We start from the raw sequence: 55286 nt of genomic DNA on the forward strand, positions 1-55286 counted from the left end.
CGCAACGGTGGCGCGGAGTGCAGCTCTAACTGGACCGCCATGGGCAGACTCTACGGGCGACCGCCGTGCCGTGTCGCGGCATCGGGGGTCAGCCGCGGCCGTCGGCCGATCCGCTACCGACCGGCGTGAACTCCGAGGTCGGAGTCGACGGCTCGATGTCGCAGCGATCATTCAGCGTCAGCTGTCCCGGCCCGGATCATCCTTCCGCCACTGTCGCGAAGCGTTTGGACAGGCTGCCGGGGGTCTGAAGGGCGGTTTCCAACGCGAGGACGGGCGTGAGCTGGAACGTTTGCCGGGAGCCGAGACCTTTGAGCATCGGAAAGTTGCGCTTACCGGCGCGCCCCAGTTTGAGCCAGCGTCCACCCAGCCGACGCCGGAATGTCTCACCGACATACCAGGCCGCGCCGTCGCGCAGTCTCCTGTGTTGCGGCTCCGCGAGTTCTTCCAGGACGGTCATGTTCCTGCGCAGCACGTCCTCGACGGCGGCAAGGGACGCCGGATCGAAGTCCCACACGAACCCGGCCCCGTATTCGGTCACCCACGCCGGGAATTCCGCTTCCTGCTCTGTCAACCAGACACGGACGGCGTCCGTATCTTCTGCGGGCGGGTCTGCCATCGTGCGCTGTTTCTCCGGCTGCCACGACGGGTTGCTGTGCCGGTGTACCTCGACAGCGTGTGCCCAGCGATCGTAGGTCTCGGTCAGCCGGTTCCCGGATCGGTCGGTAACGACATCGCTCAGCAGATCAATCGGTGCCACGGGCGTCAGCTCGAGCACCGGATCAGCGGAAGCGACCGGCCCGTCCGAAGCGGATCGAGTGGGTCCCCAGACCCATTGCCCGCCTGCTACCCGCATCAGGGATTCACCGATGTAGGCAATCATGCCCGCGACGAATTGGCTGACCATCGGCCCGGACAAGTGCCCTGGTGTGGCGAACCGTTCCAGGAGTACGGGCTCCAGCTCCGCGAGCGAGCGCCGAGAGTGATCGAGCCGGATACCACTGTCCTTCAGATCGATATCTCCCAGGCCGAGCAGGAGAAAATAGATCCTGTCGTGCCAGGCCCGAAGCGGGTCCGGTGTCATCGTTGCCTCGTTCCCTGTCGGGCCGAACTGTCCACGCCTACTGCACTTTCCGAAGGTTCGCGAGGAAGCGTATAACGTCACAGCGCTTCGTACCTGAACGCTAGGAAGTCCCCGTGAGATGCGGTAGCGCATCGCCATCCAACCCGGGAATGTCATCGCTGCCCCGCCCCTGATCAGATGGAACCCGCGTCCGTGGTCTGCGGTCCGGGTGTGGTGTAAAAGGCGCGTAGTTCTTCGACGGCGTCATCGAGGGGTTGGGTGCTGTGCTGGATGCGGCACAGGGCGATGGCGCCTTCGACGGCGGCGACGGTGAGGGTGGCGAGGCGGTGGGCGCGGGCGGCGGGGATGTCGTGGCGCAGGAGCAGGGCGGTCAGGGCGGTGTGCCAGCGGGCGAAGATCTCGGTGGCGGCGCGGGCGAGTTCGGGGGTTTCGTCGTTGGATTCCACGGCGACGGCGAAGATCGGGCATCCGGCACGGAAGTTGCTGTCGCGCAGGGATTTACGCCAGAGGGCGGCGAACTGGTCGAGGGCTCGGGCCGGGGTGTTGTCGCGGGTGCAGTGTTCGATGAATTCGCTCATCGCCGCGCCTGCGGCGGTGACCGCGTCACCGAGGAGCTGGGTGCGGCCGCCTGGGAAATGGTGGTACACCGATCCGCGTGGTGCGCCGGTCGCGGCGAGGACGCGATCGACGCTGGTGCCGCTGGCGCCGTGGACGCGCAGGGAGTCGATGGCGCCGGCGATCATCCGCTGCCGTGCGTCGGGCGTACGCGGTCGAGCGGGTCCGGTGCGGGGTCGGCGGGTAGCTGCCACGTCGCCAGTCTATGGGGAACGCCATAAAGCCCGGGGACGGACATACAGCCCGGGGACAGAGGTGATGCCCCGGCCCAGCGCCACCTTTGCCGTAGCGCGGCGCATCTGGTGCGGGACCCCTCCCGAAGCTCGGCACATCCGGTGCGCGACACCTCCGGCGCAGGACATCCGGCGGGAACATCCAGTGCGGGACATCCGAAGCGGCGCCGAGGATCAGGGCACGCGATTGCTGTGGAACTCCAGGAATGCCTCCAAGGTTTCCGCGGGTGCCTCCAACTGCGGGTAATGGCCCACCTTCGGCAGTTCCACGACATCGGCGGCGGGGACGAGTTCGCGGTAGCGCTCTACCATGTGCGCGCCGGAAACGGGATCGAGCAGGCCGTCGATCAAGCGCAGCGGGACGTCGGTGTCGATCAGGGCCCCGACCCAGCGGTCGCGGTGCTTGCGGCGTTCGTCGATGTAGCGGATCAGTTTGTGGCCGTTGCGTTTTCCGTGTTTGCCGCACCACAGCAGCCAGAATTGGTCGAGTTCGGCGGGTGCGGGTTTGGTGTCGGGTCCGAAGACGGCGGCCAGGCTGCGCTGGAAGGTGGATTCGGTGGCCAGCATGCTGAACATCGGCCCGAGTGGCCCGGCGAGGAGTTTCTGGATCGGTCGCGCTCGATGGGTTTCGGGGAACAGGCCGCCGTTGAGCAGGCACACCGATTCGATGACCAGTGTGTCGTCACCCGAGCGTTTGCGTTCGGTGTCGCGGGCGAGCAGTTCCTGGGTGACGGTGTCGCCGTAGTCGTGGGCCAGCAGGTGCACGCGCCGCAAGCCCTGGTCGCGCAACAGTTGCTCGTGCAGGTCGGCTTGGTCGTAGATGGAGTATTCGTAGTCGCGGGGTTTGGCCGACCAGCCGAAGCCGATCATGTCGGGGGCCAGGACCCGGGGGAATCGCGCGCACAGTCCGGCCCAGATCGCATGCCAGTCCCAGGATGCGGTGGGGAACCCGTGCACGCAGAGCAGGGCGCGTTCGGTGCCAGGGTTGTCCTCGGTGGGCATGGTGCCGCTGAAAGCGCTGTCACGCCAGAAGATCTGGTGGCCGCGATGGGTGAACCGGCGGCCGTTGGCCCGCCAGTCCGCGAACTCCTCTTCCACGTCTACCTCCTTGTGCCGACCGGCTTGCGTGTGCGGACCAGCATTGCGCGCGAACGGTACTCGCACCCGCGCTTCGGGCACTGCGGTACATGTCAACTACCAGCGGTGGGGTTCGCCGCCGGTATGCCGGTGAGTGGGAGGCGGTGTGCACGCTCTGCGAGAATGCTGCGGTGCATATGGCGATCGGCCTGGTGGTTCTTGTGGCGTCGGCGGCCAGTCTCGCGGCCTTGGCGCGGCGGTTCGGGGTGTCCGAGCCTTTGGTGCTGACGCTGGCGGGTGTGGCGGCGTCGTATCTGCCGTTCATGCCCGTCGTGCATCTGGATCCCGAGGTGGTGTTGCTGGGGTTGCTGCCGCCGCTGCTCTACACCGCCGCAATCCGCACCTCTCTGGTGGATTTCCGCGCCAATCTGCGCACTATCGCGCTGCTGTCGGTGGGGCTGGTGTTGTTTTCCACTTTTGTGGTGGCGGCGGTGGTGTGGTGGCTGCTGCCGGTGCCGTTCGCGGTGGCGGTGGCGCTGGGTGCGGTGGTGGCGCCGCCGGACGCGGTCGCCGCGACCGCGGTGGCCCGCCGGATCGGGATGCCGCGCCGGATCGTCACGATTCTGGAGGACGAGTCGCTGTTCAACGACGCCACCGCGCTGGTGGCGTTGCGTACCGCGATCGCGGCGTCGGCGGGCACGGTGTCGGTGTGGAACGCGGGCGGTGACTTCCTGCTCGCCGCCGGGGGTGGCGCGCTGGTCGGTATCGTGGTCGCCTATCTGCTGGCATTTCTGCGCCGGCGCATCACCGATCCGGTCCTGGACACCACGCTGTCGTTCCTGGCGCCGTTCGTGGCCTATCTGCCCGCCGAAGAGGTGCACGCTTCCGGGGTGATCGCGGTGGTGGTGTGCGGGATGATCTTGGGCCACAACGCGCCGGTCTGGCAGAGCGCGGCGTCCCGGATCGCCGAGCGCACCAATTGGCGCACCATCCAGTTCATTCTGGAGAGCTCGGTGTTCTTGATCATCGGGTTGCAGGTGCGCCGGATCGTGGAAGACGCCTGGGGTAGCGGTCTGGATCACCGCACGCTGGTGCTGACGGCGTTGGCGGTGCTGGCGGCGGTGGTGCTGGCGCGTCCGCTGTGGGTGTTCCCGTGGGCGGTGCTGTTCGATCGGCTCGGGATGACGACCGTGCCCGCGGATCAGTCGTTGGTCAAGCACGCGACGGTGGTGTCGTGGGCGGGGATGCGCGGGGTGGTGACGTTGGCGGCGGTGCTGTTGCTGCCCGAGGACACACCGCAGTTGGCGGTGTTGAAGCTGCTGGCGCTGGTGGTGGTCGGCGGCACCCTGCTGTTGCAGGGGACCTCGTTGCCGTGGCTGGTGCGTGCCCTGAAACTGCGGGGACCCAGCCGGGCCGAGGACGCGTTGCAGAAGGCGAGTCTGCTCTCCCAGGCCACCACGGCGGGGCTGGCGGTGCTCGACGCGCAGGTCACTCCCGAAACCCCGGAGGCGGTGGTGCAGTCACTGCGGGAACGGGTCGCCTGGAAAACCAATGCGGCCTGGGAACGTCTCGGGCGTTCGGAAGCCGAACAGGCCACTCCCACCGCCGAATATCGGCGGCTGCGCTTGGCGATGCTGGCCGCCGAACGCGAGACGGTGCTGCGGGTGCGTGACGCCGGCGGCATGGACTACGAGATCCTGCAGCATGTGCTGGCGCGGCTCGACCTGGAGGAGTCGATGATCGATCGTTTCGACGAAACCGAGGACGATCGCGTCGAAACCTTGTCCGCGCCCACCTCGGCCGATGACTGCGCGCATCTGCGGGCCGCGCCGCTGGCTCCCGAAGCACTCGGTGCGGCCGAATGCGCGCAATGTGTGGCCGAGGGGCTGACCTGGGTGCATTTGCGGATGTGCCTGTCATGCGGGCAGATCGGCTGCTGCGACTCCTCCCCGGGTAATCACGCCACCGGGCATTTCCGTGAGAGCGCCCATCCGGTGATCCGCAGCATCGAGCCGGGTGAGGCGTGGCGCTGGTGTTATGTCGACGAACTGCTCGGCTGAGGCCGCTCGCGCAGGTGCTGGTCGAAGAACGCGAACACCCGCTGCCAGGCGTCCGCGGTCGCGGCCGCGTTGTGGCCGAATCCGGTGACTCGTAGCAGGCGATCGCCGGGGAAGGTGTTGGCGAAGCCGTGGGTGGTGCGCGGGTAGGTTTTGATGTCGTGCGCGACGCCGAGTTCGGTGAGGGCGCGCTCGAGTTTCGCCGGCGCGCCGGGCAGGGAGGGATCCAGGCCGGCGTAGGAGGCCACGACGGGGCAGGCGCCGTCGAGCAGTGTGCGGTAATCGCCGTAGAGGCCGCCGTAGAACGGGGCCGCGGCATCGAAACCCTTGGGCGCGCACAGCAGGGCGAAACCGCCGCCCATGCAGAAGCCGCTGATCGCGATGCGTCCGGTGCAGTCCGGGTCGGCGCGCAGGCGGTCTCGGGCGGCGAGGATGTCGCGCACCGGTTCGCGGTCGGCTTCGCTGTTGCCGCCGGTGAACCACAGCGCGCGCATCACCGAGCGCATACAGCGGGTGCGCCCGCGGGAGAACAGGTTCGGGGCGATCGCCAGGTAGCCGTGTTCGGCGAGCATGCCGGCGTGGGTGCGCAGATCCGCGCTGTCGCCGGTGATGTCGTGCAGGATCACCACACCCGGCCACGGCCCCTCCCCCTGCGGGCGCGCCAGGACCGCGTGGATCGGGCCGTCGGGTGCGTCCAATTCGATGTGCTCCATGTACACCGAATCTAGATCACTGTCTCAGACGTGTACATATCGGCGCGCGGTCAAGCCTGGGCCGATTCCGCGCCGCGTTCGCGCCGCCAGCTGCGGATTCCGCGGTGCGCGGCGTAGGCGCCGACGATGGCGACCACGCACCATACGGTGATCGCGGCGTAGGCCAGGGGTGCGGACAGGTCGCCGATCGAGGCGCCCAGGGCGGTGTAGACGAATGAGCGCGGCGCCGAACCGATGAACGCGCCGACCGCCATCTGCCACATCGGCACACCGAACGCGCCGAAGGTGTAGGAGGCCAACGCATCCGGTGCGCCCGGGACGAAGCGTTGGCCGACCACGGCCCACAGTCCGCGCCGGGCGATCTGTGCGTCGATGCGATCCGCGCGCTCGGCGCCGAGTACCCCGCGGGCACTGCGGCGTCCGGCTCGCCGGCCCAGGAAAGCGCACAGCACCGCCGCACCGACCGTCGCGCCGAGGGTGACGAAGGTGCCGAGCAGCGGACCGAACAGCAATCCGCTGCCTGCGGCGAGGAGGGGGCCCGGGATCAGCGCGGCCCCGAGCACCGCCGAAACGATCACATAGACCAGCGGGGCCGCGGGGCCGGTCTCGGCGACCAGGTCGCGCACGGCGTCGATGTCGATGATTCGTGCGACCGCGACGAAGTAGAACATGGCGAGCAGGAACCCCGCGTACAGCGCGAGTCGCACGCCGTGGCGCCAGCGGCCGGTCTCGGCGATGTCGTCGTTGTCTGTCATGGTGCGATCCACCCTGCCGCACGGGTGGCGGGCTCGCGAATCGAGGTCGCGGTCTCAGGCTCTGGTCAGCGGGGTCTTCACTTCTCGCGGGGATTTGTCGATGCGAATGCCGCGCCAGCTCGGGTGGCGCAGGCCTTCGGGGCTGGCCTCGCGGTATTCGACGTCGGCGACGATGGTGGGGTCGACCCAGTGTGCGGTGCGTGCGACCACGGCCGGGGGGTCGATGTCGAAGGGGCTGTCGGAGCGCGCGATTCGGTCGAGGTCGGTTTGCAGGGCGCGCCGGGCGGGCAGGGTCCAGCCGGTGCCGACGTTGCCGATGTGGACCAGGCGGCCGGCGTCGTCGTAGGCGCCCAGGATCAGTGAGCCGAAGGTGGTGGAGAAGCGGCCGCTGCCGGGGAGCCAGCCCGCGACGATGGCTTCGGTGGTGTGGCGGAACGGGGTTTTGATCCAGGCCGGGGAGCGGGTGCCGGGACGGTAGGTCGAGGTGAGCAGCTTGCTGACGATGCCCTCGAGGTGATGTTCGTGGGCCAGCGCCACCATGGTCGGGACATCGACATCGACCCAGTACGGGGAGGTGCGCACGCCGGGGCCTTCCAGGTCCAGTGCGGCGAGCCGGTCTCGGCGTTCCTGGTACGGCAAGCTCATCAGCGACTCTCCTTCCAGTTCCAGCAAATCGAAAGCGAAGTATTCGACCGGTACCTCCCGCTGCAGTGCCGGCGAGGGGTTGAGGACGTGCATGCGCCGCTGCAGCCGCCCGAAGGACGGCGCGCCGGTGCCGGGTTCGGGGGCGGTGATCTCACCGTCGATCACGAAGCGTCGTCCGGCCGCCAATTCGGTTAGCGCACTGGATAATTCGGGATAAGAGCGGGTGATGTCGCGGTTGTTGCGGCTGAAGAACCGGCAGGAGTCGCCATCGCATCGGATGACCGCGCGGATGCCGTCCCACTTCATCTCGATCGCCCAGCGGCCCGGCTGATCGGGCGGCCGTCCTGCGGTCGCCAGCATGGGAGACGGTACCGATGCCACCGCGCCAGCGTATGTCCAGCAAACTTTGATGTGGAGGTGTTTCAGACACGGTTCGGCAACGGTGGGCTTCGCTCAGAGCTGGAAGGTGAGACGGGCGGGGTTGAGGTAGTCGGCCGGATCATGCAGCGAACGCAGTTCCGGTCGCGAATCCGACGGCAGGCGCGCCAGCTCCGCCCGCAGCGGCGGATCGTAGGCGGCGGCGCTGGAGGTGAGCCCGGGTAGCCAATTGTCGTGATGGGTCGGCACGAACAGCGACGGCCGCAGCGCCTCGATGTAGGTGCGGGGATCGCGCAACCCGTTGGTGAACTGGTTGAAGCCCTGGATCGTGCCGACATGCAGATCGGTGGCGGGAAGACCGGCGAGCACCTCGAGCACCTGCGGGGCCTTCTCGATCAGCGGGCCCGCCGAGTCGTGCCACACCAGGCAGAACCCGGGCACCCGGAACTGATAGAGCAGCACCCCGTTCTCGGCGTCGAGCAGGCGCGGCAGGTTGTGCAGCACACCTTCGAGTGCGGGCGGATGCCGCACCAGCGCGCACAACTCCGGCGCCGGGATGAACGGGGACGCCGGATCGTCGCGATCGGGCGCGGTCGGCCCGGAATGCAGGTGCCGGATCGCGGTGACCGCCACCGCCCCGACCGTGCAGTCGTGCCGCTGCCCGATCGGGGTGCTCGCATCACCGAGGGCGACGGTCGCGAACGCCGGGTCCGGTACCTGCGCGCGGATCGCGGCACAGTGCTCGGCCGTCCCGTGCACCACCGCACCGCAGGCCTGCGCGATCCGGCCCGCGTCGGCCGCATGATCGAAATGCCCGTGCCCGATGAAAATCGCCTCCGGCCGCAGATCGGCGAGATCCTGCGGTGTCGCCGGGGAGTAGCCGGAGCTGGTCAGCCGCGGCACCCACGCATCGAGCAGCAGGACCGAACCGGCGAAAGCCACCGCATAGGTCGCACAGCCCACCCACGACAGCACGACCCGATCCGAGCGCACCGCACCGGTCTCGGGATCGACGTTCTCGACCCCGAAGAACCGCTGCCGCGCACCGACCGTGCGCGGGTCACCCGGCTGGGCCGAGGCCCGCAACCGCCCGGCGCCCAGCAGCACCCCGGCCCCCAGCACCCCGCCCAATACCGTTCGCCGCCCGATCAGCCGCCGAGGATCCAGATTGCACACGCGTGCAGCCCACCATGAAACACGTTCCGCGACAAGGGCGGTGCGCCGAGAAAGCCCACGCGTCCTCGGCGCACCGGAACCAGGTCGTATGCCGAGCCCGGGACGGAGTTCGTATGCCGGGCGTCGGGTCGAGCTTCTTGCGGCCGCGGTGCACTCACCGACCGAATGCCACCGACGCGCATGCCACCAGCACGCTGTAGCCGACGCGCCAGGGTCAGAGCTGAATACCCAGCAGGGCGTCGACGGTGGCGGTGATCAGGGCCGGGGCGTCCGCGTCCGGGCCGCCGTAGGACAAGGCTTGTTCGGCCCAGTTGTCCACCGCGGCAAGGGCTTTGGGAGTGTCCAGGTCGTCGGCCAGGTGCTGGCGCAGGCGGGCGACGGTATCGGTGGCCGACGGGCCGGTGGACCGGGCGGCGGCGCGCCGCCACAGGTCGAGGCGGCGTTCGGCGCCGGCGAGTACCGCCTCGGTCCACATGCGGTCGGCGCGGTAGTGGCCGGCGAGCAAGCCCAGTCGGATCGCGGCCGGGTCGGTGCCCGCGCGGCGCAGCTTGGAGACCAGCACCAAGTTGCCCTTGGATTTCGACATCTTCTCGCCGTCCAAACCGATCAGACCGGCGTGCACGTAGTGGCGGGCGAAACGGCGGGTGTCGCCGAGCGCTTCGGCGTGCGCGGCGGAGTATTCGTGATGAGGGTAGATGAGGTCGCTGCCGCCGCCCTGGATATCGAATTCGGGGCCGAGACGGTTCAGGGCGATCGCGGCGCACTCGATGTGCCAGCCGGGCCGTCCCGCGCCGAAGGGGGCGGGCCAGGACGGTTCGTCAGGACGGGCGGCGCGCCACAGCAGGGCGTCGATGGTGTCGCGTTTGCCAGGGCGATCCGGGTCGCCGCCGCGTTCGGCGAACAAACGCTCCATGGTGGCCCGGTCGTAGCCCGATTCGTAGCCGAACTGTTCGGTGGCGTCGGCACGGAAGTAGATGTCGGGGTATTCGGCGTCCTCGACGGTGTAGGCGGCGCCCGCGGCGAGCAGCTTCTCCACCAGCTCCACCACCTCGTCCACCGATTCGATGGCGCCGATGTAGTCGCGCGGCGGCACGATGCGCAACGCGGTCATGTCCTCGCGGAACAGGTTGATCTCGCGAGTGCCCAGCTCGCGCCAGTCCAAGCCGTCGCGGGCTGCGCGCTCGAACAGCGGGTCGTCGACGTCGGTGACGTTCTGCACGTAGTGCACGTCGTGGCCGGCGTCGCGCCACAACCGGTAGACCAGGTCGAAGGTCAGATAGGTCGCGGCATGCCCGAGGTGGGTGGCGTCATAGGGGGTGATGCCGCAGACGTACATGGTCGCCGTGGGCCCGGGGGTGACCGGCCGCACCTGCCGGTCGGCGGTGTCGTACAACCGCAACGGCGGCCCTGCTCCGGGGACGGCGGGGATGGCGAGATCGGACCAGGACTGCATGATTCGAGGGTAAAGGTGTGGTCGAGCCGCCCGCGTCCCGGGCTCGCCGAGCGTCCTCCCGCCGACGCCGCTACCCCGCCGTCGAGCTGGGCAAATCGGGTTCACGACAGATGTCAACGGTTTGGCTCAGGCGGAATCCGACAGCGCCGGTCGCGGCGCATGACGGGGATCACGCCGCCGCAGGAAAATCGGTTGACCAGCCCGGCTCGGTCGCAGCGCGGCTCGCCGAGATGAACTTCGTCTACCGCGACGCGGCGCGGCCGGTGCAGGAAAGCACTGGACCACACCCCCGGACCGAGTCCGACGATGGCATCGGGCGAACACCCTTAGAGCCACACCGCGAGCGCCGATCAGCCGACACGACGAGCTCCTTCTACCGAAGCCGGACCGAAGACGAGCTTGGAAGACCTACTCGACGGCATCCGCGGCCGCCTGCTGCTCTACAGCGAACCCTTCGCTTGCACCCACCGATGGCCCCAAAGTCTGCGGCCGGCCCGTTCACCGCGGATGCACGCTCGTCGCCGCAGCCCCGTAGACGAATTCCGACTCGTCACATTCGGCGATGAAATCGGCGGGGAAGCCGCGTTCGAACGGTGCGGACGATTCCAGGGTGGTGATCGCGGCGGCGGGGAGTTCGAGGTCGAGGGCGGCGAGGTTGTCGCGTAGCTGGGTGACGTCGCGGGGGCCGATGATCGGTAGGACCGCGGCGGAGCGGTGCCGAGTCCAGGCGAGTGCGACTTGGGCGGGGGTGGCGCCCAGGTCGGCGGCGACTTCGGCGACCGCGGCGGCCGCCGCGCGTTCGGTGTCGGTGAGATCGGCCGGGGTGACTCGCCGGCTCGACGCGCTGACAGTCAGTTTGCCGCCGGCCAGGGGCGCCCACGCGGTGACGCTCAAACCCAGGGTTTCCGCCATCGGCAGCAGTTCGCGTTCGATGTCGCGGGAGAGCAGGCTGTAGGGCACCTGCACCCCGGAGAACGGTGTCCAGCCGCGCCATTCGGCCAGCGTGTTCGCGCGCGCGACCACCCAGGAGGGTGCGTCGGAGACACCCAGGTACAGCACCTTGCCCGCGCGCACCGCGTCGTCCAGCGCGCGCATCGTCTCCTCCAGCGGAGTGTGCCGATCCCAGACGTGCACCCAGTAGATATCGAGATAGTCGGTGCGTAACCGGCGCAGGCTCTGTTCCAGTGACAACGTCAAGTTCTTGCGGTGATTGCCCGCGGCGTTGGGGTCGGCGGCGTCGCGGGTGAGGGTGTATTTGCTGCCGAGGACGAACCGGTCCCGGTGCTCGATGATCTGCCCGAGCACCTCCTCGCTGGTGCCATAGGCCGAGGCGGTGTCGAGCACATTGCCGCCCGCCTCGGCATAGGCGGCAAGCACGGGCCGTGCCTGCTCGGGATCACGAAAACCCATGGTGCCCAAGATGATTTCCGAGACCCGCAGTCCGGTCGAGCCGAAGAGTCGATAGCGCATGCACCCAGTCTGGTGCAGGCCGCGCCCGGCTAGGGAGACCCTGTCAGGGCTACCATCAGCACCCGGCACGGCCGACATCACCGGCCTTCGACGAGGATTAGGCTCGATGTCATGCCGCGCGCCTTGACCGATCTCCCCTACGCCCGTCACCTGCAACCCTTCGACGGTGAGCTCGAGGCCGATCAGGAATACGACAACCTCCATCTCGCCGGCTGCCATTTCGATGCCCCGGATTGCCGGGGTTCGCGTTTCACCGAGTCCGTGCTGACGGAGTCGACCGTCACCCAGGGCAGTCTGCGGTTCACCCGTTTCGCCGATGTGTGGATGCGCGGAGTGCGGCTGGTCGGCACGAATCTGGGCCAAACCGATTGGCAGGACGCCGAATTGGTCGATTCGGCATGGTCGGGGGTCGAAATCGTCAGCGCCGGTTTGCGCCGGATCCGTTTCGAAGGCTGCAAATTCGAGGGGGTCAATTTCCGCAACGCGAATCTGCGGGAGGTGCAGTTCGTGGACTGCGTGCTGCGTGATGTCGACTTCGCCGAGTCGGCGCTGCGGCAAATCACTGTTCCCGGCTCGACGCTGACACGTATCGCGCTGGACCGGGCGCGGTTGCAGGATGTGGACCTGCGCGGCGCCCGGACCATCGATATCGCCAGCGGCCTGGACGCGCTGCGCGGGGCCACCGTCAACTACGGGCAGCTGATGGATCTCGCGCCCGCGTTCGCCCAGAACGCGGGCATTATCGTGCGCGACTAGGGCTGCGCTGGCTCACGCCGGATAGGTGCGGTCCAGCCATTGCTGGAAGCTCGGCCCGGCGAGGACCGCGTCCGGACCGGGCAGCAGCGCGCCGTCGGCCTGCGCCCGATGGTTGGGGTCGGTGGTGTCGAGGATTTCCTCGACATGGCGTGGATATCCGCGCCGCGCCGCCAGTTTCGCGGTCGCGGCCGCGAGGTCGAGCGCTTCGGGACCGGCGATGTCGAGCCGGTCGGGGGCCTGCTCCGCGACCGCGATTTCCGCGAGGTGCTCGGCCACGGTGCGGGCCGCGACCAGCTGGGTGCGCGTTTTCGGGACGGCGGCGGTGTCGCCCTGGGTCGTCCACTCGAGCATCATTTCGGTGAACTCGTGGAACTGGGCGGCCCGCAGGATCCGCACCGGCACCGGTCCTTCCTGATAGGCCTGCTCATGGGCGAGCTTGCCCGCGTAATGCCCGGCGGGCAAACGCTCGATACCGATGATCGACACGAGCGCGATCCGCCGCACCCCGGCGTCCACGGACTCCTGCTGGATGTTGCGGGCGATGGTGCGGAAATAGTCGCGCACCGCCGCGGTGTCGGTGGTCGAGGCGTTGGTCGCGTCGATCACCACCTGCGCTCCGGTCAACGCGCCGGGCAGTCCCGCGCCGCTGTAGACATCCACACCCGCCGACCGGGTGAGCGCCGCCACCTCGTGCCCTCGCTGCCGTAAGACGGCCGACACCTCACGGCCGATCCGTCCGCTCGCTCCGATTACCGCGATCCGCATTGCCAACCTCCTGTGTTTGCGGTCTGTCGCGGAGTTGACGACACAGCGGCGCGTGGTGTGACATTCGGCGTGCGGCACAGTGGTCGGCATGCGTATCGCGGTGTATCTGGCTCACCCTGTCCCCGGCAGCTTCAACCACGCGCTCTTCGACGCGGTGATCGACGAATTGCGGGCAATGGCAGTCGATGTCATCGCGCACGACCTGTACGCCGAAGGCTTCGACCCGGTGCTGGGCGCGGCGGAAACCGGGACCGTCGCCGAAGCGCCGGTCACCGACGACCTGGTGCGCCGCCACCAGCGGGAACTGCTCGAACTCGATGCCTTGGTGTTCATCCACCCCAATTGGTGGGGTATGCCGCCCGCGATCCTGTCCGGCTGGATCCAGCGCGTCCTCACCCCCGCCGTCGCCTACAAACTCGACTCGGCCGCGGGCACACCCAGCGGGCTGCTACGCGCGGACCGCGCGCTGATCCTCAATACCTCCGACACCACCGTCGAGCGGGAACAGACGATCTTCGGCGACCCCCTCGAGCGGATCTGGACCGCCTGCGTCCTGCCCTACATCGGCGTCGAGGACATCCGGCGCACCGTGTTCCGCACGGTGACCGACTCGACCCCCGAAACCCGCACCCGCTGGCTCGGCGAAGCCCGCGCCCTGGCCCGTGATTGCGCGAGCGCACATTTCACCGGCGGCGCGTGAGGACTCCACGGATGAAGGCGGCTTGCCCGGCGTGCTGGATGTCGTCGTCGATCACGCTGATCAACCGGACACCGAGGGTGACCGGCGGGTCCCACCGGGTGTCGACCACCCGGGACAGGTCGGTGTCGGTGAGCCCGCGGACATAGTCGAGGGTTGCGGCGTGCACGGCGTCGTAGTAGCCCAGGAGCAGTTCGGCGGTGATTCCGCGCAGGCCGTCGATGTCGGCGGCGTCGTGGCCGTAGCCGGTGTCGGTTTCCTCGAACGGTAAGTCGAACCGTTTCACCCAGCCGGCCGAGGTCCACACCTGCTCGCGGCCGGCGACCTCGGCGACGTGGTCGTCCTGCACGCGGGTCAGATGCCACAGCAGCCAGGCGATGGAGTTGGCCGCGGGGTCCAGGCGCGCGGCCAGCTCCTCGGTGGTGAGGTCGGCGACCGCGCCGTGCACGTTCTGCTGGACTCGGCCGAAGGCGTCGATCAACAACTCAGCACTGGTCATGCGCTGATTCAACTCGATGTGGGCCGGGTTATTCCCGTGTTTCACCGATCCGCGACGCCCGCACCGCAAGCGGCCGTTGCGGGCGGCGGCTTATTCGATGATGACGGCGCCGGCGGCGAGGTCGGCTTTCACCTTGTCCATGGCGGCGCTGGTCTCGGGGGTGGCCGCACACAGGACGATGTCGGTCGCGCCCGTGCCCGAGGCCAGCCCGAACCGGACCTGCTCGGCGCTGAAGGTGTTGTCCAGCACCGCGTGTACCGCGTGTTCGAGTTGGGCGCCGGTGTCGCTTTTGACATATCCCGCGTATCCGGCCTCGGAACCGCATGGTTTGACCAGTGGACCGCCGACCACGCTCGCCTGGCCTTCCTTGGCGGCTTGCGCCAGACCCTGACGGCCGAGATTGAGTTGCTGGCCGAACGCACCGGCTCCGGCGCCGACGTCGGCTTGGGCGGCCTGCTTGGCCTTGGCGACGTCGTTGAAGTCGCCGACGTACTGCGGGGGCAGCACCGTCACCTCGGGCCGGACGTGCTTGGCGCCCTGCTCGAAAGCCTTGGCGGTCTTGACGATCGCGGGCAGTTCCATGCCGCCGACGAAGGCCACCTTGCCGGTGGCCGACACCAGCGCGGCATAGGCCCCGGCCAGGAAACCGCCGTCGGCCTGGACCGGATCGTAATAGGCGAGATTGGCCAGCGGCGCGGCGTCGGCGGGGCCGCCGATCTCCACGAACTTCACCTTCGGAAAGGCGGGGGCGACCTGGCGCAGCACCGAGTCGGTTTGGCCGCCGAAGGCGACGACGAGATCGGAGCCGGTCGCCAGGCGGGTGAGCACCTGCTGATAGTCCGCGGCGGGCACCTGTTCGACTTTGGTCAACGCCACCTTGTCGGCGAGGCCGCGTTCCAGGCGCTGATAGCCCTCGTAGCCCGATTGCATGAACCCGTCGTCGGACAGCGAGCCGGGGAACAGCACGCCGACAGCGAGTTTGCCGTCGGCGGCGCCCGGGGATCCGCCGCAGGCGGTGAGAGTGCCGGCTGCCAGGGCGAGCAGGGTGGCGACGGCGAGCTTCTTCATGGATGTTCCTTCACAGTTAGTGGTATGCCATTAAGGTAGAAGTGCTGGATTACCAGCGGATTTCACGCGTGTATCACGGGGCGACCACCTGTCCGGCGTGCACCACGAGCGTGCGCGGCGCGCGGGTCACCACCGCTTCGGCGGCACTGCGGGCCGCCGGCACCACCAGATCGGCGCGGGCTCCGTCACCCAGGCCGTAGTCGGGCACCCCCAGAGCCGCCGCGCCACCGAATGTCGCCGCGCGCAAGGCGAGTTCGATCTCGTCGTCGCTATAGCAATCCAGCCGCTCGGCCAACCGATGGGCCCGGTGCAGCATGTCGCCGTCACCATAGGGCGACCACAGGTCACGCACACCGTCGTTGCCGGCCGCGAGCGTGGCTCCGGCACGGGCCATCGCCCGCATCGGCGGCAGCGGATCGTTGTGCGCCGCGCAGGTCACCACGCTGATCCCGGCCTCGGCGAGTCCCGCGATCAGCTCGTTTCGCCGGCGCTCCCCGACTTCGCCGAGCGCCTAGCCGTGCCCGATGGTCACCCGGTGCCCCATGCCGGTGGCCAGGGTGCGTTCGATGATCAATTCCAGTTCCCACGCGCCCAGCTCGCCCCGATCGTGCAGGTGCAGATCCAGGGGAACGTCGTGGGTCAGGGCCAGGCCGAACACGGTGTCCAGGTGCCGGACCGGATCCCGGTCCACGCCCGCCGGATCGATGCCGCCGACGACCTGCGCGGCCCCGCTGCGCAGGGCCCGGTCCATCAACTCGACGGTCCCCGGATTGGTCAGCATGCCGAACTGCGGAAAAGTGACCTGCTGCACCGTGATGCGATCGGCCAGGGACTCCGCCGCCGCCCGTACGGCATGGATGCCGTCGAGTCCGATCTCCGGGCTGATATCGGTGTGGGTGCGCACGTGCGCTGTCCCCGCCGCGGCCATCCGCTCGAGCAGCGCGGTGATCCGCGGGACCGACGGGACACCGAACTCGGCGCGCCGGGCCCGGGTGTAGGCGATCTTGTCCTGGATTCGCGGCCCGGCGGTGTTGGGCACCCACGGGCCCGCCCAGAGGGTCTTGTCCAGATGACAGTGCGCGTCGACGAAGCCCGGCAGCACGAGCCGCCCGCCGAGGTCCACCGTCGCCGGATCATCGGCCGCCGTGGATGGGACGCGCGAACTATCGCCACGACATACTGGGGTGCGCAGGTCGTCCAGACCGCCGGCGGCGATGTGGCCGTCGACGATATGCAGGTCGGTCAGCGCCCGCGCACCCCACAGCCGGGCATTACGTAACAGCAGCTCAGCCATCAGCGGGCCAAATCGATCTCGGTGCCCATGCCGCGCGCACGGGCGGCATCGATGAGCAACCGGGCGACCGCCAGATCCTGGAGACCGACGCCGAGGGAGTTGTAGAGGGTGATCTGGGCGGGGCCACTGCGACCGGGTTTCGTGCCGATGAGGACCTCTCCGATCTCGTCCGCGAAATGCCCGGCCTCGATCGCGCCCTCGGCCAGCGGAATCAGCACATCCCCGGATTCGTGGCCCGCGGTCAACCGGCTGTCCACGACGACCCTGGCCCGGCGGATGCCCTCGGTGTCGATCTCGCGATGATCCGGTCGCGGCGGCGCGCCGACCGCGTTGACGTGCAGACCGTCGCGGAACCACGCGCCTTGCACCACAGGGGTTTTCGACGGGGTCAACGTGCACAGCACATCGGCTTCGCGCACGACCTGCTCGGCGGACTCGGCGGTGTGGGCGCCGGTCACCTCGGCGAACGCGCGCGCGGTGGCCGCGCTGCGGCTCCATACGAGCACTCGATCGAACCGGTGGACCGCACGCAGCGCTTCCAGGTGCGTGTGCGCCAACGCCCCCGCCCCGATCAACCCCAGCACCCGGCTGTCGGGGCGGGCCAGCGCGGCGGTGGCGACCGCGGAGGCTGCGGCGGTGCGCAACCGGGTGACCGCGGCGCCGTCGATGAGCGCCTCGCACGCCCCGTCGGCGGTGGCCAGGGTCAGGATCGCCGAACGCTGGGCGGGTAAACCGAGGTCCCGGTTGGCCGGGATATCGGCGAGCAACTTCACCGCCGCCAGCCCGGCGGCCCGGGAGCTCGCGGCCATCGCCAGAAACGTCGCATCCGAACCGGGTAACCGCATCGCCGGCGGCGCGGGCAGCACCGCCTGCCCACGCGCCAGTTCGGTGTGCGCGGCGCGCACCGCGGTGATCACCTCGGGCAGGCTGATCATCGCCAGCACCTCGGATCGGGTCAGGATCAGCGTCATCAGGCCTTGGCCTCTCGCAGGAAGGGACGGGTGAGCGCCGCCGGCGCGCGGGAGGCTCCCACCAGTCCGCTCACCGCCAGCACGGCGAGCAGATACGGCGACATCACCAGCACCGCGGTCGGCAAATGCCAGCCGAACGAGGGCGCCGCGAACTGCAGCGCCTGCGCGATACCGAAGAGCAGACACGCCAGTATGGTCGGCCAGGCTTTCCAGCGGCCGGCGATCACCGCGACCACGGCGAGGTAACCCGCTCCGGCGGTGAGGTTGTCGGTGAAGGCGTGCACGTCGGCCAGCGCCAGGTGCGCACCGGCCAGACCGGCGGTCAGCCCGGCCAGCAGCACCACCGCGTAGCGGATCAGCCTGACCGGCAGACCGGAGCGATCCGCGGTCACCGGATCGGCCCCGATCGCGGTGACCGCGAGCCCCAGACCGGTGCGGTGACCGAACAGCAGCGCCAGCCCGATCGCGACCGCGATACCGAGGTAGCCGAGCAGTGTCTGCCCGAACAAGGCCGGGCCGATTACCGGAATGTCGTGCAGCACAGGGATTTCCAGCCGGTCGAAACCGGGCACCGTGCGGACGCCGGTGAAATACAGCCGCGAACCATAGGTGGTTGCGCCGAGCGCGAGCGCGTTGGCGGCGATACCGGTCACGATCTGATCGGCGCGCAAGGTCACACTGAGCACCGCCTGCAACACCGCGACCAGCAGTCCCGCGATCAGCGCGCAGAGCACCCCGACGCCGGCGCTGCCGCTGGTGTGCGCGCCGATCGCACCCGCGAACGCCCCGGTCAGCATCATCGCCTCCACGCTGAGGTTGAGCACCCCGGCCCGTTCGCTCACCAATTCCCCCGCCGAAGCCAGCACCAGCGGAACAGCGAGGCGCACACCACCATCGAGCAGTTCACCGATCGCACTCATCGCGCACCGCCCTTACGCAGGATGACCGCACCGGCGACGAGAATGATCAGCACGCTCTGCACGACCTGCACACTCGACGCCGGAACCCCCGCCGCCAGCTGCACATTGATCCCACCCGAAGCGAGCAGCCCGAACACCAGCGAGATCCCCGCGACCGCGCTCAGCGATCCCCGCGCGAGCAGACCCACGACCAGCCCGGCGAATCCGTAACCGGAGGTGAAGTGCTCGGCCAGCACGAACGGCACCGTCGCGACCAGACCCGCGCCCGCGACCCCGGCCAGCCCGCCCGCCACCGACAGCGCGCCGAAACGCAGCCACGACACCGGCAAGCCCAGGCGCGCGGCCGCCGGTGCGGACAATCCGACCGCGCTCAGCCGAGTGCCGGTCGCGGTGCGGCGCAACACAATCGACACGACGACCGCGGCCACTCCCGCCAGCGCGACCGCGATGGTCGCGGGCGAATCGGTCATCCCCAGCAGCGGCAGCCGAGCGCCTTCGGCCAAGGGCTCGGACTGCGGCAACGTATCGGCCGAGGTCACCGGCTGGCGCAACAATCCCTGCTCGTGCACCACCAGCGTCACCGCACCCAACCCGACGAAGTTGAGCAGCAGCGTGGTGATCACCTCACTGGTGCCCCGCCACACCGCCAGCCACGCCGCGATCCCGGCCCACGCCGCCCCCGCCGCGAACCCCGCGACCAGCACCAGCGGCACCCCCACCAACGCCGGAATACCTTGCGGCACAGTAACACCCACGGCGGTGGCCGCGATCCCGCCCAACGCCAGCTGCCCCTCCGCGCCCACGTTCACCAGTCCGGCCCGATAGGCGATCGTGAACCCGGTGCCGATCAACGCCAGCACCGCGGCCGCGTTCAACGCGCTCCCGAATCCGTACGGTGAGCCGAACATGCCCGCCCACAACGCGTTCGCGGCCGTGGCCGGGTCGGCACCGCCCACCACCACCAGCGCCAGGCCGACCAGCAGGGCGACCAGAACCGCGCCGCCGTAGACGGCGATATCGCGGCGGGTCGCACTCGATCGCAGCAACATGTGCAGCCGGGGAGTCGATGCGGCGGGGCCGGGAGTCGGCGCGGCGGGGCGCGCGGTGAGCGGGTTCATGAGGCGGTTCCGAGCATGAGATGAGCAATCTGTTCCGAGGCCGAGGGGTCGGCCGGGTCGACGGGACCGTGCAGACGGCCCCGGTAGGCGACCAGGACGCGGTCGCACACGGTGAGCAGTTCGGGCACTTCGTGGGAGACGATCAGCACCGCCACACCGGATTCGGCGGCCGCGCGCAGCCGGGCCAGGACGCTGTCCACCGCGCCGAGGTCCAGGCCGCGAGTGGGGTGGGCGGCGACCAGGAAACGCAGGGAGTTCAGGGCGAGTTCGCGGGCCACCACGACCTTTTGCTGGTTGCCGCCCGAGAGGGTGCCGACCGGGGCGCCCGGACCGGAGGCGATGATGTCGTGGCCTGCGATCACCTGCGCGGCCGCCGCATGCAGCGCCTTGCGATCCAAGAGTCCGCGGCGACGGAAGTCCGACAGCCGCCCCAGAAAGAGGTTGTCGGCGATGCTCATCGCCGGTATGCAGCCCTCGTGATGGCGATCTTCGGGGATCACACCGAGCCCCGCTGCGGTGCGGGCCGCCGGAGTGGCATGGGTCAAATCGGTGCCGTCCAGTTCGAAGGTGCCCGCGTCGGGCCGTCGAGCACCGCTGAGCACCGCGACGAGTTCGCTCTGACCGTTGCCTTCCACACCCGCGATGCCGGTGATCGTGCCGGGCCGCAGAACCAGATCGAGACCGTCCAGCGCGGCACCTCCTTGCGGGCGGATCAAGCGCAATCCGGTGACATGAACCACGTTGTCGGCCAGGTCGACTCGGGGTGCCGGAGCGATGCCGGGGCCGTCCGTCGGTGTCACCGCAGGGCTGCCGTGGTCGACTCCGGCAGGCCGTTCCCCGCTCGGCGGGGCTACGGCGCTGTCGTGATCCGGCCCGCCCGAGTGCCCGTCGCTCGACACCACCGCAGGGCTGCTGTGGTCGATTTCGGGAGGATGCGCCCCGTCCGCAGGCGGACTCGTCGCGCCGACGCCCAGGATCAGGGCCGGGTTCAAGCTCGCGGCGGGTCGCCCGATCATCAGCTCTACCAACGCGTCCCGCGTGAATTCGGCCAACGGCCCCGCACCGGAGACACGTCCGCCACGCAGGACCGTCGCGCGGTCGCCCACCTTCTCGATCTCACCGAGCTTGTGTGTCACCAGGACCACGGCGCGACCGGATTCGGCGATGCGGCGGCATGTGGTGAGCAGCGCGGCGATTTCGGCGGGGCCCAGGACCGCGGTCGGTTCGTCGAGCAGCACCAGACGTGGATCTCGCAGCAGGCATTTCACGATCTCGACCTGCTGGCGGTCACCGACCGAGAGCCGCCCCGCCCGGGCGTTCAGGTCGACCCGCAGGCCGAACCGTGCACCCAGCGCCTCGACCCGGGCGGCCAGCGCGCGCCGCGGCACCCGCATCCAGGAGCCTTCGCCCAGGGCCAGGTTCTCGGCCACGGTCAAGTCCGGGACCAGACTGAAATGCTGGTGCACCATGGCGATTCCGTGGCGCAGCGCGTCGGCGGGTCGTTGCGGTCGGTAGGGCTGACCGAACAGTCGCATCCGGCCCGCGTCGAGGGTGGCCCCGCCGAAGACCACGTTGCACAGGGTCGATTTGCCGGCCCCGTTTTCCCCGAGGACGCAGTGCACCTCGCCGGCCCGCACCGTGACGTCCACGTCGGCCAGCGCGCGCACCGCGCCGTAGGTCTTGCCGACGCCCGTCAACTCCAGTATCGCGGTCACGGTCACCTCCAGTTATTGGTATACCGTTAACTTTGCGGGTGTGTGTGGCGTGCGGATTCCCGCCGTGTTTCGGCTGTGAAAACCCGTGCGAGCGAGCACTACTGTGGGGTCTCGTGACTGCCCCCTCGCTGCGCGACCACGCGTATCAGGTGCTCAAGCGCCGCATCGTCGAAGTCGAACTGCGACCCGGCGCCCGGTTGGTCGAGCGCGATCTCGCCGCCGAACTCGCGGTATCGCGGATTCCGTTGCGTGAGGCGCTGCGGATGCTGGCCGCCGAGGGGTTGGTGCTGCTGGTGCCGCACAAGGGCGCGCTGGTGGCGAGCTTCTCCCCCGCCGACGTGCGCGACTTGTTCGACATCCGAGAGGTTTTGGAGTCGCTGGCCGCCCGGCTGGCCGCCGAGCGCGCCACCCCGGCGACCCTGACCCCGCTGGCCAAGCGCCTCGCCGACGCCCGCGCCGCCACCGCCGCGGGCGAGGTCCCGCGCATCGCGGCCGCCAACGCCGCCTTCCACGCCGAGATCATCGAATTGGCCGCGAACCCGTTGCTGAGCAACCTGATGGGTCCCCTCGCCGCGCGTACCGAATGGCTGTTCCGGCTCACCGCGACCCGCGATCCCGCCGAGCAGTGCTCCGAACACCAGGAGCTCTACGACCTCATCGCCGCCGGACGCGCCGACGCCGCCGCCGCGTGCGCGTTCACCCACATCGCGGCCGGGCGCGAGCTGAGCATGACACTGGCCGAACAGTGGTCGGATCCGGGCTTCGACCCCGAACTCATCGCCAAGGGCCGCAGGCGGCGGTCGAAGAAGTGATCATGTCCCGCGCCCCGGCGGGAACTCGCGGAACCGATTGGGCCGTAACGGCTTCGGCATGCCGGATAATCCTCGGCACCGGCCGGTGGCACGCAGGGGGTGCCGCCGGCCGGTTCTTGTTGCCCGAATCACCCGGACGTGAGCAAACTCGCGGATACAATCAGACAAATCGGACACCTGGGTTCGGAGCATCCGGCCCGGTCCCGCTAACCTGGTGAGGTGAACGTTGAGGTGACCCCCCTGCCCGGCATCGGTGTACGCAAGGAGTTCTCGCTGGGGCGAGGCCGCCGCAGGATAGGGATCATCGATCACAAAGACGGATCGATAGACCTCATACTCTCCAAATCCGACAATCCCGATGTCACCGAACAGATCCCGCTGTCCGCGCACGAGGCCGCGGTGCTGGCGAACCTGCTCGGCGCGCCCCAACTGGTGGCGCAGTTGCGTGAGGAACACCGCGAGTTCGACGGAGTAACAACCCGGCAACTGCAGATCCGCAAGGGCTCGCCCTTCGACGGGCGCGCGCTGCGCGACACCGAGATGCGCACCCGCACCAAGACATCCATCGTCGCGGTGATGCGCGCGGGCAACCCGATCCCCTCGCCGGGCCCGGAATTCCTGTTCACCGCCGGCGATCTGCTGATCGTGGTCGGCACGACCCAGGGTCTGGACGCCGCGGCGACCATCCTGACCGACGGCTGATCGATGGTCGCACATCACACCGCCCTCGCTCTGATCCAGCTGGGCGCGGTGATTTTCGGCCTGGGACTGCTCGGCCGAGTCGCCGCCCGCATCGGCATGTCGCCGATTCCGCTCTATCTGATCGGCGGCCTGATCTTCGGCACCGGCGGCCTGATCGAACTCCAGCACGTCGACGAATTCATCCATCTGGCCAGCGAAATCGGCGTGGTGCTGCTTCTGTTGCTGCTCGGTCTGGAATACAGCGCCAGCGAACTGGTCACCGGACTGCGCCGCTCGTGGGCGGCCGGTGTGGTCGACGTGGTGCTCAACGCCACCCCCGGCGTCATCGTCGCGCTGGTGCTGGGCTGGGGGCTGACCGGTGCGATCGCCATGGCCGGGGTCACCTATATCTCGTCCTCCGGGATCATCGCGAAAGTTCTCAACGATCTGGGCCGCCTCGGTAACCGGGAAACCCCGACCGTGCTGTCGATCCTGGTCTTCGAAGATCTGGTGATGGCCGGATATCTGCCGGTGCTGACCGCGGTACTGGCCGGAGCCGGATTCCTGGCGGGCATGAAAACCCTCGGTATCGCCCTGCTCGCGGTGACCGTGGTCCTGGTGATCGCGTTGCGCTACGGCCGCTACGTGTCGATGATCGTCGACAGCGAGGACCGGGAAATCTTCCTGCTCAAGCTGCTCGGCTCGGCGCTGCTGGTGGCCGGGGTGGCCTCGGCGGTGCAGGTCTCCGCGGCGGTCGGGGCGTTCCTGCTCGGTATCGCGATCTCGGATTCGACCGCGCACGCGGCCACGAAAATCCTGGAACCACTACGCGATCTGTTCGCGGCGCTGTTCTTCGTGCTGTTCGGATTGAGCACCGACCCGGCCAGTATTCCGCCGGTACTGGGGTGGGCGCTGCTGCTGGCGGTGGTCACCATCGTGACCAAGATCGGCACCGGATGGTGGGCCGCCAAACGGGCCGGCGCCTCACGCTACGGGCGGGCGCGCGCGGGCACGGCCCTGGTCGCGCACGGGGAGTTCTCGATCGTCATCGCCGGTCTGGCCGTCGCGGCGGGGGCGGTACCCGCCGAATTCGCGGCGATGGCGACGACCTACGTGCTGCTGATGGCGATCGCCGGGCCGGTCGCGGCCCGCGTCGTGGAGCCGTTGCTGGTGTGGTGGGATCGCCGCCGCGTGCCCGCCGAGTAGCCCTCAGCGCTGTTTTCGCCACGCCGGAACCGACAGGTATGTCGCCGCCCGCAGGGCCCACTCCACCGGGCCGTACGGGTGGCGGCGTAACCACCAGCCGCTCACTGCGAGTTGCGCGGCGAAGGTGAGCAGCGCCAGCCCGACGACCGCCGCAGGCGGCACCTTGTCGGCGAGAGCGAATCCGTAACCGGTGTAGAGCACCATCACCACCACCGACTGCGCGATGTAGTTCGAGGCCGCCATCCGCCCCGCCGGCGCGAGCCAGGCCGCGAACCGCGCGGTGCGCGCCGCCCTGGCCGCCACCAGCACCGCCGCGATATAGGCGAAGGTCATCAACGGCGCCACCAGCATTTGCAGACCACCCCACCAGTTCGGCGGGTCGAACCAGTGCATCGTCGCGGCGAAGGTGACCGCCGAGATCGGCAACCCGAGCCCGAATCCGGCGACCAGCACGCGCGGAGTCCAGCGCCGCACCGTCTGCGGGTCGTCGAACAGTCCGCGTTTTCCGGCCGCCAGCCCGAGCAGGAACATCGCCAGGCTCGGCACGCCCTGACTGAGCCAGATCACCAGCAGGAACCACGGGAACAACGCCGTCTGCACCTCGAGGGTGGCGGCGGGACTGCCCACGTAGTCGGCGTGCCAGCCCGGCAAGTCGAAAAACAACGCCAGCGCCTCGTACATGCTGCCGTCGCCGCTGCCCGGCAGGAACATCAGCATCGTCCACACCGTGTACAGCACGACCCCGGTGATCACCGCGGTGCGCGGGCGCAGCTTGCGCAGCGTGATCAGGATCAGGCACAACAACGCGTACAGCGTGAGAATGTCGCCGATCCACAGCAAGTACACGTGCACCAGCCCGATCGCCATCAGCGCCGCGCACCGGCGCAGCAGCCGCGCCTTCTCCGACACTCCCGCCCGCTGCGCCGCCGCGATCTGCAAGGTGAACGAATACCCGAACAGGAACGCGAACAGCAGATAGAACCGGCCCTCGAACAACGCCTCGGTCACCGCGTGCACGAAATGATCGGCGGGCCCCTCGTACTGGAATCGCAGATGTTCGCGGGTGCCGTTCATGCTGAACAACGTGGTCGCCACGACCACGTTGGTGATGAGAATGCCGAACAGCGCGAATCCGCGCAGGATATCGATCTCGGCGATCCGCCGCCCGGAACTGGTTGCGGGGGCGGGGGATTCGACGGTGCCGGACATACTCAGACGGTAGTGGCCGCCACGCGGGCCCCGCGTCCTCCCGGGGAGTGACATCCCGCCCGCTTCGTCCCGGGGGTGATCATCCCCGGGACGCGACCTGCGGGGTATTGACGGCGCTCAGCCCAGGTCGGCGACCTCGAGGTAGATCTGACGCTCCACCGCCAGCTCGGCCAGGAACCCGGGCTGCTCCGCGCTCGACCCGAACGCCGCCACCGCGATCTCCCCGGCCCGCAACCGCTGACCGGTGAACTGCCGCTGCCCCAAGATGATCGGCTGCGCGGTCTCGAATCCGAGCTCGTGCGCGTCATCGGTGGTGGCCGGGTCACCGAGCAGATCGGTCACCGAACCCGGAACCAGGCGCGCCGCCACGATCTGATCGAAACTGGGCCGCCGGCAGATCCGGTGCGCCACATACAGTCGATCCGGGCGTCCGAAACACAGATGGGTGAGCCGCTCGTGCCCGCGCCGCGCGATCGGGGCGAACTCGTCGAAGTGCACCACCTGCCTGATGTCGGCCACCACCTCGCCTACGAGCACCTGCCCGCCGCGGTGCACGTGCCCCCGGAACAGGCTGCCGCGCAATTCTTTTCGTGGCTGGGCGCGGCGTGGATCGAGCTCGGTCAGGGCGAACTCGTCGGGCACGAAGGTGTGCGGTCCGGCGAATCCGGTCCGCTGGTCGGCTTCGAGCGCGCGGGTGCCGCGCTCGTCCAGTTCGACGGCGAGCATGACCTGGAAATTGTGCGGCGCGGTGAATTTCGGCAGATTCGACAGATAGCAGTCGGCTCCGGTACCGAACACCAGCATGGCGTGGGTGCCGATCGTGCTCGCCGGGCCGCACGTCCGCTCGGGTGCCTGGGTGTGAATCCCGTTCATGCGGAGGCTCCTTCCTGTCCAGCCCCTACCCACGCACCGTGTCATGAAACCGGGTCGAAACCACGAGTGCCCGGCTACTCGAATCGGACATCGGGGGGTACTCGGCAGAACCCTTAAGGATCCATCGATACTGCTCAGCGGGCAACCCCCGGCGGGAGGGTGTTGCCGGTAGGTCTAGTTGTAGGAGGCGGCCACCGCGTCCAGCAGACGCTCGAGGGTGTCATAGGTCGGGGTGTCGACGACATCGATCAGCTCGGTCCGCACCGGCACACGATGCTCGGCGGCGACCTTCGAGAACTGAGTCGCGTCGCCGGTGCGGAAACCGTGCTCGGCGGCCAGGCGCTGCAATTCGGGGTCACTGGACAGCAGGCGTCCGACGCGATCACCGTTGCCGCCCAACGGCACCAGCGTGTGCCGGGACAGCACCGTCGGGGAGGGATAGGTCAACACCATCTCGGGATTGGTCTTGCCCTGGACGGCGGCCTCGACGAACTGAGCCTCATAGATCAGCACCAGCGGCGAGGGACCCATGCCCGCCGACAGGTACTCCTGGAACGGGCCCTGGGTGGAGTTCTCGGTATAACCCTGCCCGGCGAACAGTCGCTGCAACGTCGGCAGCACCGCCTGTTCGGCGGGTTCGCCCTGCACGACCGCGCGATCGTTGGCCACGAAACTCGCGATCGCGGCATACATCGCCGCGGAGTTCGAGGTACGCGGGTCGGTGGTGGAGACCAGGATGTTCTTGCGCACCGGGTAGACGGTGTTGCCGGGCAGATGCGCCCACTCGGTGTTGCTGCGCACCAACTCCAGATAGCGCGCCACATCGAAGGTCGGGACGGGACCGGGCTGTAGTACGCGCACGGCGGTCAGCAGGTCCGCGATCGGCCGGAAGGTGGCGATCGCCATCGGCGAGGAGAACGGCGTGTACTTGGTGTTGATGTTGCGGGCGCGCTGAATTCGTTCCGCCGCCGGGCTGCTCGACGGGAACGCGAAATCGTAGGCGCCGAGATCCACCGAGGTCGCGATCTGACGTGAACCGGCGGGCTCGGCGTTCACCCGCAACCCGTGCCGGGCCAGCGCCTCGACCACCCGGGAGTCTTCGAAGAAGGCCATCTTCTCCGAACCGACCACCCCGCGCACCACCGTCAGCGCCGGTAGAACCGGCCCGGCCGACGGCGCGGGTTCGGACTGACGCCCCGTCAGCGCCACCACCACGACGGCGACCACGACGACCGCCCCCGCCACACCCACCGTGCGCCGGTCGAGCGCGAATCCCGCGCGCGCGACCCGCCGGCGGTCGGCCCGCGACAACGCCGCGTTCGACTGCTCCACCGCGGCGGCCGCTTCTTCGATGACACTGCCCTGCGCCGGAGGCGCCAACTCGCGGTGCACGATCCGCTCCACCAGGATCGGCACGAACTCGCGCACCGGATGCCCCTCGAACCGCGTCCGCACCGCACCCACCACCGCGTGGATCTCCTCCACCGAATGGGATTCGGCATAGGTCTCCAGCAGCCTGTCGGTCAACCGGCGCATGGCCTGTTCTTCACGGACAGTCTCGACAGCCACCGTTTCTCCTCGCGCGCACAACCCGCCACATGATCGAACCGCGCCGAACCCTACCGTCAATCCAGCGTCTCGCCAGCCACCGCGAAGCCGGGCCAGGCTCGTAATCCCCTGCGCCAGAACCCCTCTCGAATCGCAGTCGGTGCCGCTGCCGCGCAGGTCAGCGCCACCGAACCGGCCCGGCGTCCGCCCGACGCGGCCCCACGGGTGCGCACCGATGCGCCCGCAGAATTCAATACCCCCTCCCGCACCCTCCACCTGCCGTTGTCCCGGCGTTCACCGCTCGCGCCGGGCGGGGGTGATCGGCCGCGCATGTGCGCGCTGTTGCAGCGGAGATAAGCCGTGCCCGCCTTGCCCGGCGAATCAGTGCACCTGTCTGCTCGGCGGAGTGGTGGCGCGATGGCGGAACAGCACCCGCCGCGCGGCGATCCTGGGTGTGCCAAACCCTGGATCCGAGGTCATACCGAGAAACCGCGCACACCGCTGACGATAGAGAGGCCGATTCGTCACGAAGGGACCGCCGCTATGCGCGTTCGTATCCGTCACCTCCTCCTCGGTGTGACCGCCACCTTGACTGTGGCGTGCACCGCCACCTCCCCCGCCCAATCGCCGCCCGCCCCACTCGACCACTACGTGATCCCAGGTGATCGCGCGTTCCCCACCGGTCTGGCCTACCACGCCGCGACCGGCCACTATTTCGTCGGCAGCGCGGCCGGTGGCGCGATCTACCGCGGACATGTCGATCGACCGGAGGTGGAACTGTGGTCGCCGGACGGGGCGGACGGGCGTGAGCTGACCTCCGGGATGACGTTCGATCGGGCGGGCAGGCTGTTCGTCAACGGCGCCGGCAGCAACACCGTTCGCATCTACGATCCCGCCAGCGCCGAACTGCTCGCCGAACTGCACGGTCTCGAAGGCGGTTTCGTCAACGAGGTTTCCATCGCCGACGATGGTTCGGCGTATGTCACCGATTCCTTCCTTCCCGTCATCTACCGGATCACTGAGACCGACGGCCGCTGGCGGTTGGAGCCCTGGCTGAATGTGGCGGACACGCCCATCGAGTGGGTGCACGGCCAGCACAATCTGAACGGGATCCTCGCCGTCGGAGGACAGTTGCTGGCTGTGCAGAGCAACACCGGTCAGCTCTGGCGCATCGATCGCTCTACCCGTGCGGTGACCCAGGTGGAAACCGAGCCGCTGCCCAGCGCGGACGCACTGATCTCCGAGGACGGGCGGCGCGTCTTCGTGACACAGGGCAATCTCTATGCCGCCAGCGATCAGGAACCCCGGGTCGCCGTCCTGGCGATGAACGAGGACCTCACCAGCGCTCGAGTTGTGGAAACTCTCATCCCGCCGGGCGGATTCCGCCATCCCAGTCAGGCCGCGCTGACCGGGCAGGGACGCCTCCTCGTCGTCAACAGTCAATACAACCGGTTCGTATCCGGTCAGGCGCCGGAGCTGCCGTTCACGATTTCCAGTCTTCCGGTCGCCGATTGACACCTCCGCGGCCGGAAGACGGTGCGCCGCTGCAGCGGTCGGGCCGGGATGTGAACCGTGATCCGGTCGCCCGCATACGCTGGAAGCGTGGACCGCAGAGATCAGCTCCGTGACTTCCTCAAAACCCGCCGGGCCAGGCTGACACCGGCCGATGTCGGCCTGCCGGATGCGGGGCAGCGCCGAACACCCGGCCTGCGGCGCGAGGAAGTCGCGGTGCTCGCCGGCGTCGGGGTGTCCTGGTACACCTGGCTGGAGCAGGGCCGCGACATCAAAGTCTCCGCACAGGTTTTGGACGCCATCGGCGACGCACTGCGCCTGGACGCCCACGAGCACACATATCTGTATCGTCTCGCCGGACTCAACCCGCCGTCGGCCACCAACGGCTCCGTCGGTCCGCTCAACCCCGGACTGCACCGCCTGCTGGCGGGCTGGTTACCCCTCCCGGCCTACATTTTGGACCAACACTGGAGTCTGGCGGCGGTGAACAGTATGGCGCGCACGGTTTTCGGGCTCAGCGACCGAGACCACAACTGCCTGGTGGCGTTCTTCGCCAGCAGCCGTTACCGCGCCGCGTTCACCCGCTGGGATGCCGCGGCGCCGGACATCGTGGCGCGGTTCCGCGCGGACGCGGCCAAACATCCGGGTGATCCGGAGTTCCAGCGGCTGGTGACCCAACTCAGCGCGGTCAGTCCAGAATTCGCCGAGCTGTGGGCCGCGCACGATGTCACGGAGACGGCGCAGGGCCGCAAATTCATCACCCATCCGCACGCCGGCGAGCTGGTCTTCGAATACACCCGGCTGCCCCTGCCGGACCATCCCGGGTACGACATCGTCCTGCACAACCCCGCGCCCGATACCGACACCATGGCGCGGCTGGAGTCGCTGACAGTCGAACAACTCCGCACCGGCTGAAAGGGACCGGTGCGTGGTGGTGACAGACCCATGATCAGCCGGCTCTGTTTCCTCGTCCGCGCCGCCCGCAGGCTGTGTCTCATGACTCGATTCACCGACAAGATCGCACTGGTTACCGGCGGAACCAGCGGTATGGGCCTGGCCACCGCCCGCCAATTGCTCGACGAAGGCGCGCACGTCGTCATCACCGGGCGCGACCGCGACCGGCTGGACGCCGCGGTCGCGCAACTGGGGGAAGACGCGCTCGGCGTCGTCGCCGACGTCGCCGATCTGTCCGCGCTGGACACCCTGATCCAGACCATCCGCGAGCGGTACGGTCGGCTCGATATCGTCTTCGCCAACGCCGGGGTCGGGATGTTCAAACCGAGCACCGAGATCACCGAGGACGATTTCGATCACGCGGTGGCGGTCAATTTCAAAGGCGTGTTCTTCACGATCCAGAAAGCGTTGCCGCTCATGGCTGCCGGCGGCGCTGTCGTCATCAACGCCTCCTGGACCCTGCATCGGGGCGTCGACATCCTCACCGTGTACTCGGCCACCAAGGCCGCCGTGCACAACCTGGCCCGAACCCTGGCCGCCGATCTCGCCGCGCGCGGCATCCGGGTCAACTCGGTCAGTCCCGGCTACATCGACACACCCATGTACCCGGAGGCCGCACTCACCGAGCAGGTGGCCGCCGCGTCCCGGAACCGCGTCCCCGCACGCCGGTTCGGCCGCGCGGAGGAGGTGGCTGCCGCGGTAGCTTTCCTAGCATCCGACGCGGCCGGGTACATCAACGGACAGGATCTGATCGTCGACGGCGGCCTGGTCAGTTCCATTCCCGCATAAGGATTTCAGGCCTTCGTAGGGGCTGACGGCGCCGTCGGCCCCTACTTCGGCGCGGACCATGGTCAGGGCGTAGCACCCTCGCCGGAATCAGCTATCCACACGCCGAATCAGTCGTGCTTCATCGCCCGCCGGCCCAGATACGGCGTCACCGCCCGAGTGTGGCTCGCAGCCAGACTCGCGCGAGCTCGGCGTCCTCGGCGGTGAGCGCATGACCCACGGGCAGCACATGATGGGTTACCCGCGCTCCCGCACGATTTAGCTGTTGGGCCAACCGCAGACCGTCCCCGGCTGCTCTCCGGTGGTCTTTCGCGCCGTCGATGATCTGGACTGGCGTCCGGTCCAGGCGACAGCGCGGAGCCCCGGTGAACGGGGACAACGGCCGCAACAGGATCGCTCCCGCCAGCAGACCGGGCCGGGTCAGCAGCAGGGCGGCGGCCATGATCGCACCGTTGGAGAATCCCATCGCGACCGGTGGCTCGGTGAGCCGGTAGCCGGCGCAGGATGTTTCGATGTAGTCCGCCAGCACCGGTACCCGGGCTGCGATATCCGCCTCGTCGACCCGGCGATCCGGAAACCGATGGAAGAAGCTGTAACCGTCTTCCATGGGCACGGTGCCGCGGATACCGAGGGCCGGCGACCCGGGCGCCACGTCACCGGCCATCGGCATCAACTCCGTTTCGGTGCCGTGCGAACCGTGCAGCAGCACCAGCGGCGTTCCGGTGCCGGCGCGGAAACAGTGTGCGTGTGCCGGGTTCACCGCAGCGCCGCGTAGACGCCGAGGGCGGCGAGCGCGGCCAGATACAGCAGGACCAGGCGGGTGTCGCGGAGCCAGCATTTGCTGCGGCGCAGGCCCTGGCGCCAGGCCCGCCAGTAGGCGGTGAAGGCGAGCAGCGCGAACCCGGTCAGCGCCCAGGGGCCGATCAGCCAGGTCAGCAGTGCGACGGTCGCGAAGATGCACAGGTTGAGCGGGTCGGGCGGCGGCTGGCGAGCGGCCTGCTCGTAATAGACCCCCCGCTGCTCGGTCATTGCACTCCCTGCCACATTGCATACGCCGCACACTCGGTGATCAACGGACCTCCACCGGAAGCAGAGCGCGACCGGCCGGGGCGGCCGCCGACAGGCGTTGCCGCGACAGGGCGGGCCAGGCCTGCACCGCGCAGAACGGCGCGCACTGGTCGGCGTCGGCCCGCGTGCCGACATGCACACAGCATTGGGTCAGACGTTCCTCGATCATCGTCGACATATCCATGAACGGTTTGACCGTGATTCGGACGACGCGTTCCCCGAGCAGCGTCCGCAGCCGTTTACGCCGGCCCGGCAGCGCCGAAGAGGCCAGAGTCAGCAAGGTAGACATGCCCAGATCGCAGTTCTCGCAAATGTTCTGCCACACCCGGCCGATCTCCGGATGCGACAGCGAGGACTGCTCCGACAGCAGACCCAGCAGCGATTCCCGCACCGCCGTGCGCAATTCGGCGGGGATGGCGGAGTCGGCGATCCGATTCGACACCAAGCCCAACTGGTCCTTCAACCGCTCGTGCCCGATCAGCGACACCAGCGAACGCCACTGCCCGGCGTCGTCACGCAACAGATAACCCACCGAGCAGCAGTGCGGATGCGAACACGGCAGCGCGGTGAGGTCACGCCAGGTGACCAGTCCACCGGTTTGCGGGCCGAGGCGGCGCAGCACACCGGTATGGGTCAGCCGGTCCATCGGATCGATGTGACCCGAACGCCCGGAACCGAATTGCGGCTGAATGGACACCCCGCCGACGAAGGGGGTGGCCAGGGCGACGCGCACCACGTCCCCGATCTCGCTGTCGTTGACGCCGAGCGCGACGGTCATCACCAGCGTGGTGAAAATGCCGTGCGTAGACAGCCGCCGCAGCGCCTCGGCCTTGCGGGCGCGCAGATCGCCGCCGCGATGATGCCGGGACGCGGCCGCGGAACTGCCGTCGTATTGCAGATACACCTCGACCCGCTCACGATGGCGAGCCAGCAATTCCACCAGGGCGTCGTCGCGGGCGATGCGCACACCGTTGGTATTGAGCAGGATCCGGGTGACCGGTCGCGTGGTCAACTCGTCGAGCAGCCGCGCCAACTCCGGATGCAGCGTCGGCTCGCCGCCACTGAGCATCAGCACATCGAGCTTGCCGTTTTCCCGGGCCAGCCGCTGATCGACATTGGCGAGCACGTCCTCGACCGCGACGACGCCGCGCAGATCCGGCGACGAATCGGCGAAACAGGTGGGGCAGCGCAGGTTACAGCTGTCGATGATGTCCTCGAGCAGAATGCAGGTGTGCTGGGTCTGCATTTCCGGCAGTCCACGCAAATACGCCGACGGCACCGGATCGAAATTTCCCGGCGTATCGGGCAGATGCGCCTTGGTCGGCGCGGTCCACTGCTCCAGATACTCGAGGAGATCCGGGTCCTCGTCATAGAGGGTGCGCACCATCCCGTGCCGGGCGCACCCGCGTTCCAGGAACACCTTCCCGCCGCGATCGGCCAGCCACCCCGACAGCCGCGGCACCTGCGGCAACGGCGTCTCCGGCGCTTCCTCGTGGCAGCGCGGGCAGAAAGCGTTCACATAGCGCAGAATTCGGTCCCCGCGCAGCGGCATCCCGGTACTCATGCGGTGTAGATCGTCGGATTGACGCCGGTGCAGAACCCGACCGTGCACACCGTCATCAGCGCCCACCCGATCATCAGTCCCAGCCCGAGCCCCTTCGACCACGGCTTGCGCAGCAGGATCAGCGCGGTGCCGCCACCGAAGGCCAGCAGCACGCCCCCGACCGCGCCGAGCGCGATCGGCACGGTGTTGGTGCTGTGTTCGAGCGCGGTGATGAACAGGAAGAACGCGGCCACCGAGTTGACCAGCAGATACCCGAACGCACCCGTCAACGCCATCAGCACCTGCACGAGCCCGTCGTTCGACTTCGGCGGCGGCCCCTGCCACCCCGGCGGCGGATAGGGCTGCCAGTCGCCCGGCGGCTGGGGGCCCGGCGGCTGGGGGCCCGGCGGATACTGCGTCGGCTCCCAGCCACCGGGCGGCTCAGGTGTGCTCATCGTGCGGCCTTTCGTCAGGGAAAGTCATCAATACGTCTGCAGGACGGCGACACAGAGCCCCGCCGTGAACAACACCACCAACGCCCACCCGATCATCAACCCGAGACCGAGTCCGCGCGCCCAGGTCCTGGGGATCGAGACCAACGCGAGGCCACCGCCGAAGGCGACCACCACACTGAGTACCGCGAAGGCGCCCAGGCTCCACACCTCGCCGACCAGGAAGATCACCGCCGCCACGCTCGCACCGACGAACGCCACCGCGCCGACGACCATCATCCCGACCAGCAGCGGAACATCCAGCGCAGGCGCGGCCGGTTGTCGGTGCGGTAGCTGGCGATGCGTCTGCTGCCCTTGTGGTGACGACTGTTGCTGGGGCGACTGGAGCGACGGCTGCCTATGCGGCTTGTGCTGCTGCAGCGGTGACTGTTGTGGCGGTGACTGCTGTTGCTGCGAAGCCTCTCGCGGTGGCAACTGTTGCTGGGACTGTTGTTGCTGCGGCGGTTGTTCCGGTCGCCGGCTATGCGGAGCCTGTTCCGGCGGTTGCTGTTCCGGCGGTGGTGTGCTCATGCTGGGACCTTGCGTCCGAGCAGCCCGTCGTAGTGCCCGCGCCGGTATCCGAGGCCGAGCCGCACCGCGACCAGCACGAGACCCGGGAGCAGAAACCATTGCGGGCGTGTCAGATCCAGCCACACAGTCTCGTTCGCGCGGGTGAACTCCACCGCGAATCGGAAGATCGCGTACGCGCATACATAGAGCGTGAACAATTCTCCAGGGGCGCTGACCCGGTTCCGCGCCCACAGCAGCGCCGCGAACGCGGCCAGCTGGAACGCGATCTCGTACAGGAAACTCGGATGCATCGCCGCTCCGCTGGCGCACCCCGGGCAACTAGGCACGGTGCCGGGTGCGTGCACGCCCCACGGCAGCTCTGTCGGCCGGCCGGGCGCTTCGGTCAGGTGACATCCGATGCGCCCCACCGCCATACCGAGCGCCACCGCCGGAGCGAACAGATCCCCGGTGCGTTCCTTGTATCCGATGATCTTCTTCGCGATCAGCACCCCGAGGTAGGCCCCGAGCAGGCCGCCGAGCACACTGCGCGCCCCGAACATCCAACTCTCGTAGGGGTCGAGCGTTTGCGCCAGACTCGACAACCGCATCCCGAGCGCCCCACCCACCAGCGCCCCGGTGACCGCGACCAAGGATTCCTCGCGAAGCGCGTTACGACGACGGCACTCCAGCACGAACACCACCGACGCCGCGACCACTCCGAGCGCCACGAACAACCCGTGCGTCGGAATCCCGAAGATCAGGTGCGGCACCATCCGGCGAGCCTATCGGCCGCACGCCGAGCACGGGATGAGTGAAACTACCTTCCACACGCCGGGCGAATACCGCGATCCTTTCGCGCCGCGCCTTCGCATCCAGCTCGTCGGTCGTCGCCACCACACCGCAGCGCCGGGCCACGTAGTTCAGCGCCATCAGATGGTCCTCCCGGCTGAAATCGGCGGTCGCGTCCAAAGCGGCGGCTCGGCGAATGCTGAGAAATCGCCGCCGCCAACATCCTGAACTCGGCGATATCCGGTACTCGGCGGATGTCCCGGCACTCGGCGACATCCCGGCACTCGGCGATGTCCCGATTCAGGCGATGTCCCGGCACTCGATAATGTTCCGGCTCAGGTGATATCCCCGCACTCGATGATGTCCGGCTCAGCCGATATCCCGGCTCAGGTGATCAGGGAGCGCAAGTTGGGCAGAGCGCCGATGCGCTGGCTGACCGGACGGTCGGGTGCGGCGGTTTGCGGTGAGCCGGTCGCGCGCAGGCGGGCGCGCATTTCAGTGGGCGTCAACCTGCCACCGGCCGCGGCCCGGATGCCCTGATAGCAGGCGATCGCGCCGACGACGATGGGCGAGGCGCTGGAGGTACCGCTGAAAGTGTCGGTGTACCAATAGGTTTCATCATCGCCGCCCTGCAGATCACCGTAGCCGGTGGTGGTGACTTCCAGGCCCCAGCCCTGGGTGTCGACGCGGCTGCCGAAGTTGGAGAACGCGAGCCGTGATCGCGCCGGGCCGTGATCGCGGCCGTGAGTGCCCGGTGGTGGCGCACCCGCGCCGACGACGATCGCCCCGGAATCCTCCGCGCGGAAGGGGTTGCGCCACGTCGACGGGAAACCGGTCGGGCGGGTGTCGTACAGGGCGGCGTCCAGATTCTCCCCGCCGTTGCCCGCCGCTTCCACCACGATCACCCCGCGAGCGTGCGCGTAGCGGATGGCGGCCAGGTCGTCGGGCCACCACTCGATGGCGATATAGCCGGCCTGGTCCGGGCGGTCACCGAAGTTGTGGCGCGGACCGGGGCGGTGCAGTTCCAGCAAGATGACATCGCCGGGAGCGAGGGCGTCGGCGGCGGTGCGGATCGCCGCGGCCGACCCGGCGCCGAAGATCGACACCGCGCGGATCACCGAATCCGGTGCGATACCGGTGATTCCGAACGCGTTGACATCACCGCTGATTTCGCCCGCGACCGCGGTGCCGTGATTGCGCCAGCCCTCGTCGTCGGTGGCTTGGCCGCCGATCACACCGCCCTGATTTTGGGTGAGGTCCTCATGGCTGAACAGCCACGCACCCTCCACATCGACCACCCGTACGCCCGTGCCGCGCCCACCGGGCTGCGTCCAGGCCCACCGGGCGTCGATCCCGCCGGGCGCGGAATCCAGATATCCTTGCCGCGCACGGAAATCCGGGGTCACCGGCGGTGCGTCGGCCTCCGACCGCGCCGTGGCCTGCAATGGCGCCAGCGGTGGCTCGGCCCCGGGTTTGACGTAGGCGCCGTCGACCGCGTCGTCGGCGCGCAGCCGTTCGGCGATCGCCTCGAGGTCGTAGCCGGCGCCGTCCACCGCGAAATAGTTCAGGTAGTCCGCGCCGACGGATTCCTGCTCGGTGCCGGCCAGCCGCCCCGGTAACCGGTTGGGCGGGCCGAAGATCCGGCGCAGACGCGCATCGAGTGGCAGCAGCGTGTTCAGCCGCTGCGCGCTGGCGAGGTTGTCGCGCAACGCGATCGACTGGATCGGTGTGCCCGCACCGTGGGTGACCACGATCAGTTCCGCCGGTGACCGCATCGTCGCCGGTGCCTGCGGTCGTGCCGAACTGCGACGTTGATCAGTAGGTGCCATAAGGACAGTGAACCCGCTGGGTGAATCCGCCGCCAGTCATCCCCCGCGCGTCGCGAGTACCCGCGCCGGACCCGGAAGGCCCACCACCGCACCGACACCCGCGATGAGCAGCTCCAAGATCCCCAGCACGATCAGTCCGCCACCACCGACCAGCGCCAGCGACTCGAGCGCCTCGAACGGCAGGGCCAGCACCGCGATACCCAGCACCAGGGTGAACAGGCCGAGTAGTTCGTGGCGACGGACGTTGGGTAGGCGGTCGTCCCACACGGCGACGGTGGCTTGGGTGATCCCCCGCACCGACCAGCCGATCCCCAGCCACATCGCCAGCAGCAGGACCGAATTGCCGCCGTTCAAGCACAGCACCGCCAGCAAGGCCGAGATCGCGGCACTTACTAACACCAGAGCTCGCAACGCAACAGCAAACTTCGCGGCGAGGGCGATCCACAGCTGTAACGCGCCATTGATCAGGAGATACGACGCGAACAGCAGTTCCGCGACCGCGATCGTTTTTTCTGGCCAAACCGCGATCACCACACCGAGAATCACCGTCACCACCCCGGAAGCAAGCACCGCTTGCCGCCCGCCCGCTACCCTCGGATCCACACGCCCCACACCATCGTTTTCGGGCATAAAGCCATGGTAGGGGCGCTCGTTCTCAATAACCCACGGTTTGCCCGCATTCCCGGTGCGTCGGTCGTCCTCCGTGTGTCCCAGGACCAACCGACCGGTTTGCCCGGCGCGGTCTCCGCCGCACCGTGACCTCGGGAACTCGGCGTTACACCAGACGCTCGCGGCGTGGGCGCGGAAAGTAGTTCACCAAGCGTCGCGCCACCCGTTATCGGCCTGCCTGTTCCCGGCAGGGATTGTTCGCAGTCGTCACGATCCGGCTACAGATACCGCCTATTCCTCTCTCCGCTTTCTGCCCCGGTGATCTCCTATTACAGTTCCACCTGGCTCGATCCCGTTACATCCACCAGATGGCCCGGGGAGTTCGCATGGCGAAGACACAGGAATCACCCGCGAAAACAATGCCGCTGCTGACCCTGTCGGCGATGGTCGTCGGCTCGATGGTGGGAGCCGGGGTTTTCTCGCTGCCGCGCAACTTCGGGCAGGCCACCGGCGGTTTCGGCGCACTGATCGCGTGGACGATCGCCGGAACAGGCATGTTGATGCTGTCTTTCGTCTTCCAAGCCTTGGCGATCCGCAAGCCAGAACTCGACGCGGGCGTTTACGCCTACGCCAAGGAGGGCTTCGGAGAATACCCGGGCTTCTTTTCCGCATTCGGCTATTGGGCCAGTGCGTGCGTCGGCAACGTTTCTTACTGGGTGCTGATCAAATCCACACTCGGACAGGTTCTTCCGATTTTCGGTGAGGGAAATACCATTCCGGCGGTCCTGCTGTCCACGGTATTCATCTGGGCATTCCATTTCATGGTGCTGCGTGGCGTCCAGGAAGCAGCCGCGATCAACAAGATCGTCACGATCGCCAAGCTCGTGCCGATTCTGGTCTTCATCATCGTGCTGCTGTTCTACTTCGACGCCGGCGTTTTCGCCGACAACTTCTGGGGCGGGGACGCGTACTCGGAGTCGCTGTTCGAGCAGGTCCGCTCGACCATGCTGGTGACCGTCTTCGTCTTCCTCGGCATCGAAGGCGCGAGCGTGTATTCGCGATACGCGCGCAAGCGTTCCGACATCGGCCGCGCGACCGTGCTGGGATTTCTCAGTGTCCTGGCGATCTTCGCCACGGTCACCATGGTGTCGTTCGGCATCATGCCGCGCGAACAGCTGGCTTCGGTGCAGCAGCCCTCGATGTCGCCGGTTTTCGAATCCGCCGTCGGCAGCTGGGGCGCCTGGTTCATCAGCATCGGCCTGATCGTCTCGGTCCTGGGCGCGTACCTGGCCTGGACGTTGATGGCCGCCGAGGTCCTTTTCGTCGCCGCGGCCGATGACGATATGCCCTCGTTTCTGGCTCGGGTGAACAACCACGGCGTCCCGGTCGTGGCGCTGACGTTCACCACGGCTCTCGTTCAACTGGTGCTGGTGACGACCCTGTTCTCCGACGACGCGTTCACCTTCACGCTCAAACTGTGCAGCTCGTTGTCGCTGGTGCCGTATCTGCTCGCCGCCGCCTACGCACTGAAACTGGCGATCACCCGCGAGACCTATACCGATCTGCACCCGGAGGACCGGCGCAAGGAACTCGTCGTGGCCGCGATCGCCACCTTCTACACCACGTTCATGATCTTTGCCGCCGGCCTGGAGTTCTTGCTGCTGTCGTTCATCATCTACGCCCCCGGCACCATCCTGTTCGTGCTGGCCCGCCGTGAGCACGGCAAGAAGTACTTCCAGGGCTGGGAGGTGATCCTGCTCGTCGTCTCGATCGTCGGCGCGGTCGCCGGGCTCATCGGGCTGGCCACCGGACTGATTTCCATCTAGCCACCGTGACCATCACGCTCAGGAGGCACAGAACATGACCGCAACCCAGCCGTCGGCCGCCTACGGTGTGCACTCCGAGGTCGGCCAACTCCGCAAAGTCCTGATGTGCGCTCCCGGGCTGGCACACGAGCGTCTCACCCCCACCAACTGCGACGACCTGCTTTTCGATGATGTGCTGTGGGTGCAGAACGCCAAGCGTGACCACTTCGATTTCATGACCAAACTCCGCGATCGCGGCGTCGAGGTGGTCGAGTTCCACAATCTGCTCGCCGAAACGCTCGCCCGGCCCGGAGCCAGGGACTGGATCCTGGACCGCACCGTCATCGCCAATCAGGTCGGGCTCGGATTCATTCATCACACGCGCGGCTACCTGGAGTCACTCGATGAGCGCACGCTGGCGACCTACCTCATCGGCGGGCTCGCCGTTGCCGACGTGCCCGACTGCGGGCGCGGCTACCGTGCGTTGGCCGACGGGCAGGCGGGAGCGCGCGAGTACCTGTTGCCGCCGCTGCCCAACACCCTGTACACGCGCGACACCACCTGCTGGATCTATGGCGGAGTGACCCTCAATCCGCTGTTCTGGCCTGCCCGGCACGACGAAACGCTGTTGATGAAGGCGATATACACCTTCCACCCCGATTTCACCGGAGCCCAGATCTGGTGGGGTGACCCGGAACTGGACTGGGGTCTTGCCACCTTCGAGGGCGGTGACGTCATGCCGATCGGCAACGGCGTCGTTCTCATCGGGATGAGCGAGCGGACGTCTCGGCAGGCCATCAGCCAGGTCGCCCGGACGCTGTTCGAGCGCGGGGCGGCCGAGCGGGTGATCGTCGCCGGCATGCCCAAGCTCCGCGCCGCGATGCACCTGGACACCGTGTTCACCTTCGCCGACCGTGACCTGGTCACGGTGTTCCCCGACATCGTCTACGGCATCCACGCGTACTCCTTGCGCCCCGGCGACCCGATCGAGGTGGTCGACGAACCCGAGCCGTTCTTGACCGTCGTCGCGAAGGCGCTGGGTCTCGGCGCGCTGCGCGTGGTCGAGACCGGCGGCGGCTACTACGCCAACGAACGCCAGCAGTGGGACAGCGGGAACAACCTCGTGGCGGTAGAACCGGGCGTCGTCTTCGCCTACGACCGCAATACGCACACCAACACCGAACTCCGCAAGCAGGGAATCGAGGTCATCACCATCGTCGGCGCGGAACTCGGCCGCGGCCGCGGCGGCGGGCATTGCATGACCTGCCCGATCGTCCGCGACGCGGTCGAGTTCTGAAACCTTCGCTCACACAGCCGGAACGAGTCCGAACCCCTCACCCCGCAGCGCGCGGCGCATCCCGCTCCGACACCCGGCGCGCTTCGGCGAGTAGCTCGTCGAGTTGAGCTTCGGCGCGTTCGGCGCGGGCTTGGGTTTGGGCGCGCGCCTGGTCGAGGGCTTCGAGTCGCTGGGCGGCTTCGGCGCGGTTCTGTTCGATAGTGGTGGCCGCTTCGGCGCGGGCGGCGGCCAGGTCGGTGGCGGCGGTGCGGCGGGCTTCGGTGAGTTCGCTTCGGACGGCGTCGAGTTCGGCGCGCACGCGCCGCCATTCCGCGCGGGCCTCGTTGGCGGCTTCGGCGCGTTCGGCCGCGGCCTGTTCGGCGCGTTCGATGGCGCGTTCGGCGTCGGCGGCGCGTTGGACCGCGAGATCCCGTTCGGCTCCGGCGGCGGTGATCTGCTGGGTCGCTTCGCGCCGGATCTGTTCGATGTCCGCCGCGGCTTTGCGCCGCGCCTTCTCGATTTCCTCTTCGGCCTGTTCGCGCGCGCGGGTGACGTCTTCGGCGGCTTCGCGGCGGACAGTGCGGATCTCGGCTTCGGCTTCGCTGCGCGCGGCGAAGACATCGTCGGCCGCCTGTTTGGTCGCTCGCTCGACCTCGCGCAGCGCCTCGTCGCGGGCCGTATTCGCTTCCGAGACAAGCGCTTCCGCCTGTTCGGCCGCATCGGCCGCGTCCTCGGCGGCCGCTTCGGCCGAGACTCGCGCCTCATCGGCCTCGCGACGGGCCTGTTCGGCGGCGGCCGTGGCGATCTCCGCTTCCGCGATCCGCCGCCCCGCGTCGGCTTGCACCGCTTGGACCTGCGCCTCGGCCACCGAGGGGTCGGCGAGCGTGGACAGTTCCGCGACGGCGGCATTGAGGTTGTTGCCCAATTGGTCGGCGAGCAGCCGGAATTGACTGAGCAGTTCGTCGGCGCGCAACCGTGCCGCCGTCACCGGCCCCGGTGCCGTCACAGTGACGGAAGCGTCGGGTACCTCCGACTCCTGTTGCAGCCGTTGACGTTCCCGCCACGCACGCCATCGCGTGTGGTCTGGATGGTCACAGTATTCCGAGGGGCGGCCGGGTCCGCCGCCGCGCGTGATGGGTCGGACACATCCGGGATAGTTGCATACGCTGGACACCGTTGAATCGTAGCGTTGGTTTCGTCACTTACTACGTATTTATACGAAACGAAAACCGTGTCGCCCCAAAGGAGCCCCTCGCTGAACCGTGTCGTCCTGACCCCCGATAAGTGAACATTATCGGCGGTCAGGCTATTCGCCTTCCCTCCAACTACCTCGGGACTATTTCGTTTACGTTTGGTTGCGGCATACGAAACGAAACCGCGACGGAACCGGCGCAAAACTGTGCACCCGGTAGGTGCCAGCCGCAGTGCGCCAGACAAAACCCCAACGCGATAGATTGCGCAGGACCCACACGCCCTCCCCCCAGACGAACGGAGTCCGACGTGTCCGACGCAGAACCGATCAGCTGGGACCACCTCAAAACCCGGCGCCCCAGCGACGCCGATCGCACCGCGCTGCGCGACACGCTCGTCGAACGCGCCGTCGCGGTGCGCCAGCACGGCTGGGACGACTATCGCGAGGTTTGGACCCCGGGCGAGATGGCCGGTGTCGCCTATCTGCTGCAGGATTCCGCGCTGCTCGAAGAACTCGACGAGCACGAGGGTTCGGTGCTGACCAGGTTCGCCGGAGCCCTCTACGGGTTCGCCGGCGCGCGCAAGGAGATCGAGTCGGGACTGGTCGAGACCCAAGCCTGGTTCGCCGCGGCCCGCGCGGAACTGGCTACTCGCAGTTCCGGCACGGACCGCTAGTCTTCTGCCGATCTAGAGATACCCGGCGTCCGAGTATCCGGGGGTCGGGCTCGACTGGATGCGTGTGCGTTCCTCACGCGCCTCGATCAATTCCGCGAGGGTCATCCCCTCCGGCCCCACCACCGGTTTGGCCCGGTCGCCGAGCTCGCGGTCGAGCCACGCCTTGGCCTCCGCGGGCGCCAGCGGGCCGACCTCGAGTTGCGCCAGACAGCGCCCGGGCCGGATGACCGCCGGGTGCAACCGCGACAGATTCTCGTTGGTCGTGATCGCCACCAGCACGTCGCGGCCCTGACCCAGCATGCCGTCGGTGAGGTTGAGCAGACGCGAAAGCCCTTGCCCGGTGGACTCTTTCGCCGACCCGCGGATCAGCTCGTCACAGTCCTCGAGGACCAGTAGCCGCCATCGGCGTTTGCTCTCGTCGTAGCTGTCGACGCCCATCGCGACTTCCATGAGGTAGCCGGGGTTGGCGAACAACACCTCCGGGTCCAGCACACAGTCGACCTGACACCACTGCGACCATTCGCGGGCGAGCGCGCGCAGCGCCGAGGTCTTGCCGGTGCCGGGCGGGCCGTGCAGCAACAGTAGCCGGCCGCTGACGTCTTCGGCCCGCAATGCCATCAACCTTCGCATCGCCGCGCCGACGTCGGTGCCGTAGTTGCCGTCGATCTCGGTCCACGCCGCGGCGTGGATGTTGCGTTCGCGCCGCAGCGGGCCGTGCGGTCCGCTGTGCCAGAAGCCCATCGACACCTGGCTGTGGTCGGTTTCGGGTGCGACGGTGGCGTCGGCGCCGCAGATCTCGATGACGATGCGCGCCAGTTTCTCGGTGACCGCGCAGACGGTGAGCGCGGCGCTGCCGTTGCCGCGGCGCACGACGCGCAGGGTCCACCCCTCACCCACCGACAGGGTGGCGACCGTGCCGTCGTCGTCGCTGGTCCGCACGACCCGGGCATCTTCGGGGCACAGCGGTGCGTCGGGTTTCACGCCGTCGAGCTCCACGGCGACCGCGTGCGGTTGTTCACCGCTGATGTAGGGCGCGAGACCGAGCGCGTCGATGATGTCGCGCGGGGAATCGGAATCGTCGAGGTTCATCACCCACGAGAGCGCGGGCACAGCCGGCTCCTCGCGGCCGACCAGCCGAAGCCGTTCCTGTGGTGTCGAAGTCATTTCGATGATCTTCCGGCTATCCCGGCTCTCGGTCCACCCAATATTGTGGCCGGTGTCGAGATCATCGAGGAGACCATGATGGCCAAGTACCTGTTGCTCAAGCACTATCGGGGCGCGCCGGCGGCGGTCAACGATGTGCCGATGGAGCAGTGGACGCCGGAGGAGGTCTCGGCCCACCTGCGCTACATGGCCGATTTCGCCGCCCGGCTCGAAACCACCGGCGAGTTCGTCGACCATATGGCGTTGTCCCCGGAGGGCACTTTCGTCCGCTACGACGGCGAGGGCAAGCCGCCGGTCACCGACGGTCCGTTCGCCGAAACCAAGGATCTGATCGCCGGCTGGATGGTGATCGACGTCGACACCTACGAGCGTGCCCTCGAACTCGCCGCCGAATTGTCCGCGGCGCCGGGTGCGGGTGGCAAGCCCATTCACGAGTGGCTCGAGTTGCGCCCGTTCTACTCCTCGGCCCCGACCATCACGGAGTAGCGCGCGGTGGATGAGACTCTGCTGCGGTCGCTCACCCCGACGGTGATCGGGATTCTCGGTCGCCGTGGCGCGGATTTCGCGACGGCCGAGGACGCCGTGCAGGAGGCCCTGCTCGAAGCGGTGCGGGTGTGGCCGCAGGACCCGCCGCGCGATCCCAAGGGCTGGCTGGTCGCGGTGGCCTGGCGCAAGTTCCTCGACCTCGCCCGCGCCGACACCTCCCGGCGCCGGCGTGAGGAACTCGTCGAGGAGGAGCCGCCGCCGGGCCCCGCGCAGACCATGGACGACACCCTGCAGCTGTATTTCCTGTGCGCGCATCCCGATCTGACGCCGGCCTCGGCGGTCGCGTTGACACTGCGTGCTGTCGGCGGTCTGAGCACCAAACAGATCGCGCAGGCCTATCTCGTGCCCGAGGCCACCATGGCGCAGCGGATCAGCCGCGCCAAACGCACCGTCTCCGGCGTCCGCCTGGACCGGCCGGGGGATGTCGCGACGGTGCTGCGCGTGCTCTACCTCGTCTTCAACGAGGGCTACTCCGGCGACATCGATCTCGCGGCCGAGGCGATCCGGCTCACCCGCCAGCTCGCGGCCGCGATCAAACACGAGGAGGTGGCGGGACTGCTCGCGCTCATGCTGCTGCACCACGCCCGCCGCCCGGCCCGCACTCGTCCCGACGGCAGCCTGGTACCGCTGGCCGAGCAGGACCGCGGCTTGTGGGACACCCGCCTGATCGCCGAGGGCGTCGATATCCTGCAGGCCGCTCTGGCCCGAGATCGGTTAGGCGAGTTCCAAACTCAAGCCGCCATCGCCGCGCTGCACGCCGACGCGCGCACCGCCGCCGAGACCGACTGGGTGCAGATCGTGGAGTGGTACGACGAACTGCTGCGGTTCACCGACAACCCGGTGGCCCGCCTCAACCGCGCCGTCGCGCTCGGTGCGGCCGACGGCCCGCACGCCGGACTGGCGGCGCTGGCCGAACTCGACCCGTCGCTGCCCCGCTATGCCGCCGCCGCGGCCTATCTGCACGAGCGTGCCGGTGATCTCGCCGACGCCGCGCGCCTCTACACCGAAGCCGCCCATGCGGCGCCCAACCTGCCCGAACGCGGACATCTCACCCGCGAGGCCGCTCGACTCAACGCCCGGCTGCGAGCCACGGAGGCTCCCGGCTAGCCACTGCCGGGGATAACTCCGCCGCGCCGGGTCGCCCCTACCGTGGAGGCATGACCACCAACACGATCATGTTGAACAACGGCGTCGACATGCCGGCGCTGGGTTTGGGCGTGTACCAGACGCCGCCGGAGGTGACGGCCGAATCGGTCGCGGAGGCGCTGCGGGTCGGCTATCGCCACATCGATACCGCCGCCGTCTACGGCAACGAACGTGAGGTCGGCGCGGGTATCCGCAGTTCCGGGCTGGACCGCGCGGAGGTCTTCGTCGAGACGAAGGTCTGGATCAGTGATTACGGCACCGACGCGACCCTGCACGCCTTCGACAAGAGCGCCGCCAAGCTCGGTGTGGGCCGCATCGATCTGCTGATCCTGCACCAGCCGCTGTCCGGTGAGTTCGACCGCACCATCGACGCCTACCGGGCGCTGGAGAAGCTCCTCGCCGAGGGCAAGGTTCGTGCGATCGGTGTCAGTAATTTCATGACCGAGCACCTGAAGCGTTTGCTGTCGGCGATCTCCGTGCCGCCCGCGGTGAATCAGATCGAGCTGCACCCCTATTTCCAGCAGCGCGACGTGCAGAAGCTCGACAACCAGAACGAGATCCTGACTCAGGCCTGGTCGCCGATCGGCGGCATCACCGCCTATTCCGGTGCCGAGAAGCACACCTTCGACGATCCGACGCTGCTGAAGATCGCCGCGCAGCACGGCAAGACGGCCGCGCAGGTGATGTTGCGCTGGCATCTGCAGGAAGGCCGTTCGGCCATTCCGAAATCGACCAAACCGGAGCGCATCGCCGAGAACTTCGATGTCTTCGACTTCGACCTCACCCTCGAGCAGATCGCCGCCATCGACAGCCTCGACACCGGTGACCGCGGCGGGCCCGATCCCGACAGCATCACCATCGAAACCTATGGCCGGGAGATCCCCGAGGCCTGAACAGCGAGGTCAGGGCACCAGCAGGTACCACTCGGCGAAGGTGCCCTGCATGGGCCAGCTGGCGGCCATGATCTTGGCCGGGCCCATGCCCACCCACAGGTCGGCGGTGACGGTCTCGCCCGGAGTCGCGGCGGCGTGCACGTAGACATTGTGGTGGCGGGCACCGGCCGAACCGACCCAGCCCAGCGAGACCTGGTTACCGCACGGGCCGCGCTGATATCCCAGCGCGCGCACGTGGGCCCGGACGAAACCGGGGCGATGCGGGGCGGCTTCGACGGCCACGTTGATCGCGCCCGCGCAGAAGTTGGCGTTGCCGAAGTTGTAGAGGGTGGTGCCGAAGGGCGCGAATTGGGGAAGCGGGTCCGCTTGGGCGGGTTGCGCGCCGAAGACCAGCGCGCCCGCGCCCGCCGCCGCCAGGAGCCCTGCTGCCATCTGCCGAATCATCATCTGTGGATGTCCTTCCCGCATAACGACATTCGCGACGGTACTACTATCGGTAGGCGCGCGGAGTCGATTGCCGATATCGAGGGCACGGATACGGTCCGATCGTCCGGAATCGCTGCCCGTTCGTCTGAGTAGACCGCGAATTGTCGTTCCGGGCGTAGGTTGAGGCGGCAACAGAAACACCAGCTCCGGAGGGAGCGCTCATGACCACCATGGTGATGACCGGCGGCACTTCAGGATTCGGCGCGATCACGGCCGAACGGCTCAAAGGCGGTAACGCCCGGGTCATTCTCGGGGCGCGCCGCCCGGAATCCGACGTAGACACCTTCCCCCTGGATCTGGCCGAACTGGCCTCGGTACGACGCTTCGCCGACGCGGTCCGAGAAGATCTGGGCGACACACCGATCGATGCGCTCGTGCTCAATGCCGGGCTGATCCGGCCCGACGCCGACGGCCGCACCGTCGACGGATTCGAGACGACCTTCGCGGTCGATCACCTCGCCCACTATCTGCTGCTGCGGCTGCTCCTGCCCGCCCTGGCCGAGGACGCGATCGTCACACTGACCACCAGCGGAACCCACGACCCCGCGACCGCAACGAGCCTGGTCCCGCCCCGGCACGCCGACGCGGAACTGCTCGCCCACCCCGATCGCGATCCCGACCGGGAGTCCGACGCGCGTAAGGCCGGCCAGCATGCCTACACCGCCGCCAAACTGTGCGCGGTGCTGACGGTGCGCGCGGTGCGCGAACGGCACCCGAACCTGACCGTGCTCGCCTACGACCCCGGCCAGGTCTTCGGTACCGGGCTGGCCGAAGAACTCGCGCTGCCGCTGCGGATCGCCTGGAAGGTCATGGGTACACCCGTGGGCTGGCCCGCCCGCCGTTTCAGCCCCACCCTCAACACGCGCTCGGCGGCCGGAAACACCTTGGCCGACTTGGTGTTCCGGCTCGAGACCCCGCCCCCCGGCCACACCTATGCCGCGGTGCGCCGCGGCAAGCTCGCCTGGATCGAGCCGTCGGTCCAGGCCCGCGACGACAAACTCGCCGACATCCTCTGGCGCGACAGCGCTCGCCTGCTCGGCCTGCCCACCGGCGAGGATTCCGCACAGTGACGAATTGAACCCATACTCCTACCCCGGCGAAACTCGCCAAACCACACCAACTTTCCCGCGCCCGATCCCATAGTGGACGACATGATGAAGGTGAGCCGCTGGTGCGGCCTCCTGACGGGACCGCTGTTCATCGTCGCGTTCCTGATCGAGGGTGCGCTGCGGGACGGCTACAACCCGATGCGGCATCCGGTCAGCGCGCTGTCGCTGGGGCCGTGGGGCTGGACGGCCAGCCTCACCTTCGGTGTGTGCGGTGTCCTGGGGCTGATCTTCGCGGTGGGACTGTGGCGGGCCGGAGCGGTGGTGGCGGCGATGCTGGTGGGGCTGTGGGCGATCGGGCTGCTCGGGTTGGGCGTGTTCGTCACCGATCCGGTCAGCGGGTATCCGCCCGGGGTCCCCGCGCCCCCGCACACCACCCTGCACAGCACACTGCACAACATCTTCTCGGTCCTGGTGCTGCTCGGGCTCACCGCGGCGTGTTTCGTGTTCGCGGGCGATCGCGGCTGGCTCTGGATGGGCTATTCGCTGGCCTCGGGCCTGGTGTTCGGGGTGGCTTTCATGGTGGCGGGCAGCGGATTCGCGCAGGCGCCGAACCTGGTCGACACCGGCGGTCTGTGGCAGCGGATCGCGATCGTCGCCGGGTGGACGTGGCTGACGGTGCTGGCGTTTCTGTCGAAGGAGCTGTCGAGCGCATAGTGTTGGACCGCAACCGGAAACGTGGAAGGCGGTGCGGTGGACGCGGTACCCGAGCTGGTGCGCGACGAGCTGCGCCGCGGCGTGCGCAGTGTGCTGGTGGACGCTGCGGCGCTGCGGCTGGTGCGGGAACGATTCGACGACGTGCAGGCCGGGTCGCTGCGCCGGTATCTGGAGGCGTCGCAGTCGGCGAACACGTTGCGCGCCTATCGCACCGACTGGATCGCGTGGGCCGGATGGTGTGCCGGTGAACAGCGGCAAGCGCTCCCGGCCGATGCGCTGGATGTGGCCGTCTATCTGGCGGCGGCCGCCGACGCCCGGCGCGAGAACGGCGAATGGGCTTTCAGCCCGGCCACTTTGGAACGCAAGTCGGCCGCGATCGCCGCGGTGCATGCCGCCAACGGGCTGCCCTCGCCGACCCGCTCGGATGTGGTCCGATTGACCCTGCGCGGTATCCGCCGCACCCGCCGCACCCCACCGACCCGTAAACGCCCGGTCCTGCTGCACACGCTGGACCAGCTGCTGTCGGGTCTGCCCGTCCCCGGCTGGCCCACCGAACCCGCCCGCCGCCGCGACGCGCTCGCGTTGCTCATCGGTTTCGCCGGTGCCCTGCGCCGTAGTGAACTCGCCGGCTTGCGCGTCGCCGACGTGCGGGTCAGCCTCGATCACGGCACCGGCGAACCGCTGCTGCTGGTGCATCTTCCGACCACCAAGACCGATCCCACCGGTGTCGCCGAGCAGCGGGTGGCGCTGCCGCGCGGCCGGCATCCCCGCACCTGCCCGGTGTGCGCCTTCGCCGACTGGGTCCAGTTGCTGGAAATCCACGCCAACACCGGCTCGCCCGGGATCCGGGCCTGGCTCGATCACGCGCCCGCCGCCGACACCAGCCTGCATCGCTGCCACGGTTTCACCGGCACCCGCTTGACCGAAAACCCTGACCTGCCACTGTTTCCCGCCATCACCCGGCACGGCGGCATCGGTGCCGAGGCGATGTCCGGCCGCGCCGTCGCCGAACTGGTCAAACGCTATGCCGCCCGGGCGGGCCTGGATCCGGACCTGTTCTCCGGCCACTCGCTGCGCGCCGGCTTCGCCACCCAGGCCGCCCTCGGCGGCGCGTCCGACCGAGAGATCATGCGCCAGGGCCGCTGGACCAATCCGCGCACCGTGCACAACTACATTCGCACCGCCAACCCCTTGGAAGACAACGCGGTGACCAAACTCGGGTTGTAGCGGGCGTCTTGCGGGCATTCCCGCCCTGTGACAGATGCGCTGCCGCCCCGGTTCTGGCCGCTCGCCGCCGGGACCTACACGATCACCTCGGGTTTCGGGCCGCGCGCGGGCGGGTTCCACTATGGGCTGGATTTCGCCGCGCCGGTGGGCACGCCCTGCTACGCACCCGCCGACGGCGTGTGCGTGGAAGGAGCCGAGCGCACCGAGGTCCAGGGGTTCGGGCGATGGGTGTGGCTGGACTGCCAGGCCGCGGTCGGCGCGGATTTCGTCATCGGACACGGTGACCCGGCCGTGCGCCGCGGCGATCCGGTCCGGGCGGGCCAGCTCATCGGATTTGTGAACTCCCATGGTGATTCGAGCGGTCCGCACGCCCATGTCGAGGTGTGGACCGCGCCCGGCCGGGTGGGTGGCCGCGCCATCGACCCGGCCGGCTGGTTCGCCGGCGCACAGCATCCCCCACCCGGAGACGAGGAGCTCATGGCCCTGACGTTCGTCAATTTCGAAGGCAAGACCGTCGATGCCGCGACCGCGCTGTACTGGATCGATCGCCGCACCCAGCAGAACGAAGTGATGCTGATGGCGATTCTCGATCAGCTGCTGGGCCCCGGCGCGGGCCGCGCGGTGCGCGATCGCGCCGCCCAGCAGCAGGCGGGCTGGCCGCAGAACGGCGGCCGCTCACTCAACGATCTGACCGCCGCCATCGCCGAACAGCTCGACGTCCCCGGAGCCGAGGACACCGCGTCCTGACCGCAGCGGGCCTACGCTGGGGTATGAGCACTGGTTCGGTCTCGCTCTGGAGTCGAGACGGCTTGTATATCACCGCGAGCGTGCGGGATTCGGGGGCGCTGGTCATCGAAGGCCAGCACCTGAGACAGGGCGGGGAGTTCGAGTACACGCTCACCGTCGCCCCGGAGAAAGTGGTGTACGTACTGGAAGCCCTCGGTGGCAGACCCGAAGCCGACGTGCTCGAGCTGCTGGCCGCGAACGCCGAATCGATTGTGCGCCAGGGCGAGAAATCGTGGCTGGAAAGCCTGGGCCTCACGCCCGAATTCTGGACACGCGAGGGCGCACGGTGAATAGTGTTCAGCGCGGGCGCAATTCGAAGATCCGGAAGTGCCGCCCACCGGAAAGCTCGCATTCCATCTGGTAGCCGGGCCAGAACTCCACGGCCAGATCCCAGGCGCGTTTGCGCTCCACACCGGTGATCTCGGTGACGGTGGCCGCGCCGCATCGGCCGCGGTAGCAGACTTCGGCGGTCTCGGCGGCACGCAAGTTCGCCGACCACACCGGATGTTTCGGACTGCCCCAATTGGATCCGAGGACCAGGAACCGTTCGTCCTCGGGCACGGCCAGCAGCGAGGTGGTACGCGGCAGACCGGTTTTGCGGCCCGGCACCGTGATCTGCACCGACGGCAATCCCGCCACATCCAGGATTCCTCTGCGGCCCTGACTGATTCGGCGCACCCCGCGTTCCAGCCGCAAGATCGCGGGTTTTGCGCGCATGACCCAGGGACGCTGGGCCACCCGGCGAGCAACTCTGGCTAATGGATTCCGCATGCGCATCGAGTTACCCGCCGGCGTCGATCCACACCTGCCGTGCCGACCGCACACCACGGGCCTCGCCGCCGCCGGCAGTGTTGCCGGAGGCGGCGAGGCGGCATCACGCGACGGCAGTGCCCTCGAGTTCGACCAGCTGGCCGGGAATCGCCAGCCGTGTGACCCCGAGCATCGTGGTGGCCGGCGCCACCTTCGCCGCACCCAGCCGCGCCGCCAGCACGCCGTAGTGCTGGAAGAGCAGATCCACGTCGGTGGTGTAGACATTGAGCCGGACGAGCTCGGCGAGGGTCATACCGGCCGCGGTGAGCACCGCCTCCACATTGTCGAGGCTCAACGCCAACTGTGCCGCCATGTCACCGGCATGCTGAGGTTCGCCGGTCTCGCTCATCGCGGTCTGCCCGGAGCAGTACAGGGTCCGGGTGTGCCCGGAGACCAGCTCGCCCTGGTTGAAACCCATCTCCACCGACCACGTCACCGGGTTGACTGCCGTTCGTTCCGCTACCACATCAGCTCCATTCGGTTCATCGAAAGTACGTCCGTCACCTCGGCTCGGCAGCCGCTGTCTGACGCCGTGGTAGTAAGCCTCCCAGCGAATTACGACACCTTGTGTCGTGTATTTCCCTCGATCTAGGGCGCGGCCGTGATCGGTGCGGTTCGCGGCGCGGCCACCCGGGTGTAGTCGTCGGTGGCCAGTGCGATCGAGCGGTCCAACCGGGCAGCGTTGAAATACAGCTCGGGCGCCCGCAGCAGCGCCGGATCCACGATGAGCTCGAGGCGGGGGTGGTAACTGAACGGCAGCACGGTTCCGCTCACGCTGCCGGCCAATTCCTCGGCCTTGTCCTTGCTCGCGAAACCCACATACGTTCCGCCCAGCAGGGCGCGGATCGCCTGCAGATCCACGCGAGCGTCACCGGGCACCACCGCCAGCACATACCGGGTCTGCTTCTTGCCGATCTTGACCATGACGATCAGGCATTTCGCGGCCAGCGCGAGATCATGTCCGCGCAACGCGCTGACCTGCTCGGTGCGGCCCTCGGGCGCGTGGTCGATCAGCCGATAGTTCGCTCCGGCCGCCTCCAGATCGGCCACGACGCGTTCATACGCGTCGGCCGTCGGCCCCGCGACATCGTTCCGCGTATCACCAATCACCGCTCAACAACTCCTTGGCCTGCGCGATGCGATCTTCATCGCGCTGATAGAACACCCACTGCTTGATCTTCTTGCCGCGAACCAGACCGGCCTGGGCGAGGATCTTCAAATGCTCGCCGCAGGTCGGCTGGCTGACCCCGAGCTTGTCGGCGAGAAACAGCGAGCACACGCCGTCGCGCACCAGGTCGCCGTCGCGTTGCGGCGGGAAATGCCGCTCGGGTTCACGCAACCACTCCAAGATCATCAGACGTTTGTCGTTGGCCAGCGCCTTGACCAGATCCGTATCGAGCACGCCGCTAGTATGGCAATTAGCTAATTACCTGTCTACTGCTACCAAGGTAGCGGCCCGTCCTCGCTGAAGAAGCCCCCGGTGGGCCCATCCGCGCCGAGAGTCGCGAGCCGCACCAGCACCGCCGCGCCCTGTGCGACCGTCAGGAATCCGGTGTGGTTGTTGCTGTCGGTGTCCACGAACCCTGGCGCGGCGGCGTTGACGAGGATGCCGTCCTTGCGCAATTCGTTGGCATACTGCACGGTCAGCGCGGTGAGCGCGGTCTTGGACGGGGTATAGGCGGCCGAGGGCAGCAGCTCGGCGAAGGGACCGTTCGGATCGCTGAACAAGGTCACCGACGCGGCATGACTGGCGACGTTGACGATGCGCGCGGCAGCGGACCGCCGCAACAGCGGCAGCAAGGCATTGGTCACGGCGATCACCCCGAACACGTTGGTCTCGAACACTTTCCGAACCAGATCCAGATCGACCGTACTGGGTACCTGATCGAAGGCCTGGTCCGGATCCACCTGCCCGGACCCGGTGATGCCCGCATTGTTGATCAAGACATCCAGCCGCCCGAAGCGCTGCTCGACCTGCTCGGCGACCGCTGCGATCGTCACGGGATCGGTCACATCCAGGGTGACCGCGTGCGCGTCACCTCCGATGGCCCGTATCGCCGCGGCGGCATCCGCCCCACGCTGCGGATTGCGCGCGCCGACCAGGACGGTCATACCGAGTGCCGCCAGTTGCTCGGCAGCGCCGCGCCCGATCCCCTTGTTGGCTCCGGTAATCAGCGCGACCTTCTGGTACGCGGAATGCTCATTCATGACATCGACCTCACTGTGCTGGGGAATTCCTGGACGGTCACTAGATGACCGGGACACTCCCCCTGTGACAGCACGTGGGTGTGAGGCGCGCCACTCCGAAGATATTGCGGCTCAATTCGGTTGCGAGCCGGGTCAACTCCTTTCGGGGCTTCGATTACCGCAGGCTCATCGGGTGGTGTAGGCACCACCGTTGACGTGCAGGGTTTGTCCGGTGATGTGGCGTGCGCCCGGGGAGGCCAGGAAATGGGTGGTCTCGGCGATATCGTCCGGGTGGCCCGGCCTTCCGTTGTGGGTGGCGGCGATCAACTCCGCTCGGCGCTGGTCGCTGAGATTGCCGTGGAAGAAGTCGGTCTCGGCGATGTATCCGGGCGCGATCAGGTTGGCGGTCAAGCCTTTCGGGCCGACTTGGGCGGACAGGCCCGCGGTCCAGGCCGCCAGTGCCGCTTTCGCCGCGCCATAGGAGTTTCCGGCGTATTCCGCGCCGATGGAACCGATGTTGATGACGGAGCCGCCGGGGCGCAGTTTGTCCAGGACGGCCGTGGTGGTGAGTACGGCGCTGAGCAGATTGGCGTCCAGGTTCGCTCGCCATGCGGCGTGCACGTCTTCCAACCGCGTGCGCTGCGCACCGGAGCCAGTGAAATCGGTGTTGCCGCCCGCCATGTTGACCACCACGTCGAGGTCGGCACCCAGTTCGTCGGCCATTCGGGCCATCGAACGATTTCGAAGTCGACCGCTATCCGATAGGTCAGCTCCCGACCTGGCCCGCCGCCGATATCGCCGCGGCCTGGCAACGCGAATTGCCCGGCGCGCGCACCGAATCCATCGAGATCATCACGCCGATCTGGCGAATCGCGAAGATCCTCGCCGACGATCGGCGACGCACCTTGGCCGAACTCGGGATCGATCCGTCCACACTCGATCTGCTCAGTGTGATCAGGCGCGCCGGCCCGCCCTACGAACTCACCACCCGCGAGATCGGCCTCCGGACGCTGATCACCGCGGGCGCTGTCTCCCAGCGCGTCGCCCGGGCCGAGGCCGCCGACCTGGTCGAACGAGCACCGTCGACGGCATCCCGCCGTGCTGTCGCGGTCAAGCTCACCGATACCGGCCACGCACTCATCGAAACGACAGTGCGCCGACTGCTCGAACACGAAGCAGACATGATCGGCACGCTCCCGGCGGACAAGCGCGCGGCACTGTCCGAAATCCTTGCCACGCTGGAACACACACTCGTCGCGGAACCGCCTGATGCGGATCGAACCACCTGGGACAGCGACGTGCGCCGAATGACTGATCCGAAAACCTGACGGCCCAAACAGATCCGGACCGCTCAGCAGCCGACACCCTCGAAATTCCGCACCCGGCCCGATGGACACCGTAACGTCGAAGCATGCTGTCGAATCCGGGTAACCCCGACACCGACGTCCCTGTGCA

61 protein-coding genes and 1 pseudogene (2 of these 62 only partly in view) are annotated in these 55286 nt (G+C 68.2%); 22 read left to right on the forward strand and 40 right to left on the reverse strand.

Translation table 11 applies throughout. The features are described 5' to 3' along the window. From BJ987_RS24645 to BJ987_RS24660, 4 genes are all read right to left on the reverse strand, one after another. Positions 1-41 carry the 5' end (the start) of a hypothetical protein gene (locus BJ987_RS24645; RefSeq protein ID WP_209894624.1) on the reverse strand. It extends 349 nt beyond the left edge of the window, so the window shows 41 of its 390 coding nt (coding positions 1-41); it begins with the start codon at positions 39-41; its stop codon lies beyond the left edge, outside the window. A gap of 155 nt (positions 42-196) precedes the next feature. After that, complete coding sequence (locus BJ987_RS24650) at positions 197-1081, reverse strand: hypothetical protein (RefSeq protein WP_209894627.1); 885 nt, start codon at positions 1079-1081, stop codon at positions 197-199. 173 nt (positions 1082-1254) lie between these two features. After that, complete coding sequence (locus BJ987_RS24655) at positions 1255-1890, reverse strand: TetR/AcrR family transcriptional regulator (protein WP_307869744.1); 636 nt, start codon at positions 1888-1890, stop codon at positions 1255-1257. Positions 1891-2103: 213 nt separating this feature from the next. After that, positions 2104-3027: an alpha/beta fold hydrolase gene (locus tag BJ987_RS24660; protein ID WP_307869745.1), complete on the reverse strand. Its 924-nt coding sequence runs from the start codon at positions 3025-3027 to the stop codon at positions 2104-2106. Positions 3028-3203: 176 nt separating this feature from the next. Here BJ987_RS24660 and BJ987_RS24665 point away from each other — a divergent pair, with 176 nt between their 5' ends. Beyond that, positions 3204-5066, forward strand: a complete 1863-nt coding sequence (locus tag BJ987_RS24665) for a Na+/H+ antiporter (protein ID WP_209899003.1) — start codon at positions 3204-3206, stop codon at positions 5064-5066. Here BJ987_RS24665 and BJ987_RS24670 read toward each other — a convergent pair. From BJ987_RS24670 to BJ987_RS24695, 6 genes are all read right to left on the reverse strand, one after another. Next, positions 5042-5776, reverse strand: a complete 735-nt coding sequence (locus BJ987_RS24670; protein WP_209894631.1) for a dienelactone hydrolase family protein — start codon at positions 5774-5776, stop codon at positions 5042-5044. The two genes, BJ987_RS24665 and BJ987_RS24670, sit on opposite strands and share 25 nt — an antisense overlap. 50 nt (positions 5777-5826) lie before the next feature. Beyond that, a complete protein-coding gene (locus BJ987_RS24675) occupies positions 5827-6531 on the reverse strand; it encodes a TVP38/TMEM64 family protein (RefSeq protein ID WP_209894634.1) in 705 nt (234 codons plus the stop codon). A gap of 54 nt (positions 6532-6585) precedes the next feature. Next, positions 6586-7557, reverse strand: coding sequence for an ATP-dependent DNA ligase (locus BJ987_RS24680; protein WP_443677957.1), 972 nt, complete (start codon positions 7555-7557; stop codon positions 6586-6588). A gap of 72 nt (positions 7558-7629) precedes the next feature. After that, positions 7630-8730 carry an MBL fold metallo-hydrolase gene (locus BJ987_RS24685; RefSeq protein WP_209894637.1) on the reverse strand — a complete coding sequence of 367 codons (1101 nt, stop codon included), beginning with the start codon at positions 8728-8730 and terminating at the stop codon, positions 7630-7632. A 214-nt stretch (positions 8731-8944) separates the two neighbouring features. Then, positions 8945-10183: a cysteine--1-D-myo-inosityl 2-amino-2-deoxy-alpha-D-glucopyranoside ligase gene (gene mshC / locus BJ987_RS24690; protein ID WP_209894640.1), complete on the reverse strand. Its 1239-nt coding sequence runs from the start codon at positions 10181-10183 to the stop codon at positions 8945-8947. Between the two features lie 498 nt (positions 10184-10681). Beyond that, on the reverse strand, positions 10682-11653 hold the full coding sequence (locus BJ987_RS24695) for an aldo/keto reductase (RefSeq protein WP_209894644.1): 972 nt from the start codon (positions 11651-11653) through the stop codon (positions 10682-10684). A 111-nt stretch (positions 11654-11764) separates the two neighbouring features. Between BJ987_RS24695 and BJ987_RS24700 the strand changes: the two genes are divergently transcribed. Beyond that, positions 11765-12409 carry a pentapeptide repeat-containing protein gene (locus BJ987_RS24700; RefSeq protein WP_209894647.1) on the forward strand — a complete coding sequence of 215 codons (645 nt, stop codon included), beginning with the start codon at positions 11765-11767 and terminating at the stop codon, positions 12407-12409. Positions 12410-12421: 12 nt separating this feature from the next. On the opposite strand, the gene BJ987_RS24705 is transcribed toward BJ987_RS24700, so the two are convergent. Beyond that, positions 12422-13174: an SDR family oxidoreductase gene (locus BJ987_RS24705; protein WP_209894650.1), complete on the reverse strand. Its 753-nt coding sequence runs from the start codon at positions 13172-13174 to the stop codon at positions 12422-12424. 88 nt (positions 13175-13262) lie between these two features. Between BJ987_RS24705 and BJ987_RS24710 the strand changes: the two genes are divergently transcribed. Next, positions 13263-13874, forward strand: a complete 612-nt coding sequence (locus BJ987_RS24710) for an NAD(P)H-dependent oxidoreductase (protein ID WP_209894653.1) — start codon at positions 13263-13265, stop codon at positions 13872-13874. On the opposite strand, the gene BJ987_RS24715 is transcribed toward BJ987_RS24710, so the two are convergent. From BJ987_RS24715 to BJ987_RS24750, 8 genes are all read right to left on the reverse strand, one after another. Continuing rightward, positions 13858-14370 carry a mycothiol transferase gene (locus BJ987_RS24715; protein WP_209894656.1) on the reverse strand — a complete coding sequence of 171 codons (513 nt, stop codon included), beginning with the start codon at positions 14368-14370 and terminating at the stop codon, positions 13858-13860. The genes BJ987_RS24710 and BJ987_RS24715 overlap by 17 nt on opposite strands. 90 nt (positions 14371-14460) lie before the next feature. Then, positions 14461-15438 (reverse strand): BMP family ABC transporter substrate-binding protein, encoded by a 978-nt coding sequence (locus BJ987_RS24720; RefSeq protein ID WP_209894660.1) that lies wholly within the window; start codon positions 15436-15438, stop codon positions 14461-14463. A 73-nt stretch (positions 15439-15511) separates the two neighbouring features. After that, the gene (locus BJ987_RS24725) at positions 15512-15877 is read right to left on the reverse strand and encodes an amidohydrolase family protein (RefSeq protein WP_209894663.1); all 366 of its coding nucleotides are present in this window, start codon (positions 15875-15877) and stop codon (positions 15512-15514) included. A 72-nt stretch (positions 15878-15949) separates the two neighbouring features. After that, on the reverse strand, positions 15950-16732 hold the full coding sequence (locus BJ987_RS24730; protein ID WP_209894666.1) for an amidohydrolase family protein: 783 nt from the start codon (positions 16730-16732) through the stop codon (positions 15950-15952). Beyond that, positions 16732-17703, reverse strand: coding sequence for an ornithine cyclodeaminase family protein (locus tag BJ987_RS24735; RefSeq protein WP_209894669.1), 972 nt, complete (start codon positions 17701-17703; stop codon positions 16732-16734). The genes BJ987_RS24730 and BJ987_RS24735 overlap by 1 nt, the downstream gene beginning before the upstream one ends. Next, positions 17703-18623, reverse strand: a complete 921-nt coding sequence (locus BJ987_RS24740) for an ABC transporter permease (protein ID WP_209894672.1) — start codon at positions 18621-18623, stop codon at positions 17703-17705. The genes BJ987_RS24735 and BJ987_RS24740 overlap by 1 nt, the downstream gene beginning before the upstream one ends. Continuing rightward, on the reverse strand, positions 18620-19741 hold the full coding sequence (locus BJ987_RS24745) for an ABC transporter permease (RefSeq protein ID WP_372446888.1): 1122 nt from the start codon (positions 19739-19741) through the stop codon (positions 18620-18622). The genes BJ987_RS24740 and BJ987_RS24745 overlap by 4 nt, the downstream gene beginning before the upstream one ends. Continuing rightward, the gene (locus tag BJ987_RS24750; protein ID WP_209894676.1) at positions 19738-21456 is read right to left on the reverse strand and encodes an ABC transporter ATP-binding protein; all 1719 of its coding nucleotides are present in this window, start codon (positions 21454-21456) and stop codon (positions 19738-19740) included. The genes BJ987_RS24745 and BJ987_RS24750 overlap by 4 nt, the downstream gene beginning before the upstream one ends. A 113-nt stretch (positions 21457-21569) precedes the next feature. Here BJ987_RS24750 and BJ987_RS24755 point away from each other — a divergent pair, with 113 nt between their 5' ends. The 3 genes from BJ987_RS24755 to BJ987_RS24765 all read left to right on the forward strand — a co-directional run bounded on the left by BJ987_RS24755 (position 21570) and on the right by BJ987_RS24765 (position 24155). Further along, positions 21570-22268: a GntR family transcriptional regulator gene (locus BJ987_RS24755; RefSeq protein ID WP_307869747.1), complete on the forward strand. Its 699-nt coding sequence runs from the start codon at positions 21570-21572 to the stop codon at positions 22266-22268. A gap of 219 nt (positions 22269-22487) precedes the next feature. Next, complete coding sequence (locus BJ987_RS24760; RefSeq protein WP_209894679.1) at positions 22488-22970, forward strand: cation:proton antiporter regulatory subunit; 483 nt, start codon at positions 22488-22490, stop codon at positions 22968-22970. Positions 22971-22973: 3 nt separating this feature from the next. Further along, the gene (locus BJ987_RS24765; RefSeq protein ID WP_209894682.1) at positions 22974-24155 is read left to right on the forward strand and encodes a cation:proton antiporter; all 1182 of its coding nucleotides are present in this window, start codon (positions 22974-22976) and stop codon (positions 24153-24155) included. A 3-nt stretch (positions 24156-24158) separates the two neighbouring features. Here BJ987_RS24765 and BJ987_RS24770 read toward each other — a convergent pair whose 3' ends face one another. The 3 genes from BJ987_RS24770 to BJ987_RS24780 form a co-directional block, all read right to left on the reverse strand. Then, on the reverse strand, positions 24159-25364 hold the full coding sequence (locus tag BJ987_RS24770) for a DUF418 domain-containing protein (protein ID WP_209894685.1): 1206 nt from the start codon (positions 25362-25364) through the stop codon (positions 24159-24161). Positions 25365-25481: 117 nt separating this feature from the next. Continuing rightward, positions 25482-26237 (reverse strand): hypothetical protein, encoded by a 756-nt coding sequence (locus tag BJ987_RS24775; RefSeq protein WP_209894688.1) that lies wholly within the window; start codon positions 26235-26237, stop codon positions 25482-25484. 174 nt (positions 26238-26411) lie between these two features. Then, positions 26412-27806 (reverse strand): three-helix bundle dimerization domain-containing protein, encoded by a 1395-nt coding sequence (locus BJ987_RS24780; RefSeq protein WP_307869748.1) that lies wholly within the window; start codon positions 27804-27806, stop codon positions 26412-26414. 522 nt (positions 27807-28328) lie between these two features. Between BJ987_RS24780 and BJ987_RS24785 the strand changes: the two genes are divergently transcribed. The 3 genes from BJ987_RS24785 (at position 28329) to BJ987_RS24795 (ending at position 31040) form a co-directional block, all read left to right on the forward strand. Next, positions 28329-29300, forward strand: a complete 972-nt coding sequence (locus BJ987_RS24785) for an NHL repeat-containing protein (RefSeq protein ID WP_209894691.1) — start codon at positions 28329-28331, stop codon at positions 29298-29300. A gap of 87 nt (positions 29301-29387) precedes the next feature. Beyond that, positions 29388-30212 (forward strand): helix-turn-helix transcriptional regulator, encoded by an 825-nt coding sequence (locus tag BJ987_RS38075; RefSeq protein ID WP_209894694.1) that lies wholly within the window; start codon positions 29388-29390, stop codon positions 30210-30212. Between the two features lie 81 nt (positions 30213-30293). Then, entirely contained in the window at positions 30294-31040 is a 747-nt protein-coding gene (locus BJ987_RS24795) for a glucose 1-dehydrogenase (protein WP_209894697.1), read from the forward strand. Positions 31041-31185: 145 nt separating this feature from the next. Here the strand turns inward: BJ987_RS24795 and BJ987_RS24800 are convergent, their stop codons facing one another. From BJ987_RS24800 to BJ987_RS24840, 9 genes and pseudogenes are all read right to left on the reverse strand, one after another. Further along, positions 31186-31797: an alpha/beta hydrolase gene (locus BJ987_RS24800; RefSeq protein ID WP_209894700.1), complete on the reverse strand. Its 612-nt coding sequence runs from the start codon at positions 31795-31797 to the stop codon at positions 31186-31188. Next, positions 31794-32066 (reverse strand): hypothetical protein, encoded by a 273-nt coding sequence (locus tag BJ987_RS24805; RefSeq protein ID WP_209894703.1) that lies wholly within the window; start codon positions 32064-32066, stop codon positions 31794-31796. The genes BJ987_RS24800 and BJ987_RS24805 overlap by 4 nt, the downstream gene beginning before the upstream one ends. A 40-nt stretch (positions 32067-32106) precedes the next feature. Next, complete coding sequence (locus BJ987_RS24810) at positions 32107-33669, reverse strand: radical SAM protein (RefSeq protein ID WP_209894708.1); 1563 nt, start codon at positions 33667-33669, stop codon at positions 32107-32109. Beyond that, on the reverse strand, positions 33666-34103 hold the full coding sequence (locus BJ987_RS24815; RefSeq protein ID WP_209894711.1) for a hypothetical protein: 438 nt from the start codon (positions 34101-34103) through the stop codon (positions 33666-33668). The genes BJ987_RS24810 and BJ987_RS24815 overlap by 4 nt, the downstream gene beginning before the upstream one ends. Positions 34104-34130: 27 nt before the next feature. Beyond that, positions 34131-34670 carry a hypothetical protein gene (locus BJ987_RS24820; protein WP_209894714.1) on the reverse strand — a complete coding sequence of 180 codons (540 nt, stop codon included), beginning with the start codon at positions 34668-34670 and terminating at the stop codon, positions 34131-34133. Next, entirely contained in the window at positions 34667-35422 is a 756-nt protein-coding gene (locus BJ987_RS24825; protein ID WP_209894716.1) for a prolipoprotein diacylglyceryl transferase, read from the reverse strand. Before BJ987_RS24825 ends, BJ987_RS24820 begins: the two co-directional genes overlap by 4 nt. 100 nt (positions 35423-35522) lie before the next feature. After that, a pseudogene (locus tag BJ987_RS37840) lies at positions 35523-35615 on the reverse strand (isochorismatase family protein); the annotation flags it as partial. 209 nt (positions 35616-35824) lie between these two features. Further along, entirely contained in the window at positions 35825-37267 is a 1443-nt protein-coding gene (locus BJ987_RS24835) for a S8 family serine peptidase (protein WP_245366113.1), read from the reverse strand. A 36-nt stretch (positions 37268-37303) separates the two neighbouring features. Next, positions 37304-37897 carry a DUF308 domain-containing protein gene (locus BJ987_RS24840; RefSeq protein WP_209894718.1) on the reverse strand — a complete coding sequence of 198 codons (594 nt, stop codon included), beginning with the start codon at positions 37895-37897 and terminating at the stop codon, positions 37304-37306. Between the two features lie 365 nt (positions 37898-38262). Between BJ987_RS24840 and BJ987_RS24845 the strand changes: the two genes are divergently transcribed. After that, on the forward strand, positions 38263-39702 hold the full coding sequence (locus BJ987_RS24845) for a basic amino acid/polyamine antiporter (RefSeq protein WP_209894720.1): 1440 nt from the start codon (positions 38263-38265) through the stop codon (positions 39700-39702). 34 nt (positions 39703-39736) lie between these two features. Beyond that, positions 39737-40978, forward strand: a complete 1242-nt coding sequence (locus BJ987_RS24850) for an arginine deiminase (protein ID WP_209894722.1) — start codon at positions 39737-39739, stop codon at positions 40976-40978. 37 nt (positions 40979-41015) lie between these two features. Here BJ987_RS24850 and BJ987_RS24855 read toward each other — a convergent pair whose 3' ends face one another. Next, positions 41016-41963, reverse strand: coding sequence for a coiled-coil domain-containing protein (locus BJ987_RS24855; RefSeq protein ID WP_209894724.1), 948 nt, complete (start codon positions 41961-41963; stop codon positions 41016-41018). A gap of 494 nt (positions 41964-42457) precedes the next feature. On the opposite strand from BJ987_RS24855, the gene BJ987_RS24860 reads away from it, so the two are divergent. Then, entirely contained in the window at positions 42458-42823 is a 366-nt protein-coding gene (locus tag BJ987_RS24860) for a hypothetical protein (protein ID WP_209894726.1), read from the forward strand. A 12-nt stretch (positions 42824-42835) separates the two neighbouring features. On the opposite strand, the gene BJ987_RS24865 is transcribed toward BJ987_RS24860, so the two are convergent. Then, complete coding sequence (locus tag BJ987_RS24865; protein ID WP_209894728.1) at positions 42836-43987, reverse strand: DUF5925 domain-containing protein; 1152 nt, start codon at positions 43985-43987, stop codon at positions 42836-42838. Positions 43988-44065: 78 nt separating this feature from the next. Between BJ987_RS24865 and BJ987_RS24870 the strand changes: the two genes are divergently transcribed. From BJ987_RS24870 to BJ987_RS24880, 3 genes are read left to right on the forward strand one after another with little or no spacing between them, the layout of a single operon-like run. Then, entirely contained in the window at positions 44066-44473 is a 408-nt protein-coding gene (locus tag BJ987_RS24870) for a YciI family protein (protein ID WP_209899021.1), read from the forward strand. 6 nt (positions 44474-44479) lie between these two features. Then, on the forward strand, positions 44480-45640 hold the full coding sequence (locus tag BJ987_RS24875; RefSeq protein ID WP_209894730.1) for an RNA polymerase sigma factor: 1161 nt from the start codon (positions 44480-44482) through the stop codon (positions 45638-45640). Positions 45641-45690: 50 nt separating this feature from the next. Next, positions 45691-46572 (forward strand): aldo/keto reductase, encoded by an 882-nt coding sequence (locus BJ987_RS24880; RefSeq protein WP_209894732.1) that lies wholly within the window; start codon positions 45691-45693, stop codon positions 46570-46572. Positions 46573-46581: 9 nt separating this feature from the next. Here the strand turns inward: BJ987_RS24880 and BJ987_RS24885 are convergent, their stop codons facing one another. Beyond that, positions 46582-47004: a hypothetical protein gene (locus BJ987_RS24885; RefSeq protein ID WP_209894734.1), complete on the reverse strand. Its 423-nt coding sequence runs from the start codon at positions 47002-47004 to the stop codon at positions 46582-46584. Positions 47005-47219: 215 nt separating this feature from the next. Between BJ987_RS24885 and BJ987_RS24890 the strand changes: the two genes are divergently transcribed. The 5 genes from BJ987_RS24890 to BJ987_RS24910 all read left to right on the forward strand — a co-directional run bounded on the left by BJ987_RS24890 (position 47220) and on the right by BJ987_RS24910 (position 51124). Beyond that, positions 47220-48128: an SDR family NAD(P)-dependent oxidoreductase gene (locus BJ987_RS24890; protein ID WP_209894736.1), complete on the forward strand. Its 909-nt coding sequence runs from the start codon at positions 47220-47222 to the stop codon at positions 48126-48128. A gap of 81 nt (positions 48129-48209) precedes the next feature. Continuing rightward, entirely contained in the window at positions 48210-48821 is a 612-nt protein-coding gene (locus tag BJ987_RS24895) for a DUF998 domain-containing protein (protein ID WP_209894737.1), read from the forward strand. 36 nt (positions 48822-48857) lie between these two features. Next, a complete protein-coding gene (locus tag BJ987_RS24900; protein ID WP_307869749.1) occupies positions 48858-50048 on the forward strand; it encodes a site-specific integrase in 1191 nt (396 codons plus the stop codon). A gap of 27 nt (positions 50049-50075) precedes the next feature. Continuing rightward, positions 50076-50795: a M23 family metallopeptidase gene (locus tag BJ987_RS24905; protein WP_209894739.1), complete on the forward strand. Its 720-nt coding sequence runs from the start codon at positions 50076-50078 to the stop codon at positions 50793-50795. A gap of 23 nt (positions 50796-50818) precedes the next feature. After that, positions 50819-51124, forward strand: coding sequence for a hypothetical protein (locus BJ987_RS24910; protein WP_209894740.1), 306 nt, complete (start codon positions 50819-50821; stop codon positions 51122-51124). Positions 51125-51131: 7 nt separating this feature from the next. On the opposite strand, the gene BJ987_RS24915 is transcribed toward BJ987_RS24910, so the two are convergent. From BJ987_RS24915 to BJ987_RS24940, 6 genes are all read right to left on the reverse strand, one after another. Continuing rightward, complete coding sequence (locus BJ987_RS24915; protein ID WP_209894741.1) at positions 51132-51551, reverse strand: nitroreductase family deazaflavin-dependent oxidoreductase; 420 nt, start codon at positions 51549-51551, stop codon at positions 51132-51134. Positions 51552-51708: 157 nt separating this feature from the next. Continuing rightward, positions 51709-52062, reverse strand: a complete 354-nt coding sequence (locus BJ987_RS24920) for a RidA family protein (RefSeq protein ID WP_209899024.1) — start codon at positions 52060-52062, stop codon at positions 51709-51711. 170 nt (positions 52063-52232) lie between these two features. Next, positions 52233-52754 carry a YbaK/prolyl-tRNA synthetase associated domain-containing protein gene (locus BJ987_RS24925; protein WP_307869750.1) on the reverse strand — a complete coding sequence of 174 codons (522 nt, stop codon included), beginning with the start codon at positions 52752-52754 and terminating at the stop codon, positions 52233-52235. Then, positions 52744-53046, reverse strand: a complete 303-nt coding sequence (locus BJ987_RS24930; protein WP_307869751.1) for an ArsR/SmtB family transcription factor — start codon at positions 53044-53046, stop codon at positions 52744-52746. The genes BJ987_RS24925 and BJ987_RS24930 overlap by 11 nt, the downstream gene beginning before the upstream one ends. Before the next feature lie 38 nt (positions 53047-53084). Continuing rightward, positions 53085-53852 (reverse strand): SDR family NAD(P)-dependent oxidoreductase, encoded by a 768-nt coding sequence (locus BJ987_RS24935; RefSeq protein ID WP_209894742.1) that lies wholly within the window; start codon positions 53850-53852, stop codon positions 53085-53087. Positions 53853-54017: 165 nt separating this feature from the next. Further along, positions 54018-54563, reverse strand: a complete 546-nt coding sequence (locus BJ987_RS24940) for an SDR family NAD(P)-dependent oxidoreductase (protein ID WP_209894743.1) — start codon at positions 54561-54563, stop codon at positions 54018-54020. An 86-nt stretch (positions 54564-54649) separates the two neighbouring features. Here BJ987_RS24940 and BJ987_RS24945 point away from each other — a divergent pair, with 86 nt between their 5' ends. Then, positions 54650-55159, forward strand: coding sequence for a MarR family winged helix-turn-helix transcriptional regulator (locus BJ987_RS24945; protein ID WP_209894745.1), 510 nt, complete (start codon positions 54650-54652; stop codon positions 55157-55159). Positions 55160-55242: 83 nt separating this feature from the next. Next, a protein-coding gene (locus BJ987_RS24950; protein WP_209894746.1) for a class I SAM-dependent methyltransferase crosses the window boundary here: on the forward strand, positions 55243-55286 show its 5' end (the start). Its footprint extends 574 nt past the window's final position; only the first 44 of its 618 coding nucleotides appear in the window; its start codon is at positions 55243-55245; its stop codon lies beyond the right edge, outside the window.

The organism is Nocardia goodfellowii, from assembly GCF_017875645.1.
Taxonomy (GTDB): domain Bacteria; phylum Actinomycetota; class Actinomycetes; order Mycobacteriales; family Mycobacteriaceae; genus Nocardia; species Nocardia goodfellowii.

What these genes read in the sequence shown, in the direction of transcription:
- BJ987_RS24650 (WP_209894627.1), bottom strand. Translation starts at nt 1,081, where the DNA reads ATGACACCGGACCCGCTTCGGGCCTGGCACGACAGGATCTATTTTCTC.
- BJ987_RS24665 (WP_209899003.1), top strand. Translation starts at nt 3,204, where the DNA reads ATGGCGATCGGCCTGGTGGTTCTTGTGGCGTCGGCGGCCAGTCTCGCG.
- BJ987_RS24670 (WP_209894631.1), bottom strand. Translation starts at nt 5,776, where the DNA reads ATGGAGCACATCGAATTGGACGCACCCGACGGCCCGATCCACGCGGTC.
- BJ987_RS24675 (WP_209894634.1), bottom strand. Translation starts at nt 6,531, where the DNA reads ATGACAGACAACGACGACATCGCCGAGACCGGCCGCTGGCGCCACGGC.
- mshC (WP_209894640.1), bottom strand. Translation starts at nt 10,183, where the DNA reads ATGCAGTCCTGGTCCGATCTCGCCATCCCCGCCGTCCCCGGAGCAGGG.
- BJ987_RS24695 (WP_209894644.1), bottom strand. Translation starts at nt 11,653, where the DNA reads ATGCGCTATCGACTCTTCGGCTCGACCGGACTGCGGGTCTCGGAAATC.
- BJ987_RS24700 (WP_209894647.1), top strand. Translation starts at nt 11,765, where the DNA reads ATGCCGCGCGCCTTGACCGATCTCCCCTACGCCCGTCACCTGCAACCC.
- BJ987_RS24705 (WP_209894650.1), bottom strand. Translation starts at nt 13,174, where the DNA reads ATGCGGATCGCGGTAATCGGAGCGAGCGGACGGATCGGCCGTGAGGTG.
- BJ987_RS24710 (WP_209894653.1), top strand. Translation starts at nt 13,263, where the DNA reads ATGCGTATCGCGGTGTATCTGGCTCACCCTGTCCCCGGCAGCTTCAAC.
- BJ987_RS24715 (WP_209894656.1), bottom strand. Translation starts at nt 14,370, where the DNA reads ATGACCAGTGCTGAGTTGTTGATCGACGCCTTCGGCCGAGTCCAGCAG.
- BJ987_RS24720 (WP_209894660.1), bottom strand. Translation starts at nt 15,438, where the DNA reads ATGAAGAAGCTCGCCGTCGCCACCCTGCTCGCCCTGGCAGCCGGCACT.
- BJ987_RS24730 (WP_209894666.1), bottom strand. Translation starts at nt 16,732, where the DNA reads ATGGCTGAGCTGCTGTTACGTAATGCCCGGCTGTGGGGTGCGCGGGCG.
- BJ987_RS24735 (WP_209894669.1), bottom strand. Translation starts at nt 17,703, where the DNA reads ATGACGCTGATCCTGACCCGATCCGAGGTGCTGGCGATGATCAGCCTG.
- BJ987_RS24740 (WP_209894672.1), bottom strand. Translation starts at nt 18,623, where the DNA reads ATGAGTGCGATCGGTGAACTGCTCGATGGTGGTGTGCGCCTCGCTGTT.
- BJ987_RS24745 (WP_372446888.1), bottom strand. Translation starts at nt 19,741, where the DNA reads ATGAACCCGCTCACCGCGCGCCCCGCCGCGCCGACTCCCGGCCCCGCC.
- BJ987_RS24765 (WP_209894682.1), top strand. Translation starts at nt 22,974, where the DNA reads ATGGTCGCACATCACACCGCCCTCGCTCTGATCCAGCTGGGCGCGGTG.
- BJ987_RS24770 (WP_209894685.1), bottom strand. Translation starts at nt 25,364, where the DNA reads ATGTCCGGCACCGTCGAATCCCCCGCCCCCGCAACCAGTTCCGGGCGG.
- BJ987_RS24775 (WP_209894688.1), bottom strand. Translation starts at nt 26,237, where the DNA reads ATGAACGGGATTCACACCCAGGCACCCGAGCGGACGTGCGGCCCGGCG.
- BJ987_RS24785 (WP_209894691.1), top strand. Translation starts at nt 28,329, where the DNA reads ATGCGCGTTCGTATCCGTCACCTCCTCCTCGGTGTGACCGCCACCTTG.
- BJ987_RS24795 (WP_209894697.1), top strand. Translation starts at nt 30,294, where the DNA reads ATGACTCGATTCACCGACAAGATCGCACTGGTTACCGGCGGAACCAGC.
- BJ987_RS24805 (WP_209894703.1), bottom strand. Translation starts at nt 32,066, where the DNA reads ATGACCGAGCAGCGGGGGGTCTATTACGAGCAGGCCGCTCGCCAGCCG.
- BJ987_RS24810 (WP_209894708.1), bottom strand. Translation starts at nt 33,669, where the DNA reads ATGAGTACCGGGATGCCGCTGCGCGGGGACCGAATTCTGCGCTATGTG.
- BJ987_RS24815 (WP_209894711.1), bottom strand. Translation starts at nt 34,103, where the DNA reads ATGAGCACACCTGAGCCGCCCGGTGGCTGGGAGCCGACGCAGTATCCG.
- BJ987_RS24820 (WP_209894714.1), bottom strand. Translation starts at nt 34,670, where the DNA reads ATGAGCACACCACCGCCGGAACAGCAACCGCCGGAACAGGCTCCGCAT.
- BJ987_RS24825 (WP_209894716.1), bottom strand. Translation starts at nt 35,422, where the DNA reads ATGGTGCCGCACCTGATCTTCGGGATTCCGACGCACGGGTTGTTCGTG.
- BJ987_RS24835 (WP_245366113.1), bottom strand. Translation starts at nt 37,267, where the DNA reads ATGGCACCTACTGATCAACGTCGCAGTTCGGCACGACCGCAGGCACCG.
- BJ987_RS24840 (WP_209894718.1), bottom strand. Translation starts at nt 37,897, where the DNA reads ATGCCCGAAAACGATGGTGTGGGGCGTGTGGATCCGAGGGTAGCGGGC.
- BJ987_RS24845 (WP_209894720.1), top strand. Translation starts at nt 38,263, where the DNA reads ATGGCGAAGACACAGGAATCACCCGCGAAAACAATGCCGCTGCTGACC.
- BJ987_RS24850 (WP_209894722.1), top strand. Translation starts at nt 39,737, where the DNA reads ATGACCGCAACCCAGCCGTCGGCCGCCTACGGTGTGCACTCCGAGGTC.
- BJ987_RS24865 (WP_209894728.1), bottom strand. Translation starts at nt 43,987, where the DNA reads ATGACTTCGACACCACAGGAACGGCTTCGGCTGGTCGGCCGCGAGGAG.
- BJ987_RS24870 (WP_209899021.1), top strand. Translation starts at nt 44,066, where the DNA reads ATGGCCAAGTACCTGTTGCTCAAGCACTATCGGGGCGCGCCGGCGGCG.
- BJ987_RS24880 (WP_209894732.1), top strand. Translation starts at nt 45,691, where the DNA reads ATGACCACCAACACGATCATGTTGAACAACGGCGTCGACATGCCGGCG.
- BJ987_RS24885 (WP_209894734.1), bottom strand. Translation starts at nt 47,004, where the DNA reads ATGGCAGCAGGGCTCCTGGCGGCGGCGGGCGCGGGCGCGCTGGTCTTC.
- BJ987_RS24890 (WP_209894736.1), top strand. Translation starts at nt 47,220, where the DNA reads ATGACCACCATGGTGATGACCGGCGGCACTTCAGGATTCGGCGCGATC.
- BJ987_RS24895 (WP_209894737.1), top strand. Translation starts at nt 48,210, where the DNA reads ATGATGAAGGTGAGCCGCTGGTGCGGCCTCCTGACGGGACCGCTGTTC.
- BJ987_RS24910 (WP_209894740.1), top strand. Translation starts at nt 50,819, where the DNA reads ATGAGCACTGGTTCGGTCTCGCTCTGGAGTCGAGACGGCTTGTATATC.
- BJ987_RS24915 (WP_209894741.1), bottom strand. Translation starts at nt 51,551, where the DNA reads ATGCGCGCAAAACCCGCGATCTTGCGGCTGGAACGCGGGGTGCGCCGA.
- BJ987_RS24920 (WP_209899024.1), bottom strand. Translation starts at nt 52,062, where the DNA reads ATGGGTTTCAACCAGGGCGAGCTGGTCTCCGGGCACACCCGGACCCTG.
- BJ987_RS24935 (WP_209894742.1), bottom strand. Translation starts at nt 53,852, where the DNA reads ATGAATGAGCATTCCGCGTACCAGAAGGTCGCGCTGATTACCGGAGCC.
- BJ987_RS24940 (WP_209894743.1), bottom strand. Translation starts at nt 54,563, where the DNA reads ATGGCCCGAATGGCCGACGAACTGGGTGCCGACCTCGACGTGGTGGTC.